The organism is Pseudomonas sp. NBRC 111133, assembly GCF_001320605.1.
Lineage (GTDB): Bacteria > Pseudomonadota > Gammaproteobacteria > Pseudomonadales > Pseudomonadaceae > Aquipseudomonas > Aquipseudomonas monteilii.
On the sequence record NZ_BCBJ01000104.1, the window covers coordinates 1 to 54,860 of the forward strand.

Annotated in this window: 49 protein-coding genes and 6 tRNA genes; 35 read left to right on the top strand and 20 right to left on the bottom strand. The window is 61.7% G+C overall.

Annotated features, from left to right (window positions below; all coding sequences use genetic code 11):
• Nucleotides 1-596 precede the first annotated feature (596 nt).
• Nucleotides 597-2,015 (top strand): amino acid permease, encoded by a 1,419-nt coding sequence (locus tag APH36_RS23755; RefSeq protein ID WP_177337129.1) that lies wholly within the window; start codon nucleotides 597-599, stop codon nucleotides 2,013-2,015.
• A gap of 95 nt (nucleotides 2,016-2,110) precedes the next feature.
• Here APH36_RS23755 and APH36_RS23760 read toward each other — a convergent pair whose 3' ends face one another.
• A complete protein-coding gene (locus APH36_RS23760) occupies nucleotides 2,111-2,995 on the bottom strand; it encodes a LysR substrate-binding domain-containing protein (protein WP_060500670.1) in 885 nt (294 codons plus the stop codon).
• A 152-nt stretch (nucleotides 2,996-3,147) separates the two neighbouring features.
• On the opposite strand from APH36_RS23760, the gene APH36_RS23765 reads away from it, so the two are divergent.
• The gene (locus tag APH36_RS23765) at nucleotides 3,148-6,168 is read left to right on the top strand and encodes an FAD-binding and (Fe-S)-binding domain-containing protein (protein ID WP_060500671.1); all 3,021 of its coding nucleotides are present in this window, start codon (nucleotides 3,148-3,150) and stop codon (nucleotides 6,166-6,168) included.
• Between the two features lie 39 nt (nucleotides 6,169-6,207).
• Here APH36_RS23765 and APH36_RS23770 read toward each other — a convergent pair whose 3' ends face one another.
• The 4 genes from APH36_RS23770 to phhA form a co-directional block, all read right to left on the bottom strand.
• On the bottom strand, nucleotides 6,208-7,395 hold the full coding sequence (locus APH36_RS23770; RefSeq protein ID WP_060500673.1) for an MFS transporter: 1,188 nt from the start codon (nucleotides 7,393-7,395) through the stop codon (nucleotides 6,208-6,210).
• A 91-nt stretch (nucleotides 7,396-7,486) separates the two neighbouring features.
• Nucleotides 7,487-7,615 (bottom strand): hypothetical protein, encoded by a 129-nt coding sequence (locus APH36_RS32805; RefSeq protein ID WP_003254533.1) that lies wholly within the window; start codon nucleotides 7,613-7,615, stop codon nucleotides 7,487-7,489.
• 190 nt (nucleotides 7,616-7,805) lie between these two features.
• Nucleotides 7,806-8,162 carry a 4a-hydroxytetrahydrobiopterin dehydratase gene (locus APH36_RS23775; protein WP_060500675.1) on the bottom strand — a complete coding sequence of 119 codons (357 nt, stop codon included), beginning with the start codon at nucleotides 8,160-8,162 and terminating at the stop codon, nucleotides 7,806-7,808.
• 38 nt (nucleotides 8,163-8,200) lie between these two features.
• Entirely contained in the window at nucleotides 8,201-8,989 is a 789-nt protein-coding gene (phhA, locus tag APH36_RS23780) for a phenylalanine 4-monooxygenase (protein ID WP_025753872.1), read from the bottom strand.
• Nucleotides 8,990-9,244: 255 nt separating this feature from the next.
• On the opposite strand from phhA, the gene APH36_RS23785 reads away from it, so the two are divergent.
• Entirely contained in the window at nucleotides 9,245-10,804 is a 1,560-nt protein-coding gene (locus APH36_RS23785; protein WP_060500677.1) for a sigma-54-dependent transcriptional regulator, read from the top strand.
• Between the two features lie 53 nt (nucleotides 10,805-10,857).
• Here APH36_RS23785 and APH36_RS23790 read toward each other — a convergent pair whose 3' ends face one another.
• Nucleotides 10,858-11,112, bottom strand: coding sequence for a DUF2790 domain-containing protein (locus tag APH36_RS23790; RefSeq protein WP_060500679.1), 255 nt, complete (start codon nucleotides 11,110-11,112; stop codon nucleotides 10,858-10,860).
• Nucleotides 11,113-11,510: 398 nt separating this feature from the next.
• On the opposite strand from APH36_RS23790, the gene acs reads away from it, so the two are divergent.
• The 13 genes from acs to astE all read left to right on the top strand — a co-directional run bounded on the left by acs (nucleotide 11,511) and on the right by astE (nucleotide 26,073).
• On the top strand, nucleotides 11,511-13,472 hold the full coding sequence (acs, locus tag APH36_RS23795) for an acetate--CoA ligase (RefSeq protein WP_060500681.1): 1,962 nt from the start codon (nucleotides 11,511-11,513) through the stop codon (nucleotides 13,470-13,472).
• Between the two features lie 491 nt (nucleotides 13,473-13,963).
• On the top strand, nucleotides 13,964-14,749 hold the full coding sequence (locus APH36_RS23800; protein WP_060500683.1) for an ABC transporter substrate-binding protein: 786 nt from the start codon (nucleotides 13,964-13,966) through the stop codon (nucleotides 14,747-14,749).
• Nucleotides 14,750-14,837: 88 nt separating this feature from the next.
• Nucleotides 14,838-15,527, top strand: a complete 690-nt coding sequence (locus tag APH36_RS23805) for an ABC transporter permease (protein WP_060500685.1) — start codon at nucleotides 14,838-14,840, stop codon at nucleotides 15,525-15,527.
• A complete protein-coding gene (locus APH36_RS23810; protein WP_060500687.1) occupies nucleotides 15,524-16,222 on the top strand; it encodes an ABC transporter permease in 699 nt (232 codons plus the stop codon). The genes APH36_RS23805 and APH36_RS23810 overlap by 4 nt, the downstream gene beginning before the upstream one ends.
• A gap of 22 nt (nucleotides 16,223-16,244) precedes the next feature.
• Entirely contained in the window at nucleotides 16,245-17,009 is a 765-nt protein-coding gene (locus APH36_RS23815; RefSeq protein WP_016711851.1) for an ABC transporter ATP-binding protein, read from the top strand.
• A 98-nt stretch (nucleotides 17,010-17,107) separates the two neighbouring features.
• A complete protein-coding gene (gene argR, locus APH36_RS23820; RefSeq protein ID WP_060500689.1) occupies nucleotides 17,108-18,088 on the top strand; it encodes a transcriptional regulator ArgR in 981 nt (326 codons plus the stop codon).
• Nucleotides 18,089-18,430: 342 nt separating this feature from the next.
• Nucleotides 18,431-19,651, top strand: coding sequence for an aspartate aminotransferase family protein (locus tag APH36_RS23825; protein ID WP_019099128.1), 1,221 nt, complete (start codon nucleotides 18,431-18,433; stop codon nucleotides 19,649-19,651).
• Between the two features lie 135 nt (nucleotides 19,652-19,786).
• Nucleotides 19,787-20,806 (top strand): arginine/ornithine succinyltransferase subunit alpha, encoded by a 1,020-nt coding sequence (aruF, locus tag APH36_RS23830; protein ID WP_060500691.1) that lies wholly within the window; start codon nucleotides 19,787-19,789, stop codon nucleotides 20,804-20,806.
• A 78-nt stretch (nucleotides 20,807-20,884) separates the two neighbouring features.
• Nucleotides 20,885-21,913, top strand: a complete 1,029-nt coding sequence (gene astA / locus APH36_RS23835) for an arginine N-succinyltransferase (RefSeq protein ID WP_060500694.1) — start codon at nucleotides 20,885-20,887, stop codon at nucleotides 21,911-21,913.
• Nucleotides 21,914-23,377 (top strand): succinylglutamate-semialdehyde dehydrogenase, encoded by a 1,464-nt coding sequence (gene astD / locus APH36_RS23840; protein ID WP_060500696.1) that lies wholly within the window; start codon nucleotides 21,914-21,916, stop codon nucleotides 23,375-23,377.
• A 23-nt stretch (nucleotides 23,378-23,400) separates the two neighbouring features.
• Complete coding sequence (gene astB, locus APH36_RS23845; RefSeq protein WP_060500698.1) at nucleotides 23,401-24,750, top strand: N-succinylarginine dihydrolase; 1,350 nt, start codon at nucleotides 23,401-23,403, stop codon at nucleotides 24,748-24,750.
• Nucleotides 24,751-24,764: 14 nt separating this feature from the next.
• Complete coding sequence (locus APH36_RS23850) at nucleotides 24,765-25,055, top strand: topoisomerase II (RefSeq protein ID WP_003256592.1); 291 nt, start codon at nucleotides 24,765-24,767, stop codon at nucleotides 25,053-25,055.
• A 10-nt stretch (nucleotides 25,056-25,065) separates the two neighbouring features.
• Entirely contained in the window at nucleotides 25,066-26,073 is a 1,008-nt protein-coding gene (gene astE / locus APH36_RS23855) for a succinylglutamate desuccinylase (protein WP_060500699.1), read from the top strand.
• A gap of 59 nt (nucleotides 26,074-26,132) precedes the next feature.
• Here astE and APH36_RS23860 read toward each other — a convergent pair whose 3' ends face one another.
• A complete protein-coding gene (locus APH36_RS23860) occupies nucleotides 26,133-27,404 on the bottom strand; it encodes a M91 family zinc metallopeptidase (RefSeq protein WP_177337130.1) in 1,272 nt (423 codons plus the stop codon).
• Between the two features lie 308 nt (nucleotides 27,405-27,712).
• Between APH36_RS23860 and alaS the strand changes: the two genes are divergently transcribed.
• The 9 genes from alaS to mgtE all read left to right on the top strand — a co-directional run bounded on the left by alaS (nucleotide 27,713) and on the right by mgtE (nucleotide 34,647).
• Nucleotides 27,713-30,337, top strand: a complete 2,625-nt coding sequence (gene alaS / locus APH36_RS23865) for an alanine--tRNA ligase (protein WP_060500703.1) — start codon at nucleotides 27,713-27,715, stop codon at nucleotides 30,335-30,337.
• Between the two features lie 84 nt (nucleotides 30,338-30,421).
• Nucleotides 30,422-31,657 (top strand): aspartate kinase, encoded by a 1,236-nt coding sequence (locus tag APH36_RS23870; protein WP_019099135.1) that lies wholly within the window; start codon nucleotides 30,422-30,424, stop codon nucleotides 31,655-31,657.
• A gap of 166 nt (nucleotides 31,658-31,823) precedes the next feature.
• Nucleotides 31,824-32,012, top strand: a complete 189-nt coding sequence (gene csrA, locus APH36_RS23875; RefSeq protein ID WP_003254503.1) for a carbon storage regulator CsrA — start codon at nucleotides 31,824-31,826, stop codon at nucleotides 32,010-32,012.
• A gap of 72 nt (nucleotides 32,013-32,084) precedes the next feature.
• Nucleotides 32,085-32,175, top strand: a tRNA-Ser gene (locus APH36_RS23880).
• A 106-nt stretch (nucleotides 32,176-32,281) separates the two neighbouring features.
• Nucleotides 32,282-32,358, top strand: a tRNA-Arg gene (locus tag APH36_RS23885).
• Nucleotides 32,359-32,429: 71 nt separating this feature from the next.
• Nucleotides 32,430-32,506, top strand: a tRNA-Arg gene (locus APH36_RS23890).
• 74 nt (nucleotides 32,507-32,580) lie between these two features.
• Nucleotides 32,581-32,657: transfer RNA gene (locus APH36_RS23895), tRNA-Arg, on the top strand.
• Nucleotides 32,658-32,729: 72 nt separating this feature from the next.
• Nucleotides 32,730-32,806, top strand: a tRNA-Arg gene (locus APH36_RS23900).
• Between the two features lie 398 nt (nucleotides 32,807-33,204).
• Nucleotides 33,205-34,647 carry a magnesium transporter gene (gene mgtE / locus APH36_RS23905; protein WP_016711838.1) on the top strand — a complete coding sequence of 481 codons (1,443 nt, stop codon included), beginning with the start codon at nucleotides 33,205-33,207 and terminating at the stop codon, nucleotides 34,645-34,647.
• Nucleotides 34,648-34,756: 109 nt separating this feature from the next.
• On the opposite strand, the gene APH36_RS23910 is transcribed toward mgtE, so the two are convergent.
• Nucleotides 34,757-35,083, bottom strand: coding sequence for an Arc family DNA-binding protein (locus APH36_RS23910; RefSeq protein WP_003254499.1), 327 nt, complete (start codon nucleotides 35,081-35,083; stop codon nucleotides 34,757-34,759).
• A gap of 69 nt (nucleotides 35,084-35,152) precedes the next feature.
• Here APH36_RS23910 and APH36_RS31815 point away from each other — a divergent pair, with 69 nt between their 5' ends.
• From APH36_RS31815 to APH36_RS23920, 3 genes are all read left to right on the top strand, one after another.
• Nucleotides 35,153-35,332 (top strand): hypothetical protein, encoded by a 180-nt coding sequence (locus tag APH36_RS31815; protein ID WP_125474426.1) that lies wholly within the window; start codon nucleotides 35,153-35,155, stop codon nucleotides 35,330-35,332.
• A gap of 96 nt (nucleotides 35,333-35,428) precedes the next feature.
• Complete coding sequence (phnN, locus tag APH36_RS23915) at nucleotides 35,429-36,022, top strand: phosphonate metabolism protein/1,5-bisphosphokinase (PRPP-forming) PhnN (RefSeq protein WP_060500705.1); 594 nt, start codon at nucleotides 35,429-35,431, stop codon at nucleotides 36,020-36,022.
• A 111-nt stretch (nucleotides 36,023-36,133) separates the two neighbouring features.
• A tRNA-Arg gene (locus tag APH36_RS23920) sits at nucleotides 36,134-36,210 on the top strand.
• Nucleotides 36,211-36,240: 30 nt separating this feature from the next.
• Here APH36_RS23920 and APH36_RS23925 read toward each other — a convergent pair.
• The 3 genes from APH36_RS23925 to APH36_RS23935 all read right to left on the bottom strand — a co-directional run bounded on the left by APH36_RS23925 (nucleotide 36,241) and on the right by APH36_RS23935 (nucleotide 38,892).
• Nucleotides 36,241-37,629 (bottom strand): amino acid permease, encoded by a 1,389-nt coding sequence (locus tag APH36_RS23925; protein WP_060500707.1) that lies wholly within the window; start codon nucleotides 37,627-37,629, stop codon nucleotides 36,241-36,243.
• 205 nt (nucleotides 37,630-37,834) lie between these two features.
• A complete protein-coding gene (locus tag APH36_RS23930; RefSeq protein ID WP_060500708.1) occupies nucleotides 37,835-38,161 on the bottom strand; it encodes an AzlD domain-containing protein in 327 nt (108 codons plus the stop codon).
• Nucleotides 38,158-38,892: an AzlC family ABC transporter permease gene (locus APH36_RS23935; RefSeq protein WP_060500710.1), complete on the bottom strand. Its 735-nt coding sequence runs from the start codon at nucleotides 38,890-38,892 to the stop codon at nucleotides 38,158-38,160. The genes APH36_RS23930 and APH36_RS23935 overlap by 4 nt, the downstream gene beginning before the upstream one ends.
• 118 nt (nucleotides 38,893-39,010) lie before the next feature.
• Here APH36_RS23935 and APH36_RS23940 point away from each other — a divergent pair, with 118 nt between their 5' ends.
• The gene (locus tag APH36_RS23940; RefSeq protein WP_060500712.1) at nucleotides 39,011-39,889 is read left to right on the top strand and encodes a LysR family transcriptional regulator; all 879 of its coding nucleotides are present in this window, start codon (nucleotides 39,011-39,013) and stop codon (nucleotides 39,887-39,889) included.
• Nucleotides 39,890-39,929: 40 nt separating this feature from the next.
• Here the strand turns inward: APH36_RS23940 and APH36_RS23945 are convergent, their stop codons facing one another.
• Nucleotides 39,930-40,445 (bottom strand): hypothetical protein, encoded by a 516-nt coding sequence (locus APH36_RS23945; RefSeq protein ID WP_060500714.1) that lies wholly within the window; start codon nucleotides 40,443-40,445, stop codon nucleotides 39,930-39,932.
• 215 nt (nucleotides 40,446-40,660) lie between these two features.
• On the opposite strand from APH36_RS23945, the gene APH36_RS23950 reads away from it, so the two are divergent.
• Nucleotides 40,661-41,659, top strand: a complete 999-nt coding sequence (locus APH36_RS23950; protein WP_060500717.1) for a sensor domain-containing diguanylate cyclase — start codon at nucleotides 40,661-40,663, stop codon at nucleotides 41,657-41,659.
• An 81-nt stretch (nucleotides 41,660-41,740) separates the two neighbouring features.
• Here APH36_RS23950 and lpdA read toward each other — a convergent pair whose 3' ends face one another.
• The 4 genes from lpdA to APH36_RS23970 are packed head-to-tail and all read right to left on the bottom strand — an operon-like array spanning nucleotide 41,741 to nucleotide 46,687.
• Entirely contained in the window at nucleotides 41,741-43,120 is a 1,380-nt protein-coding gene (lpdA, locus tag APH36_RS23955; protein WP_060500718.1) for a dihydrolipoyl dehydrogenase, read from the bottom strand.
• A gap of 2 nt (nucleotides 43,121-43,122) precedes the next feature.
• Complete coding sequence (locus APH36_RS23960; protein WP_060500719.1) at nucleotides 43,123-44,394, bottom strand: dihydrolipoamide acetyltransferase family protein; 1,272 nt, start codon at nucleotides 44,392-44,394, stop codon at nucleotides 43,123-43,125.
• Entirely contained in the window at nucleotides 44,395-45,453 is a 1,059-nt protein-coding gene (locus APH36_RS23965; RefSeq protein ID WP_012273542.1) for an alpha-ketoacid dehydrogenase subunit beta, read from the bottom strand. It abuts the gene before it with no gap.
• A gap of 1 nt (nucleotide 45,454) precedes the next feature.
• Nucleotides 45,455-46,687, bottom strand: a complete 1,233-nt coding sequence (locus APH36_RS23970) for a 3-methyl-2-oxobutanoate dehydrogenase (2-methylpropanoyl-transferring) subunit alpha (protein WP_019099583.1) — start codon at nucleotides 46,685-46,687, stop codon at nucleotides 45,455-45,457.
• 198 nt (nucleotides 46,688-46,885) lie between these two features.
• Between APH36_RS23970 and bkdR the strand changes: the two genes are divergently transcribed.
• The 3 genes from bkdR (at nucleotide 46,886) to APH36_RS23985 (ending at nucleotide 50,253) form a co-directional block, all read left to right on the top strand.
• Nucleotides 46,886-47,371: a Bkd operon transcriptional regulator BkdR gene (gene bkdR, locus APH36_RS23975; RefSeq protein WP_012273540.1), complete on the top strand. Its 486-nt coding sequence runs from the start codon at nucleotides 46,886-46,888 to the stop codon at nucleotides 47,369-47,371.
• Nucleotides 47,372-47,542: 171 nt separating this feature from the next.
• Nucleotides 47,543-48,784: a glutamine synthetase family protein gene (locus tag APH36_RS23980; RefSeq protein WP_177337131.1), complete on the top strand. Its 1,242-nt coding sequence runs from the start codon at nucleotides 47,543-47,545 to the stop codon at nucleotides 48,782-48,784.
• A 128-nt stretch (nucleotides 48,785-48,912) separates the two neighbouring features.
• Nucleotides 48,913-50,253 (top strand): MFS transporter, encoded by a 1,341-nt coding sequence (locus APH36_RS23985; RefSeq protein ID WP_060500724.1) that lies wholly within the window; start codon nucleotides 48,913-48,915, stop codon nucleotides 50,251-50,253.
• A 106-nt stretch (nucleotides 50,254-50,359) separates the two neighbouring features.
• Here APH36_RS23985 and APH36_RS23990 read toward each other — a convergent pair whose 3' ends face one another.
• The 4 genes from APH36_RS23990 to flgA all read right to left on the bottom strand — a co-directional run bounded on the left by APH36_RS23990 (nucleotide 50,360) and on the right by flgA (nucleotide 52,931).
• A complete protein-coding gene (locus tag APH36_RS23990; RefSeq protein ID WP_060500726.1) occupies nucleotides 50,360-51,103 on the bottom strand; it encodes a flagellar brake protein in 744 nt (247 codons plus the stop codon).
• A 79-nt stretch (nucleotides 51,104-51,182) separates the two neighbouring features.
• A complete protein-coding gene (locus APH36_RS23995; RefSeq protein WP_060500728.1) occupies nucleotides 51,183-51,650 on the bottom strand; it encodes a flagella synthesis protein FlgN in 468 nt (155 codons plus the stop codon).
• A 49-nt stretch (nucleotides 51,651-51,699) separates the two neighbouring features.
• A complete protein-coding gene (gene flgM, locus APH36_RS24000; RefSeq protein ID WP_012273535.1) occupies nucleotides 51,700-52,014 on the bottom strand; it encodes a flagellar biosynthesis anti-sigma factor FlgM in 315 nt (104 codons plus the stop codon).
• Nucleotides 52,015-52,178: 164 nt separating this feature from the next.
• The gene (gene flgA, locus APH36_RS24005) at nucleotides 52,179-52,931 is read right to left on the bottom strand and encodes a flagellar basal body P-ring formation chaperone FlgA (RefSeq protein WP_016711822.1); all 753 of its coding nucleotides are present in this window, start codon (nucleotides 52,929-52,931) and stop codon (nucleotides 52,179-52,181) included.
• A 77-nt stretch (nucleotides 52,932-53,008) separates the two neighbouring features.
• Here flgA and APH36_RS24010 point away from each other — a divergent pair, with 77 nt between their 5' ends.
• Nucleotides 53,009-53,938, top strand: a complete 930-nt coding sequence (locus tag APH36_RS24010) for a chemotaxis protein CheV (protein ID WP_010955104.1) — start codon at nucleotides 53,009-53,011, stop codon at nucleotides 53,936-53,938.
• Between the two features lie 51 nt (nucleotides 53,939-53,989).
• A complete protein-coding gene (gene cheR / locus APH36_RS24015; RefSeq protein ID WP_060500730.1) occupies nucleotides 53,990-54,817 on the top strand; it encodes a protein-glutamate O-methyltransferase CheR in 828 nt (275 codons plus the stop codon).
• Nucleotides 54,818-54,860: the final 43 nt, after the last annotated feature.

The following is a 54,860-nucleotide window of genomic DNA, read 5'->3' on the forward strand; positions in this document are numbered from 1 at the left end:
CCTGTGAGAAATTGGGGCTGCAAAGCGGCCCCAAGATATTGAACAAAAAGAATTTTTCTGACGACTGGCAAGTTCTTGAACCGGCCTGTAAAGAAAACTGTACAAATATGGCCGGTTTCAGCCCTGATTCCAGATTTAACCCAATCGTGTAAACAAACCTTGCCGTCACCGATGTGCCAAACCCGCCACCTCCACCTTGCCCTCCCTTGCCCAAACCCCCGTCCCCACGGTGTTATAGCCGCCATTGCCGTGTGCAAGAGCCTGTCCACAGAGCCTGGCTGACAAAACAACAAATGGAGGCGCCATGTACGCCGATCACTCCGCCTTTGAAGGCCCATACCACAGGATCGCTGCGTTTTTTCCGGATGGAAGAGCGCAACGCGTTGACGCCTGCGCGCTTGCAGGGGTATACAGTGCGCCGCGTTTTACCTGTGACCCTTTTGCGTACCGCGCACTCTTGATCACGCCGGGTTGACCCGCTTCGGCGGCACCTAATGTCAAGAAACCCAAGGTAACCACCTTGCCCATTCCGCTGCGCCACGAGCGCGGTGGGTCCGATTCCGTCACAGATAAAAACAATGCAGGTGACTTCGTTCATGAGTGGACAAAACATGCATTCAGGCGAGCTCAAGCGGGGCCTGAAGAACCGCCATATCCAGTTGATCGCCCTGGGGGGTGCAATTGGTACCGGCCTGTTCCTTGGCTCGGCAGGCGTGATGAAATCCGCCGGCCCGTCGATGATCCTTGGCTACGCCATCTGCGGCTTCATCGCCTTCATGATCATGCGCCAGCTTGGCGAGATGATTGTCGAAGAGCCGGTGGCCGGCTCGTTCAGCCACTTCGCCCACACCTACTGGGGCGGCTTCGCCGGCTTCCTGTCGGGCTGGAACTGCTGGGTGCTGTACATCCTGGTGGGCATGTCGGAGCTTTCTGCAGTTGGCAAGTATGTCCACTACTGGTGGCCGGAAATCCCGACCTGGGTCACGGCAGCGGCGTTCTTCGTGTTGATCAACGCCATCAACCTGATGAACGTGAAGTTCTTCGGTGAAGCCGAATTCTGGTTTGCCATCATCAAGGTCGTGGCCATCGTCAGCATGATCGGCCTGGGTGCCTACCTGCTCACCAGCGGCAGCGGCGGGCCGGATGCCACCATCGCCAACCTGTGGTCCCATGGCGGCTTCTTCCCGAACGGTGTCAGCGGGCTGGTGATGGCCCTGGCGTTCATCATGTTCTCGTTCGGTGGCCTGGAAATGCTCGGTTTCACTGCTGCCGAAGCCGACAAGCCGAAGACCGTGATCCCTAAGGCGATCAACCAGGTCATCTGGCGTATCCTGATTTTCTACGTAGGCGCCTTGGTGGTATTGCTGTCGTTGACGCCATGGGACAACCTGGTCGCCAGCATCGATGCCTCGGGTGGCAGCTATGGCAGCAGCCCGTTCGTGCAAGTGTTTTCGCTGCTGGGCAGTGACGTTGCTGCCCACTTGCTGAACTTCGTGGTCCTGACAGCCGCACTGTCGGTGTACAACAGCGGCACCTACTGCAACGCGCGCATGCTGCTGGGCATGGCCGAACAGGGCGATGCCCCGGCGTCGCTGGCCAAGGTCGACAAGCGTGGCGTGCCTGTGCGTTCGATCCTGGCGTCGGCTGCCGTTACCTTCGTGGCCGTACTGCTTAACTACCTGATGCCGCAGAATGCCCTGGAGCTGCTGATGTCGCTGGTGGTGGCTACCCTGGTGATCAACTGGGCGATGATCAGCTATTCGCACCTGAAGTTCCGCCAGCACCTGGACCGTACCGGTCAGAAACCGCTGTTCAAGGCGCTGTGGTACCCGTACGGCAACTACATCGTGCTGGCCTTCGTGGTGCTGATCCTCGGTATCATGCTGATGATTCCGGGTATTCAGGTTTCGGTGTACGTCATGCCGGTTTGGCTGTTCGGGATGTTTGTGGTCTACATGGTCAAGCCACGCCGCCGGGTGAATGCCGGTGGGGCTGCGGGTCATGTAGCCAAGTAAGTGACTTAAAGCAGTATGAAGAAACCCGAAGGCAGGTGACTGGCTTCGGGTTTTTTGTTGCCTGTGCCGGCCTCTTCGCGGGCACAGGCAACAATTCAGATCTGCTCCAGCAACCACCCCCTGAATGCCCGCAACGACGGCAAGGCCTCATTCCTGGGCGGGTAGATCAGGTAATAACTACGCTGGCTGGCAAACGCCACCCCCGGGCTGTACAGCTCACCCTTGGCCAGTTCTTCCTCCACCAGTATGCGCGGCACCAGCCCGATACCAATCCCGGCCCGCACCGCCTGGATCAGGTGCGAGGTCAGCTCGAAGCTCGGCCCCAAGCGCATTGCCCGGTGCGGCAGGCCATGGTGCGAGAACCATTCGCCCCAGGCATGCGGGTTGTTGGCTACATTCAACAGCACCTCTTCACTGATGCGTGCGGGGCTCCAGCCCTGGCTGTCGGCCCCGGCCTCCGGTGGCAGGATCACCACCAGTTCCTCGGCATGCAGGCGATGGCAGATCAGCCCCGGCAGGTCGTGGCTTGCCACGCCGATGGCGGCGTCGATTTCGCTGGTGTCGAAGTTGATGGCTTCGATACGTGAATGAATGTGCACCAGCATGCCCGGGTAGGCGCTGTAGAACGCATGCAGCCGTGGCAGCAGCCATTTCGAGCCGAACGTTGGCAGGGTGGCCAGGCGCAAGGTGCCGACCCCCGACTGATACGCCAGCGCCTGCAAGGTGGCACTGCGGATGCGCCCCAGCGCCTCGCTGAGCTCGCGCTGGTACAGGCGACCGACATCCGTCAGCTGTACCTGGCGGCCTTCGCGCCGGAACAAGGTGAGGCCCAGTTGCTGTTCCAGCGCCTGCACCTGGCGGCTGACCGCGCTTTGCGTCAGCGACAGTTCGGCGGCGGCGCGGGTGTAGCTTTCATGCCGGGCGGCGGCCTCGAATGCCAGCAGCAGCGACATGGACGGTGTCAGGTGGCGGTAATTCATTCATAAAAGTCATTGATAGCGGCAGGATTATCCGTTTGCCCCTGAAGCGAAACTACAGGAACATTGGCCTATACGTCATCCCTGCATGCATCAACCCATGCCGGAGCGACAGGAATCCTGTGAATTAGCCAATATCAAGAGGCCATCCTTCGATGATCGCCCAGCTGCCGACCGTTGCACCGAGCGCCAACTACCCCGAATTCCTCGAAGCCCTGCGCAGCAGCGGCTTCCGTGGCCAGATCAGTGCCGACTACGGCACCCGCACGGTGTTGGCCACCGACAACTCGATTTACCAGCGCTTGCCCCAGGCCGCAGTGTTCCCGCTGGACGCCGACGATGTGGCGCGGGTTGCCACCCTGATGGGCGAGGCGCGGTTCCAGGGCGTCAAGCTGACCCCGCGCGGCGGTGGCACCGGCACCAATGGCCAGTCGCTGACCGACGGCATCGTCGTCGACCTGTCGCGCCATATGAACAAGATCCTCGAAATCAACGTCGAGGAACGTTGGGTACGGGTGCAGGCCGGTACGGTCAAGGACCAGCTCAATGCCGCGCTCAAGCCGCACGGGCTGTTCTTCGCCCCTGAGCTGTCCACCTCCAACCGTGCCACTGTCGGCGGCATGATCAACACCGACGCTAGTGGGCAAGGCAGCTGCACCTACGGCAAAACCCGTGACCATGTGCTGGAGCTGCACAGCGTGCTGCTCGGCGGCGAGCGCCTGCACAGCCTGCCAATCGACGACGCCGCGCTGGAACAGGCCTGTGCCGCGCCCGGCCGGGTCGGCGAGGTGTACCGCATGGCCCGGGAGATCCAGGAAACCCAGGCCGAACTGATCGAAACCACCTTCCCCAAGCTGAACCGCTGCCTCACCGGCTATGACCTGGCGCACCTGCGCGACGAGCAGGGCCGCTTCAACCTCAACAGTGTGCTGTGCGGTGCCGAAGGTTCGCTGGGCTATGTGGTGGAGGCCAAGCTCAACGTGCTGCCGATCCCCAAATATGCGGTGCTGGTGAACGTGCGCTACACCAGTTTCATGGATGCCCTGCGTGATGCCAATGCGCTGATGGCGCACAAGCCGCTGTCGATCGAGACCGTCGACTCCAAGGTGCTGATGCTGGCGATGAAGGACATCGTCTGGCACAGTGTTGCCGAATACTTCCCGGCCGACCCCGACCGCTCGACCCTGGGTATCAACCTGGTGGAGTTCTGCGGCGATGAGCCGTCTGAAGTCAACGCCCGGGTGCAAGCCTTCGTCGAGCACTTGCAGGCGGATACCAGTGTCGAGCGCCTGGGGCATACACTGGCTGAAGGCGCCGAGGCGGTGACCCGCGTCTACGTGATGCGCAAGCGTTCGGTGGGCTTGCTGGGTAACGTCGAGGGTGAGGTACGTCCGCAGCCGTTCGTGGAAGACACGGCGGTACCGCCAGAGCAACTGGCCGACTACATCGCCGACTTCCGCGCCCTGCTGGACGGTTACGGCCTGGCCTACGGCATGTTCGGCCACGTCGATGCTGGTGTACTGCACGTGCGCCCGGCCCTGGACATGAAGGACCCGGCCCAGGCCGCGCTGGTGAAGCCGATTTCCGACGCCGTGGCCGCGCTGACCAAAAGCTATGGCGGCCTGCTGTGGGGCGAGCACGGCAAAGGCCTGCGTTCGGAATACGTGCCGGAGTACTTCGGTGCGCTGTACCCGGCGCTGCAGCGCCTGAAAGGTGCCTTCGACCCACACAACCAGCTCAACCCCGGCAAGATCTGCACACCGCTGGGCAGTGCCGAGGGCCTGACCCCGGTCGATGGCGTAACCCTGCGCGGCGACCTTGACCGCACCATCGATGAGCGTGTGTGGCAGGACTTCCCCAGTGCCGTGCATTGCAACGGCAACGGCGCCTGCTACAACTACGACCCCAACGACGCCATGTGCCCGTCGTGGAAGGCCACCCGTGAACGCCAGCATTCGCCCAAGGGTCGCGCCTCGCTGATGCGCGAGTGGCTGCGCCTGCAGGGCGAAGCGAACATCGACGTGTTGGCCGCAGCCCGCAACCAGGTGTCGTGGCTCAAGGGCCTGCCGGCACGCCTGCGCAACAACCGCGCGCGCAGCCAGGGGCAGGAAGACTTCTCCCACGAAGTATACGACGCCATGGCCGGCTGCCTGGCGTGCAAGTCGTGCGCCGGGCAGTGCCCGATCAAGGTCAACGTGCCGGACTTCCGTTCGCGCTTCCTTGAGCTGTACCACGGCCGCTATCAGCGCCCGCTGCGTGACTACCTGATCGGCTCGCTGGAGTTCACCATCCCGTACCTGGCCCATGCGCCGGGCCTGTACAACGCGGTCATGGGCTCGAAGTGGGTCAGCAAGCTGCTGTCCGACAACATTGGCATGGTCGACAGCCCGTTGATCAGCCGCTTCAACTTCCAGGCCACGCTGACCCGTTGCCGTGTCGGCGTGGCCAGCGTGCCGGCCCTGCGTGAACTGACCCCGGCCCAGCGCGAGCGCAGCATCGTGTTGGTGCAGGATGCGTTCACCCGTTACTTCGAGACCCCGCTGCTCTCAGCCTTCATCGACCTGGCTCACCGCCTGGGCCACCGGGTATTCCTGGCGCCTTACAGTGCCAACGGCAAGCCTTTGCATGTACAGGGCTTCCTGGGGGCGTTCGCCAAGGCGGCGATCCGTAACGCTACCCAGCTCAAGGCCCTGGCTGACTGTGGCGTGCCTCTGGTGGGGCTGGACCCGGCGATGACCCTGGTGTACCGCCAGGAGTACCAGAAAGTGCCGGGGCTGGACGGTTGCCCGAAGGTGCTGTTGCCGCAGGAATGGTTGATGGACGTGCTGCCTGAGCAGGCACCGACCGCACCGGGCAACTTCCGCCTGATGGCGCACTGCACCGAGAAGACCAACGTGCCGGCCAGTACCAAGCAGTGGGAGCAGGTGTTTGCCCGCCTGGGCCTGAAGCTGGTGACCGAGGCGACGGGTTGCTGCGGTATGTCGGGGACCTACGGCCACGAGGCGCGTAACCAAGCGACTTCGCGGACCATCTTCGAGCAAAGCTGGGCAACCAAGCTGGACAAGGAAGGAGAGCCGCTGGCGACCGGTTACTCGTGCCGCAGCCAGGTCAAGCGCATGACCGAGCGCAAGATGCGCCACCCGCTGGAAGTGGTGTTGCAGTACGCCCAGCGCTAACGTTCAGGGCTTCGGGGGCTGCCAGGCAGCCCCCAGCCTTCAATGATCTCGATGCCGCCGCACCTGCCTGTACAGATACAGGCTCAACACCAGCCCACAACCCGCCGCACCCGCCGCAAACAGAAACATCGAAGCAAACCCGAACCCCGCCGCCACCGCGCCCACCAGTGGCCCGGTCACCCCCAGTGACAAATCAATGAACAGCGAATACGCCCCCACCGCCGCGCCGCGGTTGGCCGCCGACACCTGATTCACCGCCTCCACACCCAGCGCCGGGAACACCAGCGAGAAGCCAAACCCGCTAAGCGCTGCCCCTGCCAAGGCCAGCTCGGCGCTGGGCGCCAGCCACAGCATCAACAACCCCAGTGTTTCCACCGACAGGCAGGCAATTGCCACCCGGAACCCGCCAATGCGGTTGATCAGGTTGCCAAACAGCAGCCGCGCACTGATGAAGCTGGCGCCGAACAGGGTCAAGGTCAGCGCGGCATTGGTCCAGCCACGGCTGGCGTAGTACAAGGTGATGAACGTGGCGATGGTGCCAAAGCCGATCGAGCCCAAGGCCAGCCCCGAACCATGCGGGAACACCTTGCCCAGCACGCGCAGGAACGGCAGGCGTACGCCACTGACGATAGGGGCGGCCTGTTTCGGCCAGGCCAGCAGCAGGCCGAGGATGCACAGCAGGATAATGCTGACGCCCATGCTCCACAGCCCCAGGCTCTTGACCATCAGCACGCCCAGCGGTGCACCGACGGCCAGTGCGCCATAGCTGGCGATGCCGTTCCAGGAGATGACCTTGGCGGTGTTTTCAGCGCCCACCCGGCCGATGCCCCAGCCAATCGCGCCCGCACCTACCAGGCTTTCGGCGCTGCCCAGTGCTAGCCGGCCGACCAGCAGGCAAGTCAGGCTCAGCCAGGGCAGATGGGTGAGGAAGGCGCAGGCGAGCATGAACACCCCGCTAAGCCCGCAGCCTACAAGGCCATACATGACCGCCTTCTTGCTGCCGTGGTTGTCGATGATGCGGCTGGCAGTAGGGCGGCTGAGCAGCGTAGCGAGGTACTGCACGCTGATCACAAGGCCCGCGACCACGGCGCTGAAGCCGAGGTCGTTGTGCACATAGCCGGGCAACACGGCCAGCGGGATGCCGATGTTGAGGTAGCCGATGAAGGTGAAGAGGACGATAGAGACGACTTGCAGGGTGACCGCAAGGGGGCGCGGTGAGTCGGGCATGGGGCCTACACAGGTTCTGGACAGTGTGAAAACGTGATGACGGGGGTAGCCCGCAGGTCAGCCGTTTTCACACTGTTGGAGGTTGCGCGATTTATTCCTGGTCAGCGCTGGATTGATCGTCACCATCCTGCTCGGCGGCAGCTGCCGGTTCGGCGTGAACGGTCACGGATGGCTCTTCTGGGTTCAGGCTTGGGAAGGGAAGATTCGGGATTTCGTGCATCTCGTCGTTCCTCGCAAGTGTGAGTGAAAAGTCTGCGCCAGGCGCGGTTGAAGCTTCGCAAAGCTGGGGCAGGATACACAAGTCTGGATGACAGTTTGGTTTTTTTACCGTTCGTTTGTCGGTTTCGCGGGCGAACAGCGCACAGGCTTCATAAAAAAACGGGGCCGATTGCGGCCCCGTTTTTCAGCGATTACTTACGGCCTTCGGCCGTTTCCGCCACTTTGTCAGTCCGTGCGCACATGATGAAGTCATTGCGGTGCAGGCCTTTGATCGAGTGGCTCCACCAGGTCACGGTAACCTTGCCCCACTCGGTCAGCAGCCCGGGGTGGTGGCCTTCGGTCTCGGCGATTTCGCCTACGGCGTTGGTGAACGCCAGGGCGTGCTTGAAGTTCTTGAACAGGAACACGCGTTCCAGCTCCATATGGCCGTCACGTACTTCGATGTTCCAGTCCGGGATTTCGCGAATCAGCTCCGCCAGCTCTTCGTCGGTGACTTTTGGCGCGTCGGCGCGGCAGGCTTCGCAATGGGCTTGGTTCAAGGCATTCATGGGTGTTTTCCAGTTCGAGTTGTTATCGGCAAGGTCGCTCAGGCAGCGACCTTGGGTGGAAACTTCGGTGCGTGCAGGCCCAGCTGCATGGCCTTGTGGACCATGCCCATGATGTCTTCGTGGGCCAGGTCGAACAGGCACTTCATGTTCGGCAGCACGAAATACAGCGGCTGCAGGATGTCGATACGGTACGGGGTACGCATGGCTTCGATCGGGTCGAAGGCCTGGTGTTCAGGCTCGCCAGACAAACTGTAGACGGTCTCTTTCGGTGACGAGAGGATGCCGCCGCCATAGATCTTGCGGCCTTGGGCGGTTTCCATCAGGCCAAACTCGATGGTCATCCAGTACAGGCGTGCCAGGTACACGCGTTGTTCCTTGGTTGCCGCCAGGCCGAGCTTGCCGTAGGTGTGGGTGAATTCGGCGAACCATGGGTTGGTCAGCAGCGGGCAGTGCCCGAAGATCTCGTGGAAGATGTCGGGCTCTTGCAGGTAGTCCAGCTCTTCCGGGGTGCGGATGAACGTGGCGACCGGGAAGCGTTTGCTGGCCAGCAATTCGAAGAAGGTCTGGAAGGGAATCAGCGCCGGAACCCGGGCAACCTGCCAGCCGGTGGTGGCACCCAGCACCTTGTTGATCTCGCCCAGTTGCGGGATACGGTCATGGGGCAGCTTGAGCTGGTCGATGCCGTCCAGGTATTCCTGGCACGCGCGGCCTTCGATCACTTTCAGCTGACGGGTGATCAGGGTGTTCCATACCGCATGCTCTTGCTGCGGGTAATCGATAAAACCATGCGCATCGGGCTCGCGTGCCACGTAGTGCGTCTGTTTCATGAGGCTCTCCTGGTGAGGGCTTTTCTTGTTATGTGCAGGACATGCCTAAGGAATATCCCTTCACTGCCCGTTTTGCACGGGTGCAAGCCGCTGCCGCGCCAGCGGGTGAGGTGGATTTCGTAACGATAATTTTACAAAAGAGCCTGGGTGTCGGAAAATTCGGGGCATACGGCTGATGGTTTCACTGTTTTTGTCAGCTTATCTTTACGACTTTTCCGCGCGATGTTGAAAAACATTGGCGCTTCGAGAGCCCTCATGCGTATCAAAGTGCACTGCCAGAACCGCATTGGCATCCTGCGCGACATCCTCAACCTGCTGGTGGAGTACGGCATCAACGTGCTGCGGGGCGAGGTGGGCGGTGACCATGGCAATGCCATCTACCTGCACTGCCCGAACCTGATCAACCTGCAGTTCCAGGCCTTGCGGCCGAAGTTCGAGGCGATTGCCGGGGTATTTGGCGTCAAGCGCGTGGGCCTGATGCCCAGCGAACGCCGGCACATGGAGCTGAACGCCTTGCTCGGGGCGCTGGACTTCCCGGTGCTGTCGATCGACATGGGCGGCAGCATCGTCGCCGCCAACCGCACGGCAGCGCAGTTGCTGGGGGTGCGCGTGGATGAGGTGCCGGGCATGCCGCTGGCGCGCTATGTGGAAGACTTCGATCTGCCGGAGTTGGTGCGGGCCAACAAGTCGCGCATCAATGGCCTGCGTATCAAGGTCAAAGGTGATGTGTTCCTGGCGGATATCGCACCGCTGCAGTCCGAGCACGATGACAGCGAGGCGTTGGCTGGCGCCGTGCTCACCCTGCACCGTGCCGACCGCATTGGCGAACGCATCTACAACGTGCGCAAGCAGGAACTGCGAGGCTTCGATAGCATCTTCCAAAGCTCGCGGGTGATGGCCGCCGTGGTGCGCGAGGCCCGCCGCATGGCGCCGCTGGATGCGCCGCTGCTGATCGAGGGTGAGACCGGCACCGGCAAGGAGCTGCTGGCACGCGCCTGCCACCTGGCCAGCCCCCGTGGGCAGTCGCCGCTGATGGCGCTCAATTGCGCCGGCTTGCCCGAGTCGATGGCCGAAACCGAGCTGTTCGGTTACGGCCCCGGGGCATTCGAAGGGGCGCGGGCAGAGGGTAAGCTGGGGCTACTTGAACTGACCGCAGGCGGCACGCTGTTCCTTGACGGGGTAGGGGAGATGAGCCCGCGCCTGCAAGTGAAGTTGCTGCGCTTTTTGCAGGACGGTTGCTTTCGCCGGGTGGGCAGCGATGAAGAGGTGTACCTGGATGTGCGGGTGATCTGCGCGACCCAGGTGGATTTGTCCGAGTTGTGCGCGCGCGGCGAGTTTCGTCAGGACCTTTATCACCGCCTGAACGTGTTGTCGCTGCACATTCCGCCTTTGCGCGAATGCATGGATGGGCTGGAAGGGCTGGTGCAACACTTTCTCGACCAGGCCAGCCGACAAATCGGCTGTGCCATGCCGCGGCTTGCGCCGGCGGCGATGGACAAACTTGGGCAATACCATTGGCCGGGCAATGTAAGGCAGTTGGAAAACGTATTGTTCCAGGCGGTTTCTTTATGTGAAGGCGGCGTGGTTAAAAGCGAGCATATACGTTTGCCGGATTATGGCGCGCGGCAACCGCTGGGTGAGTTTTCGCTGGAGGGTGATCTTTCGCAGATTGTCGGGCGCTTTGAAAAAGCGGTGCTGGAAAGTTTGATGGGGGAGTTTTCGAGTAGCCGGGCTTTAGGGAAAAGGCTGGGCGTTTCGCATACAACAATCGCCAACAAGTTAAGGGACTATTCGCTTGGCAAGTCTGCCGATTAGTTGGGCTTTGCAAAAGGTGAAAGGGGCCCGCAGGGCCCCTGATTCAGAAGGTATCAGCCGTTAGAGCAGCCGTTCCCCATCACGCGATATTCGAGAATGTGCTTCTGGCCCTTGGAGTCCTCGTAGGTCATGCGGGCTGGCACGACTTCGCATACGTTGGGCACTTCGCTCATGGAGATGACGCGGGCAATGTCCAGGTGCTGCGAGTAACTGTACTGTTCAACCGGAATCTGCTCGGCATCTTTGGCTTCGCCGGCCATTGCCGCGCCGCTAAGACTGCCAAGTACCAATACCAGTAAAGCTTTCATTTTCTATTTACCTGTCTAAGGTCGTGAGGGGGCACGCGGCGCTTATGGCGCCGCGAGTATTGCTAGTTTTAACTATCGGGATTAGAGGGAGATTAACGTTTGCCTTCGTGGGGGCTGTTACCAGTTGTTAATCGCCTTGCCGTTGCTGGCGAGGTGAATTTTAGGGTTGTGGCCAAGGCCGAAACAGTGGGTCTTTTGATAAAGTGTTTTGACAGAATCTGTAATAATCCTCTGGTAAAGCCCCCCGTTTTTTCGTGGTCAGGGCTGTAATCCGCGTGCCAGAGCACGTTGGCGGAACGGTCGTACCAAATTACTACCAACGTCGAATGGCTTTTGTCGCTCTGGTACAGTTACAAACGGTTCCATACAAAAACAACTATTACACCGAGGTAACACAGATGAGTGCGGCTCCACTGTATCCCGTTCGTCCCGAGGTTGCGGCCACTACCCTGACCGACGAGGCCACCTACAAGGCCATGTACCAGCAATCGGTGATCAACCCGGACGGCTTCTGGCGCGAGCAGGCCCAGCGAATCGACTGGATCAAGCCGTTCACCAAGGTCAAGCAGACCTCCTTCGACGACCATCACGTCGATATCAAATGGTTCGCCGACGGCACTCTGAACGTTTCCTCCAACTGCCTGGATCGCCACCTTGAAGAGCGCGGCGACCAGCTGGCCATCATCTGGGAAGGCGACGACCCTTCCGAACACCGCAACATCACCTACCGCGAGCTGCACGAGCAGGTGTGCAAGTTCGCCAACGCCCTGCGTGGCCAGGACGTGCACCGGGGTGATGTGGTCACCATCTATATGCCGATGATCCCCGAAGCCGTGGTCGCCATGCTGGCCTGCGCCCGCATCGGTGCGATCCACTCGGTGGTGTTCGGTGGTTTCTCGCCCGAGGCGCTGGCTGGCCGTATCATCGACTGCAAGTCCAAGGTGGTGATCACTGCCGACGAGGGCCTGCGTGGCGGCCGCCGCACCCCGCTCAAGGCCAACGTCGACCTGGCGCTGACCAACCCTGAAACCAACAGCGTGCAGAAGATCATCGTGTGCAAGCGTACCGGTGGCGACATTGCCTGGCACCAGCACCGCGACATCTGGTACGAAGACCTGATGAAAGTGGCCTCCAGCCACTGCGCGCCGAAAGAAATGGGGGCCGAGGAAGCGCTGTTCATCCTCTACACCTCCGGCTCAACCGGCAAGCCGAAAGGTGTGCTGCACACCACCGGCGGTTACCTGGTGTATGCCGCACTGACCCATGAGCGGGTATTCGACTACCGCCCAGGTGAAGTGTACTGGTGCACTGCCGACGTGGGCTGGGTCACCGGCCACAGCTACATCGTGTATGGCCCGCTGGCCAATGGCGCCACTACCCTGCTGTTCGAGGGTGTGCCGAACTATCCTGACATCACCCGCGTGTCGAAGATCGTCGACAAACACAAGGTCAATATCCTCTATACCGCGCCCACTGCCATCCGCGCGATGATGGCCGAAGGGCAGGCGGCTGTTGAAGGTGCCGACGGCTCCAGCCTGCGCCTGCTCGGCTCGGTGGGCGAGCCGATCAACCCCGAAGCCTGGAACTGGTACTACAAGACCGTGGGCAAGGAGCGTTGCCCGATCGTCGATACCTGGTGGCAGACCGAGACCGGTGGCATCCTGATCAGCCCGCTGCCGGGCGCTACCGGCCTGAAGCCGGGTTCGGCTACCCGTCCGTTCTTCGGGGTGGTGCCAGCGCTGGTGGACAACCTGGGCAACCTGATCGACGGTGCTGCCGAGGGCAACCTGGTGATCCTCGACTCATGGCCGGGCCAGTCGCGTTCGCTGTTCGGCGACCACGATCGCTTCGTCGACACCTACTTCAAAACCTTCCGTGGCATGTACTTCACCGGTGACGGTGCGCGCCGTGACGAGGATGGCTATTACTGGATCACGGGCCGTGTGGATGACGTGCTCAACGTATCCGGGCACCGCATGGGTACCGCCGAGATCGAAAGTGCCATGGTGGCCCACGCGAAGGTGGCCGAGGCTGCAGTGGTTGGCGTGCCGCACGACATCAAAGGGCAGGGCATCTATGTGTATGTCACCCTCAATGCCGGTATCGAGGCCAGCGAGCAACTGCGCCTGGAGCTGAAGAACTGGGTGCGCAAGGAAATCGGCCCGATCGCCTCGCCGGATGTGATCCAGTGGGCACCGGGGCTGCCGAAAACCCGTTCGGGCAAGATCATGCGCCGTATCCTGCGCAAGATTGCCACCGGTGAGTACGATGCGTTGGGCGATATCTCGACCCTGGCCGACCCGGGCGTGGTGCAACACCTGATCGATACCCACAAGGCAATGAGCCTCGCTTCGGCCTGACAGTGAAGCAGGGCTGTGTGAACAGAAAACCCCGCCCGGGCAACCGGGCGGGGTTTTTGCTTGACTGTTACCCGACATTCATCGGTAACTGTTCTGTCACCGGCCTTGCACATGTTCGGGGCGCGAGGAAACAACGCGGACCTGTTTCGGTGCGTTCACGCAGCCATTTTCTTCAACGCGGCACGCTCCACTTGCCGTAATACAAGGCTTTGCCAATAATAGGCCCAGGAATTGCTAGGTCTATTGGTTCTATTTCTTGTGCCTTCGCATATTTTGCGCTGGTCGTCAATATCGCCCGCAGCGGTTTCAGGCGCTTCTGTAAGTAGTTGTCGCTTTGAAGAAATATCGACTACCGGGCTGTCGCTAAAATGCCACTCACTCGCTCGTGGTCTGCGACCTTGGTCGAACCCTGCGCGGCTCGCGTTGTACCCATTCGCATATCGGGCAGCCGTTACCTGCCTTGTATTGCCCCGTACCGATGGAGTTACCTGATGAAGAAGCTCGCACTGCTTGGCGCCCTGGCGCTATCCGTATTTTCCCTGGTGTCGCAGGCCGATGAAAAACCGCTGAAAATCGGCATTGAAGCCGCCTACCCACCCTTCGCCTTCAAGCAGCCCGATGGCAGCATCGCCGGTTTCGACTACGACATCGGCAACGCCCTGTGCGAAGAGATGAAAGCCAAGTGCACTTGGGTCGAGCAGGAGTTCGACGGCCTGATCCCGGCGCTGAAAGTGCGCAAGATCGACGCCATCCTGTCGTCCATGTCGATCACCGAGGACCGCAAGAAGTCGGTCGACTTCACCAAGCGTTACTACCTCACGCCGGCGCGCCTGGTGATGAAGGAAGGCACCACGGTCAGCGAAAGCCTGGATGAGCTGAAAGGCAAGAAGATCGGCGTGCAGCGTGGCTCGATCCATGACCGCTTCGCCAAGGAAGTACTGGGCGCCAAAGGTGCCACCGTGGTGCCTTACGGCACCCAGAACGAAATCTACCTGGATGTAGCCGCTGGCCGCCTGGACGGCACCGTGGCCGACGCCACCCTGCTGGAAGACGGCTTCCTCAAGACCGACGCGGGTAAAGGCTTCGCCTTCGTAGGCCCGTCCTTTACCGATGCCAAGTACTTCGGTGACGGTATCGGTATTGCTGTGCGCAAAGGTGACAAGGCCAACGTCGACCGCATCAACGCGGCCATCGACGCCATCCGTGCCAACGGCAAGTACAAAGAAATCGAGAAGAAGTACTTCAACTTCGACATCTACGGTCCAGACTCGAACTAAGACGTCGGGTTTCACCTGTGCAATGGTGCAAACAGCAGAGGCTCTGAGGTTTGCACCATTTTTCATTCTTTAGGTCGAGGACCTCATCATGTTGAAAGGCTACGGGGCAGTCATCCTCGACGGGGCGTGGCTGACGCTTCAGCTCGCCCTGTCGTCGATGGCCCTGGCCATCGTGCTCGGCCTGATCGGAGTGGCGCTGCGCTTGTCGCCGGTGCGCTGGCTGGCCTGGCTGGGCGACCTGTATTCCACGGTGATCCGTGGTATTCCGGACCTGGTCCTGATCCTGCTGATCTTCTACGGCGGGCAAGACATCATCAACCGGGTGGCACCGCTGTTCGGCTACGAAGACTACATCGACCTGAATCCGTTGGTTGCCGGTATCGGCACGCTGGGCTTCATTTTTGGCGCCTACCTCTCGGAAACCTTCCGCGGTGCTTTCCTGGGCATTCCCAAGGGTCAGGCCGAGGCCGGCGTGGCGTATGGCATGAGCCCGCGCCAGGTGTTCTTCCGCATCCAGGTGCCGCAAATGATTCGCCTGGCGATCCCGGGCTTCACCAACAACTGGCTGGTACTCACCAAGGCCACCGCGCTGATCTCGGTCGTCGGCCTGCAGGACATGATGTTCAAGGCCAAGCAGGCGGCCGATGCCACCCGCGAGCCTTTCACCTTCTTCCTGGCGGTGGCGGCACTGTACCTGGTGCTGACCAGCGTCTCGCTGCTGGCCCTGAAGTATCTGGAGCGCCGCTACTCGGTGGGCGTCAAGGTGGCTGAACTATGATCTTCGACTACAACGTCGTCTGGGATGCTTTGCCGATGTACTTCGGCGGCCTGCTGACCACCCTCAAGCTGTTGGCGATTTCGCTGTTCTTCGGGCTGCTGGCGGCCATTCCGCTGGGCCTGATGCGCGTGTCGAAACAGCCGGCGATCAACCTGACTGCGTGGCTGTACACCTACGTGATCCGCGGCACACCCATGCTGGTGCAGCTGTTCCTGATCTACTACGGCCTGGCGCAGTTCGAAGCGGTGCGCGAAAGCTTCCTCTGGCCGCTGCTGTCCAGCGCCACCTTCTGCGCGTGCCTGGCGTTCGGCATCAACACCAGCGCCTACACCGCCGAAATCATTGCCGGCAGCCTCAAGGCCACGCCCCATGGCGAGATCGAGGCGGCCAAGGCCATGGGCATGTCGCGCATGAAAATGTACCGGCGCATCCTGCTGCCCTCGGCCTTGCGCCGGGCGCTGCCGCAGTACAGCAACGAAGTGATCATGATGCTGCAAACCACCAGCCTGGCGTCGATCGTCACCCTGATCGACATCACCGGTGCCGCACGCACGGTCAACGCCCAGTACTACCTGCCTTTCGAGGCCTACATCACGGCGGGCGTGTTCTATCTGTGCCTGACCTTCATCCTGGTGCGCCTGTTCAAGATGGCCGAACGCCGCTGGCTCGGCTACCTGGCGCCGCGCAAGCACTGACCGCTCTGTGAGAATCGACAGCATGTACAAACTCGAAGTCCAAGACCTGCACAAGCGTTACGGCAGCCACGAAGTGCTCAAGGGCGTATCGCTGGCGGCCAAGGCCGGCGACGTCATTAGCATCATCGGCTCCAGTGGTTCGGGCAAGTCGACCTTCCTGCGCTGCATCAACCTGCTGGAGCAGCCGCACGCGGGCAAGATCCTGCTCAACAACGAAGAGCTCAAGCTGGTGGCCGGCAAGGACGGCGCGCTGAAGGCTGCCGACCCGCGTCAGTTGCAGCGCATGCGCTCGCGCCTGTCGATGGTGTTCCAGCACTTCAACCTGTGGTCGCACATGACCGCACTGGAAAACATCATCGAAGCGCCGGTGCATGTGTTGGGTGTGAACAAGAAGGAAGCGCTGGAAAAGGCCGAGCATTACCTGGCCAAGGTGGGTGTTGCCCACCGCAAGGACGCCTTCCCCGGGCATATGTCGGGGGGCGAGCAACAACGTGTGGCAATTGCCCGCGCACTGGCCATGGAGCCGGAGGTTATGCTGTTCGACGAACCGACCTCGGCACTGGACCCTGAGCTGGTGGGCGATGTCCTCAAGGTGATGCAGGCGCTGGCCCAGGAAGGCCGCACCATGGTGGTGGTGACCCACGAAATGGGCTTTGCCCGTGAGGTGTCCAACCAGTTGGTGTTCCTGCACAAAGGCTTGGTGGAAGAAACCGGCTGCCCGCGTGAAGTGCTGGCCAACCCGCAGTCGGAGCGCCTGAAGCAGTTCCTCTCCGGCAGCCTGAAGTAAAAGCTGCATTTTTGCACCAGAATAGGGCATGCTGCGCGGCGAGCGCAGCCTGACCCGGCGCACAGACTCGAACGACCTCAGGTTTCGGACCGCACCCTATGACCACCCAGCGAATCGGTTTTCTCATTTGGCCCAGCACCAGGCCCTTGACCCTGGCGCTGGCCGAGGAAGTGTTGCTGGTGGCGCAGCGGGTGCACCCGGATGTGGTCTACGAAATGGCCTTCCTGCAGGCGGAGCCGGCGCAAGAGGGTGGCTGGCGCCTGCCGGGCGAGCCGTGGACTGGCCGCCTGGAGGGGTGCCACAAGCTGTTTCTGGTTGCTGACGAGCCGCCTGCGGGAGTAGGGGCAGCCTTGTCGGCTGCTCTCAAGCAGCAGGCGCGCAGCGGTTGCATGATCGGTGGCCTGTCTGCCGGGGTTTATCCTCTGGCGATGCTCGGCTTGCTCGACGGTTATCGTGCTGCCGTGCACTGGCGCTGGCAGGATGATTTTGCCGAGCGCTTTCCTAAGGTCATCGCCACCAGTCACCTGTTCGACTGGGACCGCGATCGGCTGACGGCCTGTGGAGGCATGGCCGTAACCGACCTGCTGCTGGCCGTGCTGGCCCGCGATCATGGGGCGGAGCTGGCGGGGGCTGTTTCGGAAGAGTTGGTGGTAGAGCGCATCCGGGAGGGTGGTGAGCGCCAGCGCATTCCGCTGCAGAACCGCCTGGGCTCCAGCCACCCCAAGCTGACCCAGGCGGTGCTGTTGATGGAAGCCAACATCGAAGAGCCGCTGACCACCGACGAAATTGCCCAGCATGTGTGCGTGTCGCGCCGGCAGCTGGAGCGCATCTTCAAGCAGTACCTGAACCGCGTGCCGAGCCAATATTATCTAGAGCTGCGGCTGAACAAGGCGCGGCAGATGCTCATGCAGACCAGCAAGTCGATCATCCAGATCGGGTTGTCTTGTGGCTTTTCGTCGGGGCCGCATTTTTCCAGTGCCTATCGCAACTTCTTTGGTGCGACGCCACGGGAAGACCGTAATCAACGGCGTAGCAGCAGCCCGTTCGAACTCAGCTCGGCACCGGCTGAAAAAGGCTGATATTTTCTTCCGCTGTGCCGGCCTCTTCGCGGGTGAATCCGCTTCCACAGGATTAACGCAGCAGCTGGATTTTGCGGAGTCCCTGTGGGAGCGGGTTCACCCGCGAAGAGGTCGGCACAAGCAGCATCCATTCTTCAGGTGAACACCCGTTCACCCAGCCCCCTCTCTCCCGTACACTGCGCGATTGCGACAGTGTTTGTCGCATTGCCGAAAACCTTGCCAAAACTGGGTTTTGCGCTGTAACAAGTTGTCGCTTGGCCGCAAGGACAGGCGCGGATCAGTCCTTACAATCCCCCCATCGCTCGCCACTTCCAGGCCAGCGTTCCTCTTCAGGAGACTCAGATGTCCGTTGAGCAAGCCCCGGTGCAACGTGCCGATTTCGACCAGGTCATGGTCCCCAACTATTCTCCGGCGGCCTTCATTCCTGTGCGAGGCGAGGGTTCCCGCGTTTGGGATCAGTCGGGTCGCGAGCTGATCGACTTTGCCGGTGGCATCGCGGTAAACGCCCTGGGTCACTGTCACCCGGCACTGGTCAAGGCCCTGACCGAGCAGGCCAACACCCTCTGGCACGTATCCAACGTGTTCACCAACGAGCCGGCCCTGCGCCTGGCCCACAAACTGGTGGATGCCACCTTTGCCGACCGGGCGTTCTTCTGCAACTCTGGCGCCGAATCCAACGAGGCCGCTTTCAAGCTGGCCCGTCGCGTTGCGCATGACCGCTTCGGCCCGGAAAAGCACGAAATCATCGCCACCGTGAACAGCTTCCACGGTCGTACCCTGTTTACCGTCAGCGTTGGTGGCCAGCCGAAGTACTCCGATGGCTTCGGCCCCAAGATCACCGGCATCAGCCACGTGCCCTACAACGACCTGGAAGCGCTGAAGGCACAGATTTCCGACAAGACCTGCGCCGTGGTGATCGAGCCGATCCAGGGCGAGAGCGGCGTGGTGCCGGCCGACAAGGCCTACCTGGAAGGCGCGCGCAAGCTGTGCGACGAGCACAACGCCCTGCTGATCTTCGACGAAGTGCAGACCGGCGTGGGCCGTACCGGTTCGCTGTATGCCTACCAGCACTACGGCGTGACGCCAGACATCCTGACCAGCGCCAAGAGCCTGGGCGGCGGCTTCCCGATCGGCGCCATGCTGACCACCACCGAGCTGGCCAAACACCTGGCCGTCGGCACCCACGGCACCACCTATGGTGGCAACCCGCTGGGCTGCGCTGTTGCCTGTGCCGTGCTGGATGTGGTCAACACCCCGGAAACCCTGGCCGGCATCAAGGCCAAGCATGAGCGCTTCAAGACCCGTCTGGAGCAGATTGGCCAGAAGTACAACCTGTTCAGCCAGGTACGGGGCGTTGGCCTGCTGCTGGGCTGCGTGCTGACCGAAGCCTGGCAAGGCAAGGCCAAGGACGTACTCAACGCTGCCGAGAAAGAAGGCGTGATGGTGCTGCAGGCCGGCCCGGACGTGGTCCGCTTCGCGCCAAGCCTGGTGGTTGAAGACGCCGACATCGATGAAGGCCTGGATCGCTTCGAGCGCGCCGTGGCCACCCTGACCAAAGGCTGATCCGCCTGCGGCCACTTCGCCGGCCCCAGCCATGGCTGAGCCGGGCCGGCGATACCCGATTCCAGTGCAGGGGCCCGTGCGCCTGCCGTTTTTCCGTGCCGCCGTAAGTGGCCCGTATTCCAAAGGAGTGACACCATGCTGGTGATGCGCCCCGCGCAAATGGCTGATCTGAACGAAGTGCAGCGCATGGCTGCAGACAGCCCCATTGGTGTCACCTCGCTGCCGGACGACGCTGCTCGCCTGGGCGACAAGATCGCCGCTTCCGAGACTTCCTTCGCCGCCGAGGTCATCTTCAACGGTGAAGAAAGCTACTTCTTCGTGCTCGAAGACAGCGAAACCGGCAAGCTGGCCGGCTGCTCGGCCATTGTGGCGTCAGCGGGCTACTCCGAGCCGTTCTACAGCTTCCGTAACGAAACGTTCGTGCATGCCTCGCGCGAGCTGAAGATTCACAACAAGATTCACGTGCTGTCGCTGTGTCATGATCTGACCGGCAACAGCCTGCTGACCAGCTTCTATGTATTGCCAGAGCTGGTGAACAGTGGCTGGGCCGAGCTTAATTCGCGCGGTCGCCTGCTGTTCATGGCCGCGCATCCGGAGCGTTTCGCCGACTCGGTCGTGACCGAAATCGTCGGTTTCAGCGACGAGCAGGGCGAATCGCCGTTCTGGGATGCCATCGGCCGCAATTTCTTCGACCTCAACTATGCCGACGCCGAGCGCCTGTGTGGCCTTAAAAGCCGCACCTTCCTCGCCGAACTGATGCCGCACTACCCCATCTATGTGCCGCTGCTGCCTGATGAAGCGCAGGAAGCCATGGGCCAGGTGCACCCGCGCGCGCAGATCACCTTCGACATCCTCATGCGCGAAGGCTTCGAGACCGAGCACTACATCGACATCTTCGACGGCGGCCCGACCTTGCATGCGCGTACCTCGGGCATTCGCTCGATCGCTCAGAGCCGGGTAGTGCCGGTGAAAATCGAAGAAGCGCCAGCCAACGGCGGGCGCCCGTACCTGGTCTGCAACGGCCAGCTCCAGGACTACCGCGCGGTGCTGCTGGACCTCGACTGGGTACCCGGCAAACCGGTAAGCCTGAGCGTGGCGGCAGCCGATGCACTGGGTGTGGGCGAGGGCGCCAGCGTGCGCCTGGTGGCGGTCTGAGGTCTGGCGACAGACGTTTCGGGATTGATGCGTTAGCAGAGTTTCGCGCCGGCCGATGCCGTCGCACAAGGAGATAGCATGATCGTTCGTCCTGTACGCAGCAGCGATTTGCCTGCGTTGATCGAATTGGCACGCAGCACCGGTACCACCGGGCTGACCACGCTGCCGGCCAACGAAGAGCGCCTGGGGCATCGCGTTGGCTGGGCGGAAAAAAGCTTCCGTGGCGAGGCCGAGCGTGGCGACACTGACTACCTGTTCGTGCTGGAAAACGACGAAGGCCTGGTGGTGGGCATCAGTGCCATTGCCGGTGCTGTCGGCCTGCGCGAGCCCTGGTACAACTACCGGGTCGGCCTGACCGTCAGTGCCTCGCAGGAGCTGAAGATCTACCGCGAAATCCCCACGCTGTTCCTGGCCAACGACCTGACCGGCAACTCCGAGCTGTGCTCGTTGTTCCTGCGCAGCGACTACCGCTCCGGTCTGAATGGCCGCCTGCTGTCACGCGCGCGCATGCTGTTCATTGCCGAGTTCCCCGAGCTGTTCGGCAAGAAGATCATTGCCGAAATGCGCGGCATGTCGGACGAGCAGGGGCGTTCGCCGTTCTGGGAAAGCCTGGGCCGGCACTTTTTCAAGATGGAGTTCAGCCAGGCGGACTACCTCACTGGTGTGGGCAACAAGTCGTTCATCGCCGAGCTGATGCCCAAGTTCCCGCTGTACACCTGCTTCCTGTCCGAAGCGGCGCGCAATGTGATCGGCCGTGTGCACAAGGACACCGAGCCGGCGCTGGCCATGCTCAAGCAGGAAGGCTTCAACTACCAGGGCTACGTCGACATCTTCGATGCTGGCCCGGCCATCGAATGCGACACCGCCAGGATCCGCGCCGTGCGCGAGAGCCAGACCCTGGTGCTGGCGGTCGGTACGCCGGGCGATGACGCCACCCCTTACATCATCCACAACCGCAAGCGCGACGACTGCCGTATCACGGCTGCACCTGCGCGGTTGGCCGCCGGAACCCTGGTGGTCGACCCGCTGACCGCCAAGCGCCTGCGCATGGGGGCTGGCGACAATGTGCGTGCGGTGCCGCTGTCGGCTAGCCGGGAGGCCCAGTAAATGACCACGCATTTAATCGCAGGCAATTGGCAGGCCGGCCAGGGCGAAGCCCTGCAGTCGCTGAACCCGGTGACCCAGGCCGTGATCTGGCAAGGGCAGGGCGCCGACGCCAGCCAGGTGGAGGCCGCCGTGCAGGCCGCGCGCCAGGCGTTCCCGGCCTGGGCGCAATTGAGCCTGGAAGCGCGCATCGATGTGCTGGAGAAGTTCGCGGCGCAGTTGAAAGCGCACGCTGAAGCCATGGCCCAGTGCATCGGCGAGGAAACCGGCAAGCCGCTGTGGGAATCGGCGACCGAAGTCACCAGCATGATCAACAAGGTGGCGATTTCGGTGCAAAGCTACCGCGAGCGCACCGGCGAAAAGAGTGGCCCGCTGGCCGATGCCACGGCGGTGTTGCGGCACAAGCCCCACGGCGTGGTGGCCGTCTTCGGCCCTTACAACTTCCCCGGCCACTTGCCTAACGGCCACATTGTGCCGGCGTTGTTGGCAGGCAATTGCGTGGTGTTCAAGCCCAGTGAGCTGACCCCCAAAGTGGCCGAGCTGACCGTCAATTGCTGGATCGCCGCTGGCTTGCCGGCGGGTGTGCTGAACCTGGTGCAGGGCGCACGCGAAACCGGTGTAGCGCTGGCTGCCAACCCAGGCATCGATGGCCTGTTCTTCACCGGCTCCAGCCGCACCGGCAACCTGCTGCACCAGCAGTTCGCCGGCCGCCCGGACAAGATCCTGGCCCTGGAAATGGGGGGCAACAACCCGCTGGTGGTGGACGAGGTCAAGGACATCGACGCGGCGGTGTACACCATTATCCAGTCGGCGTTCATTTCTGCCGGCCAGCGCTGCACCTGTGCCCGGCGCCTGCTGGTGCCGCAAGGTGCCTGGGGTGATGCGCTGATCGCGCGCCTGGTCGAAGTGTGCAAAACCATCACGGTAGGTGCGTTCGATGAGCAACCGGCGCCGTTCATGGGCTCGGTGATCTCGCTGCACGCGGCGCAGGCGCTGATGGCGGCGCAGGCCGAGCTGGTTGCCAACGGTGGCGTGAAGCTGCTGGAAATGACCCAGCCGCAGGCCGATGCCGCGCTGCTGACCCCGGGCATCGTCGATGTCACTGGCGTGGCCGGGCGACCGGACGAAGAGTTCTTCGGCCCACTGCTGCAAGTCATCCGTTATGCCGACTTCGATGCGGCCATCGATGAAGCCAACAACACCCAGTACGGCCTGGCCGCCGGGTTGTTGTCCGACTCCCGCGCCCGCTACCAGTACTTCTGGCTGCGCAGCCGTGCCGGCATCGTCAACTGGAACAAGCAACTGACCGGTGCCGCCAGCAGCGCGCCGTTCGGCGGTGTGGGCGCCAGTGGCAACCACCGCGCCAGCGCCTATTACGCGGCTGACTATTGCGCTTACCCCGTGGCTTCGCTGGAGACCGCCAGCCTTGCCTTGCCGGCGACGTTGACGCCGGGCGTCACCCTATAACAACAGGTCACGGAGCCTAGCCGATGAAATCCTATGAAGTGAATTTTGATGGCCTGGTGGGGCCTACCCACAACTATGGCGGCCTGTCCTACGGCAACGTGGCTTCGCAAAGCAACAGCCAGCAGGGTTCCAACCCGCGTGAAGCCGCGCGCCAGGGCCTGGCGAAAATGAAGGCGCTGGCTGACCTGGGCTTCAAGCAAGGCGTGCTGGCGCCGCAGGAACGCCCGGATGTGGCCGCCCTGCGCCGCCTGGGCTTCAGCGGCAGCGATGCGGAAGTGATCCAGCGTGCGGCTAAAGAAGCGATGCCGCTGCTGGTGGCCAGCTGCTCGGCATCGAGCATGTGGGTGGCCAACGCGGCCACGGTCAGCCCCAGTGCCGACACCGCGGATGGCCGCGTGCATTTCACCGCTGCCAACCTGAACTGCAAGTACCACCGCAGCATCGAGCACCCGACCACCAGCCGTGTGCTGGGCGCCATGTTCAACAACGAGAACCACTTTGCCCACCACGCCGCATTGCCTGCCGTGGCACAGTTCGGTGACGAGGGCGCGGCCAACCACACGCGCTTCTGCCGTGCCTATGGCGAGCCGGGCGTTGAGTTCTTCGTTTACGGCCGCAGTGCCTTCGACAGCCGCTACCCGGCCCCGCAGAAGTACCCGGCCCGGCAAACCCTGGAGGCCTCGCAGGCCGTGGCCCGGCTGCATGGGCTGAGTGATGGCGGTGTGGTCTACGCTCAACAGAACCCGTCGGTGATCGACCAGGGCGTGTTCCACAACGATGTGATTTCGGTGGGTAACGGCGAGGTGCTGTTCTACCACGAGGACGCCTTCCTGGAGACCGACACGGTGCTTGGCCAGCTGCGAGCTAAACTGGCCAGCAAGGGTGGCAACTTCCAGTCTATCTGTGTGCCACGGGCGGCGGTGACGGTTGAGGATGCGGTGCGTTCCTACCTGTTCAACAGCCAGCTGCTCAGCCGCGACGACGGTTCCATGCTGCTGGTGGTGCCGGAAGAGTGCCGCAACAATGAGCGGGTTTGGGCCTACCTGGGCCAGCTGACCAGCCAGGGTGGCGCGGTGAAGGAGGTCAAGGTGTTCGACCTCAAGCAGAGCATGCAAAACGGCGGTGGCCCGGCTTGCCTGCGTTTGCGCGTGGCGTTGAAAGAAACGGAACTGGCAGCGGTCAACCAAGGCGTTATCATGACCGCCCCGCTGTACGACACCTTGCTGCAGTGGGTCGACAAGCACTACCGCGACCGCCTGGGCGAAGCGGACTTGGCCGACCCGCAACTGCTGGTGGAGTGCCGTACAGCACTGGATGAATTGACCCAGATCCTGAAGTTGGGCTCGGTATACCCGTTCCAACGCCAACCTTGAAGAGAGACTTTGCAATGACCGACGCCCTGCGCCTGATCCTCGAAGATGAAGACGGCACCCAGCTGGAAACCTCCTGCACCCGTTTTGCCGTGGTCTGGCAAGGCAAGGAAGTGTGGATTCAGCAGGACGGCCGTGGCCAGCTGCTGATCGGTGTGGATGTCGAAGAAGACGACACCGAGTATGCCAACCTGCTGCTGCGCCCGATGGCCACCAATCTGGTCAGCCTGCAGCTGGAAATGGAGCCGGCCGAGGTTGGCGAAGACGACGATCACGTCCATGGCCCTGACTGCGGACACCACCACTAAGGAAGCCCTTATGCTCGCCCTTGGCAAATTGCTTGAGCTGACCCTCACCGATCACGAACCGGCCGAGAAGACCCAAGTGACACCCAAGGGCGCGCGTTTGCGCTGGTTGGGGGAGGGCGCGCTGGAAGTACGCCCGCCCGAAAACGAAGATTGCGGGCTGGACTTGCTGTTGTCTGCCGGTATTCATGGCAACGAAACGGCGCCGATCGAATTGCTCGAGCGGCTGCTGCACGGCGTGGCCAATGGCAAGATCAAGCCTAAGGCTCGGTTGCTGTTCCTGTTCGGCAACCCAGCGGCCATCCGCAAGGGTGAGCGCTTTATCGAGCAGGACATCAACCGGCTGTTCAACGGCCGCCATGAGCTTTCCAGTGGTTTCGAGGCTTTGCGTGCCGCGGAGCTTGAGCAGTTCGCCCGGGTGTTCTTTAGCAAGCCGGGGCGCAGCCGCCTGCATTACGACCTGCATACCGCCATTCGCGGTTCGAAGATCGAGCAATTCGCCTTGTACCCTTATAAAGAGGGGCGCAAGCATTCTCGTCGTGAGTTGGCGCGCCTGGCGGCAGCGGGCATGGAGGCGGTGCTGCTGCAGAGCAAATCCTCCATCACTTTCAGTGCCTTCACCTATGAACAGCTGGATGCTGAAGCCTTCACCCTGGAGCTTGGCAAGGCTCGCCCGTTCGGCCAGAACGAGCAAGTCAACCTCGACAAGCTGGAAGAGCGGCTGATCCGCATCATCGAGGCTACCGAGCCAGAGGGCGAGGGTTCGCTGGATGGCCTGCAACTGTTCAGCGTGTCTCGCGAAATCATCAAGCACAGCGACAGCTTCCACCTGCACCTGCCGGCGGACATCGAGAACTTCTCCGAACTGAGCAAGGGGTATCTGTTGGCCGAGGATCTGGCTGAGATGCGCTGGGTGGTCGAAGAGGAGGGGGCACGCATCATTTTCCCCAACCCCAGGGTCAAGAACGGTTTGCGGGCAGGTATTCTGATCGTGCCGGATTCTGGGCAGCGCCTGGGATGAATGGCCGCCCGGGCTGGGGCGCATGGCAGTGCATCACCACCATGCGTATCAGCCTGGTACTAGTAATAGAGGCGTGGTGGCAGGCCTAGCTCGAGCCGTAGGGCGTTCTCGGTGAACGGCGAGGGGTTGGTGTCGGTCGGCGGTGTTGCCGGGTCGTTGTCGAAATCATAGAAAACGCCAGTCTCCAGGCCTATCGCTTGCAGTTGCGCCGCGTTTACCTGAACTTCCCTGTAATCGAAGGTCTCGATCGTCTGGCTACCCGGTACGGTAGTGCCTTTAAAAGCATTGTAGGCTTCACACAAGCAGCGGTAGAAGTCCAGCAGTGGCAGGTTTTCGCTGTCCGAGCGCGCAAGGTTAAGCGCCAGGTCGCCGCCCTCGGCGGGCCAGCCGGATACCCACTGCATCCTTTCGTTTTGCTGCAGGTAATGGTCATTCTCGGTGGGGTCTGAAACGTGTACCTCAAAGCGGGTGGCCGTTCGGGTTTCGCTGATCCGTATCCACGAGCGCCTGGCCAGTTGGGTCAGTAATCGCTGGCCACAAGCGGTATGGCGCAGGAAGGTGAGATGATTGTTGACTGCCTGGGTGAAGCTGATGCTGCCTTTTATCTCGAAGGTGGCACTGGCCAGGCTGTCCAAGGGCGCTGCAAGGGGGGCTTGGAAACGTTCGTCGCCGGGTTTTCCTCGCGCATAGAGGCCCGATCCGTGAGGGTTGCCGATCAGAACATGGCCGGTGAGGATGAGGTCGGCCGAGGCACTGTTGATGAATGTCAGTCCTGTGCCCACGGTAATGTCGATAGTGTTTGATTCCGTGAACACTTCCGTGACGCCACCGCCTGTCTTGATGGTGTTCCTGCCAGCTCCAGCCAGGATGATCAGGGGGATTTGCACATCATCGGCAACGCTGATTTTGGTGCCGCCGTCTTTCGTCTTGAGGATGAGTGTTTGGTGGGGCGTTGGCGCGAGGATGAAGCGCTTGCCGTTGACCACGGCGCGCAGGTGGCAATCGTAGGTCGAGATCTCGATGTTCGCACCGGCGGTACGGCTCTCGATCACCATATGGTGTCGGGCCGGGATCCGGTTTCCGTCGAGCAAGACCTGTTCGAGATAGATTTCCTGCTGGTCGTCGCTGTACTCGATAAGGTGATGCAGGGTCTTGTCGGGCGTGGCCGTGTCCTTGCGCTGGGTGTAACCACTGGTTCTTCCGGAAATGAAATAGGTCGGTTTGGGATTCATATTGTTACCTCGAATGCACTGGGCTGCCTGTGATGAAGGTGGCACGGCAGGCAAGGTAAGCGTGGTGACGCGAAGCATCGCGGTAATTATCTGGCGCATGCAGCTGGCATCTTCATGCGCCTGTGAGGTCGAGTTTTGGATCCTGTCTCGGATGAAAACCTTTTAATTCACCGCCTGTTCCATTTTCCCTTCCCGTGGGCGGTAATTGGCTTGCCAGTGGCGAAAGGCTGCATTTAGCATCCGGTCATGTCAGTTTCGTTTGCAAGGGCGCCAAAAGCCGTCCGATCGACGCTTTCTTTTGCATAAACACACTGCACCGAGCTTGCAGGACCGATATAATGCGGCCCTTTGCCGTCGTTTCGTCGACGTGTTTGCCCACCAGGGCCGCCGTTTCCGTGGAAGAACCTATGAAAAGCGCAGAAATCCGTGAAGCCTTCCTTCGCTTCTTCGAAGAGCAGGGCCATACCCGAGTCGCCTCCAGTTCGCTGATCCCGAACAACGACCCGACCTTGCTGTTCACCAATGCCGGCATGAACCAGTTCAAGGACTGCTTCCTCGGCGCGGAGAAGCGTGCCTACACCCGTGCCGTCAGCAGCCAGAAGTGCGTGCGCGCCGGTGGCAAGCACAACGACCTGGAAAACGTCGGTTACACCGCGCGTCACCATACGTTCTTCGAAATGCTGGGCAACTTCAGCTTCGGCGACTACTTCAAGCGCGATGCGATCACCTTCGCCTGGACCTTCCTGACCTCGGAGCAATGGCTGAACCTGCCCAAGGAAAAGCTCTGGGTCACCGTCTACGCCACTGACGACGAAGCCTACGACATCTGGACGAAGGAAGTCGGCGTGCCGGAAGAGCGCATGGTGCGCATCGGCGACAACAAAGGCGCCCCGTACGCCTCCGACAACTTCTGGACCATGGGCGACACCGGCCCGTGCGGCCCATGCACCGAGATTTTCTACGACCACGGCCCGGACATCTGGGGCGGCCCACCCGGCTCGCCAGAAGAAGACGGCGACCGTTACATCGAGATCTGGAACAACGTTTTCATGCAGTTCAACCGCACCGCCGACGGCGTGCTGCACCCGCTGCCAGCGCCGTCGGTAGACACCGGCATGGGCCTGGAGCGTGTCAGCGCCGTGCTGCAGCACGTGCACTCGAACTACGAGATCGACCTGTTCCAGAACCTGCTGGCGGCGGCTGCCAAGGCCATCGGTTGCAGCAACGACGGCCAGGCCTCGCTGAAAGTGGTGGCCGATCATATCCGTTCGTGCGGTTTCCTGATCGCCGACGGCGTGCTGCCTTCCAACGAAGGCCGTGGCTATGTGCTGCGCCGCATCATCCGCCGCGCCTGCCGTCACGGTAACAAGCTGGGTGCCAAGGGCAGCTTCTTCTACCAGATCGTCGCCGCACTGGCCGCCGAAATGGGCGAGGCCTTCCCAGAGCTGAAGAGCCAGCAAGCGCACATCGAGCGCGTGCTCAAGGCCGAGGAAGAGCAGTTTGCCAAGACCCTGGAGCAGGGCCTGCGTATTCTTGAGCAAGACCTGGCTCAGCTTAGAGGCGACGTGGTACCGGGCGACGTGGTGTTCAAGCTGTACGACACCTACGGCTTCCCGATGGACCTGACCGCCGACATTGCCCGTGAGCGTGAGCTGACCATCGACGAAGCCGGTTTCGAGCGCGAAATGGACGCCCAGCGTGAGCGTGCCCGCTCCGCCAGTGCCTTCGGCATGGACTACAACAGCCTGGTCAAGGTCGACACCGCCACCGAGTTTCTCGGCTACGACGTCACCGAAGGCCAGGGCAAGATCATCGCCCTGTACAAGGACGGCCAGTCCGTTGACCAGCTGGGTGAAGGCGAGCAGGGCGTGGTCGTGCTCGACCGTACGCCGTTCTATGCCGAATCCGGTGGCCAGGTGGGTGACACCGGCTTCCTGCAGGCTGGCGCTGCGCGCTTCGACGTGCGCGACACCACCAAGACCGGTGGTGCCTTCCTGCACCACGGCGTGGTCGCCAGCGGTGCGCTGGTCATCGGCTCGCCGGTCGAGGCCAAGGTCGATGCCGACGTGCAGCACGCCACCTCGCTGAACCACTCCGCCACCCACCTGCTGCACGAAGCGCTGCGCCAGGTACTGGGCGAGCACGTACAGCAGAAGGGCTCGCTGGTCGACAGCCAACGCCTGCGTTTCGACTTCAGCCACTTCGAGGCGGTGAAACCGGAGCAGATCAAGGCCCTGGAAGACATCGTCAACCGCGAAGTGCGCAAGAACACCCCGGTGGAAACCGAACTGACCGACATCGAAACCGCCAAGGCCAAAGGCGCCATGGCGCTGTTCGGCGAGAAGTACGGCGACACCGTGCGTGTACTGAGCATGGGCGGAGATTTCTCGGTTGAGCTGTGCGGCGGTATCCACGCCAAGCGCACCGGTGACATCAGCCTGTTCAAGATCATCAGCGAAGGCGGCGTGGCCTCTGGCGTACGCCGTATCGAAGCCGTTACCGGCGCAGCAGCGCTGGCCTACCTGAACGCTGCCGAAGAGCAGGTCAAGGAAGCCGCGCAACTGGTGAAAGGTAATCGCGACAACCTGATCGACAAGCTGTCGGCTGTGCTTGAGCGCAACCGCCAGCTGGAGAAGCAGCTGGAACAGCTGCAGGCCAAGGCCGCCAGCGCCGCCGGAGACGATCTCTCCAATGCGGCCGTTGAGGTCAAGGGCGCCAAGGTGCTTGCTGCCCGCCTGGATGGGCAGGACGGCAAGGCTTTGCTGGCCCTGGTCGATCAACTGAAGAACAAGCTCGGCCACGCAGTGATCCTGCTGGGCAGCGAGCATGAGGGCAAGGTTGTGCTGGTGGCCGGCGTAACCAAGGACCTCTCCAGCCAACTCAAGGCTGGCGATCTGATGAAACAAGCCGCTGCGGCGGTGGGTGGCAAGGGCGGTGGCCGTCCGGACATGGCCCAGGGTGGTGGCGTCGACGTCGCTGCACTGGACCAGGCCTTGGCGCTGGCCGTGCCATTTGCAGAGCAGGGACTTTGAGATGAAGGGGCGGGTGGTCTAGTCACTTGCCCCTTCATGTTGGATTGTTTTTTGGGGCCCTGTATGGGCTGAGGCACCATTGAAATGGCGTTGATCGTACAGAAATTTGGCGGCACCTCTGTCGGTTCCATCGAGCGGATCGAGCAGGTAGCCGAAAAGGTCAAGAAACACCGTGAAGCGGGCGACGACCTGGTGGTTGTATTGTCGGCCATGAGCGGTGAAACCAATCGCCTGATCGACCTGGCCAAGCAGATCACCGATCAGCCGGTTCCGCGTGAACTGGACGTGATCGTGTCGACCGGTGAGCAGGTCACCATCGCCCTGCTGACCATGGCCTTGATCAAGCGCGGTGTGCCAGCGGTGTCGTACACCGGCAACCAGGTGCGCATCCTTACCGACAGCGCGCACAACAAGGCGCGCATCCTGCAGATCGACGACCAGAAGATTCGCGCCGACCTCAAGGAAGGCCGCGTGGTCGTGGTGGCGGGCTTCCAGGGTGTCGACGAGCACGGCAGCATCACCACCCTGGGCCGTGGCGGCTCCGACACCACCGGCGTGGCCCTGGCGGCAGCGCTGAAGGCGGACGAGTGCCAGATCTACACCGACGTCGATGGCGTCTACACCACCGACCCGCGCGTCGTGCCGCAGGCTCAGCGCCTGGAGAAGATCACCTTCGAAGAGATGCTGGAAATGGCCAGCCTCGGTTCCAAGGTGCTGCAGATCCGTTCGGTGGAGTTCGCCGGCAAGTACAACGTCCCGCTGCGCGTGCTGCACAGCTTCAAGGAGGGTCCGGGTACCCTCATTACCATTGATGAAGAGGAATCCATGGAACAGCCGATCATTTCCGGTATCGCCTTCAACCGTGATGAAGCCAAGCTGACCATTCGCGGCGTGCCGGACACCCCGGGCGTGGCCTTCAAGATCCTCGGCCCGATCAGCGCTTCGAACATCGAAGTGGACATGATCGTGCAGAACGTTGCCCACGATAACACCACCGACTTCACCTTCACCGTACACCGCAACGAGTACGAGAAGGCGCAAAGCGTGCTGGAAAACACCGCCCGCGAAATCGGTGCCCGTGAAGTGATTGGCGACACCAAGATCGCCAAGGTCTCGATCGTTGGCGTCGGCATGCGTTCGCACGCCGGTGTGGCCAGCCGCATGTTCGAAGCCCTGGCCAAGGAGAGCATCAACATCCAGATGATCTCCACCTCCGAGATCAAGGTCTCGGTCGTGATCGAAGAGAAGTACCTGGAGCTGGCCGTACGCGCGCTGCACACCGCGTTTGAGCTCGACGCTCCTGCCCGACAGGGCGAGTAAGGCGCTGCCTGGAAGGGCGCGGCTGGTGCCGCGCCCTTCGCGTTTCTGCTCGCCACGCAGGCCCTGTCCTGCCCTGTGTGGCGCGTAACCGGGTCCCGTCGTCGTCCACGACTGGCCCTGATACCCAAGACTGTTACCCCTGAATGTTTTGCGTAAGGAGAAAGCTATGTTGATTCTGACTCGTCGGTGCGCCGAGAGCCTGATCATTGGAGACGGCGAGATCACCGTGACGGTGCTTGGCGTCAAAGGCAACCAGGTGCGTATTGGCGTCAGCGCCCCGAAAGAAGTGGCTGTTCACCGCGAGGAAATCTACCTGCGGATCAAGAAGGAGAAGGATGAAGAGCCAAGCCTTTAATTTTTTTGAAGTTTTTTTCAAAAAAAGGGTTGCAAAGGTGAAAGAGGTTCTTTAATATTCGCCTCGTGTTGCGGTGAGGTGGCCGAGTGGCCGAAGGCGCTCCCCTGCTAAGGGAGTATACCTCATAAGGGTATCGGGGGTTCGAATCCCCCCTTCACCGCCATTATTTGCGTAGGGCGCTGTAAACGGTAAGAATACTAAGTCGTTGATTTTAAACGAAAACATTCTTGCAAAAATGTTTCAGCGACCTATAATGCGCGGCAAGACACGGACTCATAGCTCAGCTGGATAGAGTACTCGGCTACGAACCGAGCGGTCGCAGGTTCGAATCCTGCTGAGTCCGCCACTTTTGAAGTGGCTTTGTTTGCAAGGCTGCTTCAATCAACCAGCGGTATCTGGTCTAAAACTGCCAATCGCGGACTCATAGCTCAGCTGGATAGAGTACTCGGCTACGAACCGAGCGGTCGCAGGTTCGAATCCTGCTGAGTCCGCCACTTTCTTGAAGTGGCTCTGCTTGCAAAGCTGCTTCAGTCAACCAGCGGTAATCTGGTCTAAAACTGCCAATCGCGGACTCATAGCTCAGCTGGATAGAGTACTCGGCTACGAACCGAGCGGTCGCAGGTTCGAATCCTGCTGAGTCCGCCACTTTTTGAAGTGGCTCTGCTTGCAAAGCTGTTTCAGTCAACCAGTGGTAACCTGGTCTAAAATTACCACCACGGACTCATAGCTCAGCTGGATAGAGTACTCGGCTACGAACCGAGCGGTCGCAGGTTCGAATCCTGCTGAGTCCGCCATACCCCATCAAGAAGCCCGCTCATTTTGAGCGGGCTTTTTGTTTTTCTGCGCCAATGAATTGTTGGTGATGTCGATCTACGCTCTTCTGTAATGATTGTGGTGTAGCTTGGCGCCGCCGTGCGGCAACCCAGACAAATGTGCTTTCCCATCCACAACAACCGTCGCACTGATAGCTTCGAGCGTTGTCCTAGCTTTATCACGCAAACGATTGTTCTGGCCAAAAATTTAAGCGATCTGACAGCTTTAGCAGTGTATGATTGCGCCCGTCAGCCCCGCCGGGGCTTGTGGAAAACCACCATGGACTTACCCAGTAGTTACTCGCTAACACGATTCATACAGAAAGATCTGACCGATTGATTCTCCCGGCGTGCTCCGCTGCTGGGAGTGGAGTTCGCCTATGACGGAAGTAGAAGTAAAAAAAGCGCAAGAGAGCCTGCAGGATCGCCTGGCCCAGGTGGTCGAATTGCTGCAGCGCCAGCGTGTGGTCGAAGACCTGACTCACCGCCAGGAAGGCGCGCACAACGACCTGGTGGAAAACCTCGTCCACCGCCAGAACCTCGTCGAGCTGCAGCGTAAGCTTGATGACCTGCACCCCGCCGACATCGCCTATATCCTCGAAGCCTTGCCTCTGGAAGACCGCCTGACGGTCTGGCAACTGGTGCGCTCGGATCGCGATGGCGACATCCTGCTGGAAGTATCCGACTCGGTTCGTCAATCGCTGATCGCTGACATGGACGATCACGAGCTGTTGGCCGCCGCCAAGGAAATGGACGCCGACGAGCTGGCCGACCTGGCCCCAGAGCTGCCGCGCGACGTTATCCATGAGCTGATGGAAACCCTCGATGCCCAGCAACGCGAACGTGTGCGTTCGGCGCTGAGCTACGACGAGGAGCAGGTCGGTGCGCTGATGGACTTCGAGATGGTCACCATCCGCGAAGACGTCAGCCTGGAAGTGGTGCTGCGCTACCTGCGCCGCCTGAAAGAGCTGCCCAACCACACCGACAAACTGTTCGTGGTCGATTACGACGGCATCCTCAAGGGTGTGTTGCCCATCAAGCGCCTGCTGGTCAACGACCCGGAGAAGAAGGTGGCGGAGGTCATGGCGACCGACCCGGTGTCCTTCCAGCCCGAGGAAGATGCCTATGATGCGGCGCAGGCTTTCGAGCGTTACGACCTGGTATCGGCACCTGTCGTAGACAAGGGCGAGCGCCTGATCGGCCGTTTGACCATTGACGAGATGGTCGACCTGATCCGTGAGGAGAGCGAGAGCGAAGTCCTCAACATGGCGGGTCTGCGTGAAGAGGAAGATATCTTTGCTTCGGTCTGGCGCTCGTTCCGCAACCGCTGGGCGTGGCTGGCGATCAATCTGATTACCGCGTTCCTCGCTTCGCGAGTGATCGGGGTGTTCGAGGGGTCGATCGAAAAGCTGGTGGCGTTGGCTGCGTTGATGCCGATCGTTGCGGGTATTGGTGGCAACTCGGGTAACCAGACCATCACCATGATTGTCCGCGCCATGGCGCTGGACCAGGTATCGCCGGGCAATACCAGCCGCCTGATGCGCAAGGAACTGGCGGTGTCGCTGATCAACGGCCTGGTGTGGGGCGGAGTGATTGGTGCCGTGGCTTTCTGGTTGTACGGCAGCTGGTCGCTGGGCGTGGTGATGACCGCCGCGATGACCTTGAACCTGTTGCTGGCGGCGCTGATGGGTGTGCTCATCCCGATGACATTGGCCCGCTTGGGGCGCGACCCGGCGATGGGGGCGAGTGTGATGATCACTGCCGTGACCGACAGTGGTGGCTTCTTCATCTTCCTCGGTCTGGCCACGCTGTTCCTGCTGTAATCCTGCCTTTGTGACTTACACGGTCCTACGAATGCTCGCGTCTCTTGCAGAACCAGCCACCCACAAAAAAGCCAGCTTACGCTGGCTTTTTTGTGCTCGCTTGCAGGCCTCAGGAGGCGTCGGCGGCCATTTCCACATCGTGAGCGATGAGGGCGACCAAGGCATTCTGCTGGCGGTGAGACAGTTGGCGGAAGCGCTGCAGCAACTCGCGCTCATGCAGGGACAGCTCAGGGCTGTCCAGGCGCATGCTCAGCTCGTCACCCAACGCACCTTCCTGGATAAGGCTCTGCTCCAGGCGCGCGATGATTTCGGAGTTCATGCTGCGGTGATGGTTGCGCGCTACCTCGGCAATGCGCTCACGCATCCCGTCTGGCAGGCGGACGACGAACTTGTCAGCGGTGCGGCTCGAATAAATAGCCTGTTTCATTGGGCGCATATAAATTGACCGGAGTTTGGTTCAGGGGAAGCGGTTCTCAAATTGGCCGCACGGGGTGGAAGTACGACCGTGGCGACGACAAAATGTTCAACCGTCAGTGAAAAATGGATGCTCATCTTGCCTCATGGTCGCCGTTTCCTTGGCGTCAATTCTGTGACAAATAGTGAGCCGGATAAAGGCTTTATGCCAGTACCAATTATCAGAAATGAGCACTGGTTTGAAAAGTTTTACATGATCCGGCTTGCCTGACCGTCAGTCTTTTGCCGTCAAAAACTGGTAAAACACAGCAAAAGGACAGGAAAACCCCTAGAATGCGCCGGTTTCCCTCCATAGAGCATAGTGGCTATGCAACATGACGCAAGCGACCGCCGATCAGGGGCAGGCCGGCTGATATTTCTGGTAGGACCGTCAGGTTCGGGAAAAGATTCCCTGATCGATGCTTCGCGTGAGCGGCTGGCAGCCGCCGGGGTGGAGGTTGCCCGTCGGGTCATTACCCGCTCCGCCGAAGCCAAGGGCGAAGCTGCCCAAGGGGTCACGGCGGAACAGTTTGAAACCCTGTGCGCGCAGGGCGCATTTGCCATGTGCTGGCGGGCCAATGGCCTGGGCTATGGCATTCCCCGCCAGGTGGATGAGTGGTTGGCGGCGGGCAAGGCGGTGCTGGTGAATGGCTCGCGGGCTTACCTGCCCGAAGCGCGTCAGCGTTATCCGGGCATGCTGGCAGTGCTGGTTGAGGTCAGGCCGGATGTGCTGCGCCAGCGCTTGCTGGCCCGGGGCCGCGAAAGCGTCGAAGAGGTTGAGCAGCGGTTGGCGCGCAGTGCTCGTTTGCAGGTGTTGTCCGATCCTTCGGTGCATGTGCTGGACAACTCGACAAGCCTGGAGGCAGCGGTCGCGGCCCTGTTCGGGCTGCTTCGCGATGAAGGGGTGCTGCCGCCGGTGTAGCAGTGCCAGAAAAGGATTACGCGAAAAAGCCAGGTAGAGGCATGACAAACGCCAGCATGCTGGTTAACATGCTGGCCGTCCCGCTGTGCAGCGCTCGCTGCCGGCGCTTGCGTCTCAGTAGCTCAATTGGATAGAGCATCCCCCTCCTAAGGGGAAGGTTGCAGGTTCAATTCCTGCCTGGGACGCCATTTCCTGTTTCCCCACATGCCCGCCCTCCATCATTGCAACGCGCGATGGTGTTGTTCGTCTGCCTTGCGACCGGCCAGGCGCTGACGCATCACGAAGTACCCCGCCACCACCAGTACCACTGTGAGCACTGTGAACCAGAACTGGAAGCGTGACGCCGGTTCGAATGCCTGGGTGCCGATCACCGCCAGCAAGGCGAACAACGCGACGATGTTGGCATACGGGAACAGCCAGGCCCGGAAGGCTGTCGGGTCGATCGCTTCGTGGCGGGTTTTCCAGCGCATGGCCACGTGGGCGATGATGATGAAGATCCATACGACCATCACCAGGCTGCCGGTGCTCTTGGCCAAGGTCATGAACAGGTCGCCGCCGCTGATGAAGTGCACGGTCAGGATCATCGTGCAGATCGACAGGCTAAGCAGCAATGCATTGATCGGCACACCTTTGGCGCTCGTGCGCGAGAACAGCTTGGGTGCGTGCCCGCGCTGGCTGAGGGAGAACAGCATGCGCGAGTTGGAGAACATGAACGAATTCATCACCGACATGAACGAGACGAACAGCACGAGTTTCATGGCCACCGCAGCACCACCGAACCCGGCCAGGCTGAACAGCGAAACGTAGGGTGAAGCCAGGTTGGCCTTGTCGGTCCACGGCAGGCAAAGGATCAGGATCGACACCGAGCCTACATAGAACAGCATCACCCGCAGGATCACGCTCTTGATTGCGCGAATCACGTTCTGTCGCGGGTTTTCCGACTCACCTGCAGCCACGGCGGCAATTTCGCTGCCGCCCAGCGAGAAGATCACCACGATCACGCCGGCCATCACCGGTGACAGGCCGTTGGGCATGAAGCCGTCATGGGCGGTGAGGTTGACCAGCCCGGGGGAGGGAATGTTGCTATGCAGGCCAAGCAGGATCGAAATGCCCAGCAGCATGAAGATGACAATGGTGGCGACCTTCATCGCGGCCAGCCAGTATTCCACTTCGGCAAAGGAACGTACCGAGTAGGCGTTGCTGGCCATCAGCGTTACCAGCATCAGGAAAGCGCCTGCCCAGATCGGCAACCAAGGTAGAAAGTCATGCAGGATCGCGCCCAACAGCACGGCTTCGAGGGTGATGGTCATCATCGACTTGAACCAGTACAGCCAGCCGACAGCAAACCCGGCCCAGTCACCGAGGTAGGTGTTGGCGTAGGTCGAGAACGAACCGGCATCCGGGTTGCGGCAGGCCATTTCGCCGAGCATGAACATGACCAGGGTGACCACCAACCCCCCGATAAAGTACGACAGGATGGCCGCAGGGCCCGCGGAGGCGATTAACGCGCCAGACCCCATGAACAGCCCGGCACCGATTACCCCGCCCAGGGCAATCATGGTGATGTGCCGCTGCTTCAGGCTTTGTTTCAAACTGTTGGATTGCATTTCCTTGTCCTCTCTTATTATTGGGGGCCGACAACGTCCCCCTACGCAGGCACTGTCATGCGCCTGCGTCCACGCGTGGCAAATAGCTACCAGGCTGCCACCATGGACAGTAAGGCCAAGGACCTCAAACGAATTCTGTGCACAACATCCTGCGGATTTTTCCTAAGGGCTGTTGCGCTTCATGCCGCGTGGCTGACACTTTCCCCTAAAGCCCCCAGTGCTTCAGCGCCCACAACACTCCCATGCCCACAACCAGCGTCAGCATCGTGCTGCGTGTGCGCCAGGCTACCAGCGCCGCCAGTATTGCCGCGGGTAGCTGCGGGTTCGTCCAGTCGAACCCGGCATGTCGGTCAGGGAAGACCACGGCCGGCAACACCAGCGCAGCCAGTACACTGGCCGGCACATAGGCCAGTGCGCGGCGAAACAGCGGCGGGATGCGCAACACCGTGTGCAGTTCGATAAACGACAGCCGGATGGCGAAGGTGCCCAGGCCAATCAGCACGAAGGTTATCCACTGGGTCGTTTCGCTCATGATGCATTCTGCTCTGTATGGGCTTCAGGTACGGCGTGCTGTTTTTGCCGGCTCTCGATGGCCAGCCCCGCAATGATCCCGCCCACGGCGCCGGTCAGCAGGCCAAGGTTGTAGGGCAGGTCAACGGCCAGCACCGCAAGCACGCCACCGGTCAGCGCGGCGCCGAGCATGGCGGTATTGCGAATGCCGGGTATCAGCAAGGCCAGGAACGACAACGGTATGGCAAAACCCAATGACCAGTCTTCCGGAATGCCTGCGCCCAGGTACATGCCCGCCAGCACCGAGAGGTTCCAGCCGAACCACATGGTGATCGCCGTGCCGGCGTAATAGGGGTAGGCCTGCTGGCCTAGCCCGCCTGCGCCCATTTTCAGCGTGCACAGGGCAAAGGACTGGTCCGAGAGCATGAACGCCATTGGCCACTTGTGGCGGCGCGGGAGGTGGCCCAGGTGTGGGGCCAGGCTGGCGCTGTACATCAGAAAGCGCAGGTTGATCACCAGTGCGGTAACCACCATCGTCACTGGCAGGGCGGCGTTTTGCATCAACTGCATCACCACCATTTGTGCAGAGCCGGAGTAGAACAGCAAGGTCATGCCAATGGCGTCGGCCGGTGACAGGCCCATGCCGATTGCCGTAACCCCGGTGATCAGGCCAAAAGGCACAATCCCGGAGGTCAACGGCAGAACGCTTTGTGCGCCCTGCTTGAATGCTTGGGTCGCGCTTGGGTACTGCATGGGAGTTCCTTGGATATGTTCGGAAGGCGCATGGACACCCTCACGTTAATGCGCCTGACAGTTGGCCACAACGTCAGATTTCTGGAATAGTAGGCCTAAAAAATATAGGCCTTCTACCGTGTATCTCGACAGCCCCACCCGGCACTCGCTCCAGCTCAATGCCTTGCGCGCCTTCGAGGCGTCTGCGCGCCTGGGTGGTTTCGCACGTGCCGCACTCGAACTCAAGGTCACCCCAGGGGCCATCGCAGCTTTGGTCAAGACGCTGGAAAACGAATACGGCGCTGCGTTGTTCGAGCGCCATGCCAAGGGCGTGCGCCTCACGCCCTTGGGTGAAAGCGTGAAAAGCCAGTTCACCGAGGCGTTCGATGCAGTGGAAGCTGCCGCGCGCACGTTACGGCGGCTGGCTGCGCCGCAGCGGGTGCACATTGTGACGTCGCCGGCCCTGGCGCAGTTGTGGATAGGGCCACGCCTGCCGGAACTGACCCGCTTGTTGGCGCCCATCGAGATCTCGGTTACGGCGGTGGATGAGCCGCCCAACCTCAAACGCAGCCCATTCGACCTGTGCCTGTTCTACACCGAAAAAACCGAGCGCTGGCAGCGCAGGATCGCCACGGAAGAAGTGCTGCCCGTATGCGTACCGGCCCTGGCAGAGAGCATCATCACCCCTGCGGACCTTGCCAATGCCCGTTGCATTGCTGACGTAGGCTGGAATGACTGGGCGGTGTGGACCGGCGTAGCTATGCCCGGGCACAAGTTCGTGGCTCGCGGTCCGGGTTTTTCCCTGTACTCGATTGCATTGCAGCAGGCCTTGCTCGCTGCGGGTGTACTGATGGGGCGCAGAAGCCTGGTGCAACGCTACCTGGACAGCGGCGAACTGGTGGCGCCAATCGACTGCGCGGTGCCCTTGGGCATGACCATTGCCGCGTGGCGGCTGCCGGGTGCCAAGGGCAACCAGGTGGTGGCTGCGGTGGAGGAGGCGCTGTTGCAGTTGGCTTGAGCCTTACTTCTTGAGCAAGCAGCTCAGTGCCTGCAATGGTTTACACCTGGCTTGTCGTCAGTGCTTCCTCCTCGTTGCCGGTGGCCAAGGCGTCGACCTTCGCCAGGGTCTTGGCCTCGACATCGTCCTTCATGCGCTGGGCGATCTGTTGGTCGACCAGCTCCTTCTTCTCAGGTGGCAAGGCGTTGTAGTCGTCCTCGGTCAGGCCCAGTTCACGCAGCAGCTTTTCCTTGATCATCTCAGCGGGCGACTTGGACATGAAGTCGTGAAACGCCTGCCTGGCACTGCTGGTTACTTCCGTGCTTGCGTCAGCGGACGGGCCGATGCTGGTGCCAGGGTTCTGCAATTGCAGCTTGAGCTTGGCAAACGCTTCTTCGCGGGCGTCTTCGGCGTCCTGCTGCGAGGTATTCTCACTACCCTGTTGCGCCGTGGCGTTTCTGGCCACTACCGGTAGGTGGAACTGCAGCATATCGCCTGCCGCCGGGTCGACGCCGCTGGTGCGTTGTTGCTGGTGGACTGCGGCCTGCCAGCCGAGGCCGTTGAGGGCGATCGTCATGAAATCCTCCTTGGAAATGTGAGTGGCAGGCGAGGAGGGGCAAATGCCATGCCAGCCGGGGTGGCGCGTAAATAGAGCGCTGGGGCTATTCCGGTCGTGACACGGCGGGCATATGCTTGCCCGTCAGAGGCATGACCTTGCCGCCTGCGGCAAATTACACATTGTCGGCAGCCCCTTGACCGGAGCGCAGTTGCTGGGCATCAGGGAGAGCGTCCATGAATCAGGAAACCAGGCCGGCCCCCGCCGGCTTCAGTGAACAGCAGTTGCACACATTGTTCGAGTTGATCAGCGATGGCATCTGGGACTGGAATGCCAACACCGGCTACGTCTACCGCAACCCGGGCTGGTACGCGATGCTCGGTTACGCCAGCCACTCCATGGCCAACTCGGTACTCTCCTGGGAAAGCGTGATTCACCCGGAGGACTACCCACGGGTAATGGCGCATTTCGAGGCGTACATCAGCCAGCGCAACGAGCGCTACCTCATCGAATACCGCTGCCGTTGCCACGACGGCAGCTACCTGTGGATCGAGGACAGCGGCTACATCATCGACCGTAACGAAGACGGTTCGGTGGCGCGCATGCTCGGTGCGCACCGCAACATCGACGCCGGCAAACGCCTGGTAGCGCAGCTGGAGCAGAAGAACCAGTCGCTGGAAGGGCAAGTGGCCGAGCGCACCCGTGAGTTGTCCTGGGTGAACCAGCAGTTGCAGCGGCAACTGGACGAGAACCGTGAGTTGGCCGAGCGCGATGCGTTAACCCGTATTGCCAACCGCTATCGGTTGGAAAAAGCCCTGCAGCAGGAGTGTGAGCGGGCGCAGCGTTTCCGCCAGCCGTTGTCGCTGATCGCCATGGACCTGGATGATTTCAAACCGATCAACGACCGCTACGGGCATGCCCGGGGCGATGCAGCGCTGGTGCGGGTGGTCGACAGCCTGCGGACCTGCCTGCGCGAACTGGACCTGTTGGCGCGCTGGGGCGGGGATGAGTTCGTTATCGTACTGCCGCAGACCACGTTGGGGGAGTCGCTTGAAATGGCTGCGCGCTTGCGTCAGGTGATGGCGCAACGGGAACCGGTGGGCGATTGCCGGCTGACCATGAGTTATGGCGTGGTGCAGTGGCAGGAAGGGGAAGACCAGCATGCACTGCTGGCACGGGCTGACAAGGCGCTGTACCGGGCCAAGGGGGCTGGCAAGAACGCCATTGCCGAGTAACCGGTGCTGGCCGCATGAATGAAAAAAGACCCGCAGCGCCTCTCGGCGCGGCGGGCCAAATCGGCCTCGGCCGCTTCAGTGTCAGATATGCAGGGCGTGGCCCAGGGCGCGCAGTGCCGCTTCCTGTACCGCTTCACCCAGGGTCGGGTGGGCATGGATAGTGCCGGCCACATCCTCCAGGCAGGCACCCATCTCCAGCGACTGGGCAAACGCCGTGGACAGTTCGGAAACCGCCACGCCAACCGCTTGCCAACCCAGGATCAGGTGGTTGTCACGCCGCGCGACCACGCGCACGAAACCGCTTTTCGACTCCAGGCTCATGGCGCGGCCGTTGGCGGCGAACGGCAACTGCGCGACGATGCAGTCCAGGCCTTGCTGGCTGGCCTGTTCCGGCGTCTTGCCGACCACGACCACTTCCGGGTCGGTGAAGCACACGGCGGCTATCGCGGCGGGCTCGAAGCGGCGTGCCTTGCCGGCGATGATCTCGGCCACCATCTCGCCCTGGGCCATGGCCCGGTGCGCCAGCATCGGTTCGCCGGCCACGTCGCCGATGGCCCAGACGTTGTGCATGCTGGTCTGGCAGCGCTCGTCGATGGCAATGGCGGCGCCATTCATCTTCAGGTCCAGGCATTCCAGGTTGAAGCCCTTGGTGCGTGGGCGGCGGCCCACGGCCACCAGCACCTGGTCGGCCTCCAGGCGCAGTTGTCCGCCCTTGCCATCGTTGGCCAGCAGGCAGCCATTTTCGTAACCTTCGACGCTGTGGCCAAGGTGCAGGGCGATACCCAGCTTTTTCAGCGACTCGGCCACCGGGGCGGTCAGTTCGCTGTCGTAAGTCGGCAGGATGCGCTCGCGTGCTTCCACCACGCTGACCTCGGCGCCGAGCTTGCGGTAGGCGATGCCCAGCTCCAGGCCGATATAGCCACCGCCCACCACCACCAGGTGTTGCGGCAGGGTTTTCGGTGCCAGGGCCTCGGTCGATGAAATCACCGGCCCACCCAGCGGCAGCATCGGCAGTTCGACACTGCTGGAGCCCGTGGCCAGCAACAGGTGCTCGCACTGGATGCGCTGGCCATCCACCTCGACCTGCTTGCCATCAAGCACCTTGGCCCAGCCGTGCACCACCTTCACCCCATGCTTTTTCAGCAGGGCGGCGACACCGGTGGTCAGGCGGTCGACGATGCCGTCTTTCCAGGCCACGCTCTGGCCGATGTCCAGGCGCGGCGAAGCCACGCTGATGCCCAGCGGCGAGGCTTCGGTAAAGCGCGAGGCCTGGTGGAACTGCTCGGCCACATGGATCAGCGCCTTGGATGGAATGCAACCGATGTTCAGGCAGGTACCGCCCAGCGCCTGGCCTTCCACCAGCACCGTAGGGATGCCCAGTTGCCCGGCGCGGATGGCAGCCACATAGCCGCCAGGGCCGCCGCCGATGATCAACAGGGTTGTCTGGATAGTCTGTTGCATGCTCACTCCACGAACAGGCAGGCGGGTTGTTCGAGCAGGCCACGCACGGCCTGGATGAACAGGGCGGCGTCCATGCCATCGACCACGCGGTGGTCGAACGAGCTGGACAGGTTCATCATCTTGCGTACGACGATCTGGCCGTCGATCACCACAGGCCGCTCAACCATGCGGTTGACACCGACGATTGCCACTTCCGGGGTGTTGACCACCGGCGTGCTGACGATGCCACCCAGGGCGCCGAGGCTGGTCAGGGTGATGGTCGAGCCGGACAGCTCTTCGCGGCTGGCCTTGTTGTTGCGCGCAGCGTTGGCCAGGCGTGAAATCTCACTGGCATTGGTCCACAGGCTGCCCGCTTCGGCGTGGCGCAGCACGGGTACCATCAGGCCGTTGTCACCCTGGGTGGCGATGCCCACATGCACCGCGCCATGGCGGGTGATGATCTGCGCTTCGTCATCGTAGGTGGCGTTGATCTGCGGGAAGTCACGCAGCGCCACGACCAGGGCGCGCACCAGAAACGGCAGCAGTGTCAGCTTGCCGCGGCTGTCGCCGTGCTTGCTGTTGAGCTGCTGGCGCAGGGCTTCCAGGGCGGTGACGTCGATTTCTTCCACATAGCTGAAGTGCGCGACCCGGCGCTTGGCGTCCTGCATGCGCTGGGCGATCTTGCGGCGCAGGCCGATCACCGGCACCTGCTCACTGTCGGTGCGCCTGGCATAGCCATTGAGGGTTTGCCCGGCAGCGCTTTGCGGTTTGCTCATGAACGCGTCGAGGTCTTCGTGCAGGATGCGCCCGGCCGGGCCGCTGCCATGCACATAACGCAGTTCGATACCGGCATCCAGCGCACGTTTGCGCACTGCCGGCGAGGCCAGTGGCTTGTCGCCCGGCTGGCGCGGCACGATAGGCGCTGCCTCGTGGCTGGCAGGCGCCTGGTACGCCGCCGGTTTAACGTCTTTCTGTGGTTCAGGTTTAGCGGCTATCGGGGCCGCAAGCGCTTCGGCCGGCTTGGCTTGCGGCACATCCACATGGTTGCCGCTGCCTTCCACTTCGATGCGGATCAGCTCACTGCCGACCGCCATCACTTCACCCGGCTGGCCACCCAGGGCCAGTACCTTGCCGCTGACCGGCGACGGGATTTCCACGGTGGCCTTGTCGGTCATGACATCGGCTACCACCTGGTCCTCGGCGATGATGTCGCCGACCTTGACGAACCATTCCACCAACTCGACCTGCGCGATGCCTTCGCCAATGTCCGGCATCTTGATGACGTGCGTGCCCATTCAGACCTCCATGACCTTTTTCAATGCCGCACCTACCCGCGAGGGCCCTGGGAAGTAAGCCCATTCCTGCGCGTGGGGGTAGGGGGTGTCCCAGCCGGTGACGCGCTCGATCGGCGCCTCCAGGTGGTGGAAGCAGTGCTCCTGCACCAGCGACACCAGTTCTGCGCCAAAGCCACAGGTACGGGTGGCCTCGTGTACCACCACGCAACGGCCGGTCTTTTTCACCGACTCGACGATGGTGTCCAGGTCTAGCGGCCACAGGCTGCGCAGGTCGATCACTTCGGCGTCCACGCCACTTTCTTCGGCGGCCACCTGGGCCACGTACACGGTGGTGCCATAGGTGAGCACGGTCACGTCATTGCCGGGTCGGGTGATGGCGGCCTTGTCCAGTGGCACGGTGTAGTAGCCATCGGGCACGGCGCTGTGCGGGTGTTTCGACCACGGCGTAACCGGGCGGTCGTGGTGGCCGTCGAACGGGCCGTTGTACAGGCGCTTGGGCTCCAGGAAGATTACCGGGTCGTCGCATTCGATCGAGGCAATCAGCAGGCCTTTGGCGTCGTACGGGTTGGATGGCATCACGGTGCGCAGGCCGCACACCTGAGTGAACATCGCTTCCGGGCTCTGGCTGTGGGTCTGGCCGCCATAGATGCCGCCGCCGCAAGGCATGCGCAGGGTCAGCGGGGCGATGAACTCGCCGGCCGAACGGTAGCGCAGGCGGGCCATTTCAGAAACGATCTGATCGGAGGCCGGGTAGAAGTAGTCAGCGAACTGGATTTCCACCACCGGGCGCAGGCCGTAGGCACCCATGCCCACGGCGGTGCCGACGATGCCGCTTTCCGAGATGGGCGCGTCGAACACGCGGGACTTGCCGTACTTGGTCTGCAGGCCTTCGGTGCAGCGGAACACGCCGCCGAAGTAGCCGACGTCCTGGCCGTACACCACCACATTGTCGTCGCGCTCAAGCATGACATCCATGGCCGAGCGCAGGGCCTGGATCATGGTCATGGTAGTGGTGGCCATGGCGGTTTCCGGGTTGATGCTGTTGTTGTGGTCGTTCATCTCAAACCCCCAGTTCCTGGCGTTGGCGGCGCAGGTGGTCGGGCATCTCCTTGTACACGTCCTCGAACATCGAGGCGGCGCTCGGGATGTGACCGTTGGCCAGGGTGCCGTACTGCTCGGCTTCTTTTTGCGCAGCAATCACGGCCGCTTCGAACTCGGCCGTGGTGGCCTGGTGTTCTTCTTCGGACCAGTGGCCGATCTTGATTAGGTGCTGCTTCAGGCGGGCGATCGGGTCACCCAGCGGGAAGTGGCTCCAGTCATCGGCAGGGCGGTACTTGGACGGGTCGTCCGAGGTCGAGTGCGGGCCGGCACGGTAGGTGACCCACTCGATCAGGCTCGGGCCCAAACCACGGCGGGCACGCTCGGCAGCCCAGCGCGAAGCGGCGTAAACGGCGACGAAGTCGTTGCCGTCCACCCGCAGCGAAGCGATGCCGCAGCCCACGCCACGGCCGGCGAAGGTGGTCGACTCGCCACCGGCAATGGCCTGGAAGGTAGAGATGGCCCACTGGTTGTTGACCACGTTGAGGATCACCGGGGCGCGGTAAACGTGGGCAAAGGTGAGGGCGGTGTGGAAGTCCGACTCGGCGGTGGCGCCGTCACCGATCCAGGCCGAGGCAATCTTGGTATCGCCCTTGATGGCCGAGGCCATTGCCCAGCCGACCGCCTGTACGAACTGGGTCGCCAGGTTGCCGCTGATGGTGAAGAAACCGGCTTCGCGCACCGAGTACATGATCGGCAGCTGGCGGCCCTTGAGGGGGTCGCGTTCGTTGGACAGCAACTGGCAGATCATCTCCACCAGCGACACATCGCGGGCCATCAGGATGCTTTGCTGACGGTAGGTGGGGAAGCACATGTCGGTGCGGTTAAGCGCCAGCGCCTGGCCACTGCCGATGGCTTCTTCGCCCAGGCTCTGCATGTAGAAGGACATCTTCTTCTGGCGCTGGGCAACCACCATGCGGCTGTCGAAGATCCGCGTCTTGAGCATGGCGCGCATGCCTTGGCGCAGGATCTGCGGGTCGATGTCTTCGGCCCACGGGCCTTGGGCGTCGCCTTGCTCGTCGAGCACGCGGACCAGGCTGTAGGACAGGTCGGCGGTGTCGGCAGCATCGACATCGACAGGGGGTTTACGGGCTTGACCTGCATCGTTCAGGCGCAGGTAGGAAAAATCGGTCTGGCAGCCTGGCCGGCCGGTGGGCTCGGGCACATGCAAACGCAGGGGGGCGTACTCGTTCATGCTTTTTACGCTCGCTCGGGTATTTGTTTTTGTGAGCTCTGAAGCGGCCGCCGCTGAGTACCGGCTTGTGACTGGTAAGTCAGCGTCCCCTACATCTTAGTGGCCCGGCAGGAGAATTTTTCTCTCAAGTTGATTGCCTTTGCCGAGCGGGGCAGATAAACATTCCGCATAAACACAAAAAACCGGTGATTTTGTCTCATGCGCAAACTCGATCGTACCGATATCGGCATTCTCAACAGCCTGCAGGAAAACGCCCGCATCACCAATGCCGAGCTGGCACGCTCGGTCAACCTGTCGCCTACGCCCTGTTTCAACCGGGTGCGGGCCATGGAAGAGCTGGGGGTGATCCGCCAGCAGGTGACCTTGTTGTCGCCCGAAGCGTTGGGGCTGGATGTGAATGTGTTCATCCATGTCAGCCTGGAAAAACAGGTAGAGCAGTCGTTGCACCGCTTCGAGGAAGAAATTGCCGAACGGCCCGAGGTGATGGAGTGCTACCTGATGACGGGCGACCCGGACTACCTGTTGCGGGTGCTGCTGCCGAGCATCCAGGCGCTGGAGCGGTTTCTCGATTACCTCACGCGGTTGCCGGGGGTGGCGAATATACGGTCGAGTTTTGCCTTGAAGCAGGTGCGGTACAAGACTGCTTTGCCCTTGCCGGCCAATGGCATGACCTTGCGGGAGTAGCGGGCAGCACAGGTGCTAAAGAGGGTGCTTGATATTTTAAACACCCCCAGCCTATGTTGTTGTCAGCGCACAACAACAAGGACAAGCGTCATGAGCACCGCTCAGCTTCAGGGCATCGATGAAATCGAATGCGTCACCCCCGACCTCAACGGCGTGCCGCGCGGCAAGGTAATGACCGCCGAGGGCTTCCTCGAAGGCCGCCGCCTGCAGATGGCACGCGGGGTGCTGCTGCAATGCATCATGGGCGGTTACCCGCCGGCGAAGTTCTACGGCAGTGACGACGGCGACCTGGCACTGGTCGCCGAACCCAGCCAGGTCCATCGCCTGCCCTGGAGCAACGACGGCCGCGCCCTGGCCATTTGCGACGCCAATGAACTGGATGGTCGCTCCTCGGCGCTGTCCACCCGTGGCCAGCTCAAGGCCGTGATCGCCCGCTATGCGGCGCTGGGCCTGGCGCCAGTGGTGGCGACCGAGCTCGAATTTTTCGTCTTTGCCCCCAACAGCGACCCCCAGCAACCGTTCCAGCCACCCGTAGGCATCGATGGCCGCTGTGAGCTTGGCCACTCGGCATTCAGTGTCAGTTCCAACAACGGCCTGCGCCCGTTCTTCAAGGAGGTGTACCAGTGCATGGCCGCGCTCGGCCTGCCGCGCGACACCTTCATGCATGAAATGGGTGTCAGCCAGTTCGAAATCAACCTGTTGCACGGCGACCCGCTGCTGCTGGCCGACCATACCTTCCTGTTCAAACACCTGCTCAAGGAGGTGGCACTCAAGCACGGGCTGACCGTGGTGTGCATGGCCAAACCGCTGGCGCGTACGCCTGGCAGTTCCATGCATATTCACCAGAGCCTGGTCGATACCCGCAGCGGGCGTAACGTGTTTAGCGATGAGCAAGGGCAGCCAACGGATACCTTCCACCATTTCATCGGCGGCCTGCAGGCATGCATGGCCGACTTCACTGCGCTCTTTGCGCCCAACGTCAACTCGTACCAGCGGCTGTGCCACCCCTATGCTTCGCCGAACAACGCCTGCTGGTCCGAGGATAACCGCGCTGCGGGCCTGCGCATCCCGGCCAGTGCGCCGGTCGCGCGGCGGGTGGAAAACCGCTTGCCCGGCGCCGACGCCAACCCCTACCTGGCCATCGCCGCCAGCCTGGCCGCGGGGTTGCATGGCATCGAGCAGCGCCTGCAACCTTCGCCGGCCATCCAGGGCGAGTTCGAGGTGCCGGAGCACTTGAGCTTGCCATGCACCCTCCATGCGGCGCTGGAGCGGCTCAAGCGCAGCGCGCTGGCGCGGGAACTGTTCGGCAGTGAGTTCATCGAAGGCTACATCGCCAGCAAGACCCTGGAGCTGACCGACTTCTTCGACGAAATCACCCCGTGGGAGCGCCGGGTCCTGGCGGCACAGGCCTGATCGCGACAGGACCTGCACCGGACACGCCCCGGTTGCACCATTTTGCAGTCGGGGGCCTGCACGGATCGTCGTTTGCCCTTATGCTGCTAGCACCTACCGCCACCTGACCAGGGAGCATTGCGGGACGTATGCGAAATGTATGGAAGCCGTTTCAGTCGTTGTATTTCGCCGCGCTGATGATGTTGATCGGTTCGGGCCTGCTCAGTACCTACCTGGCCTTGCGCCTGGCGGCCGATCACGTCGACAGCCTGTGGGTGGGGGCGTTGATGGCGGCCAACTATTTTGGCCTGGCGGTGGGCGGCAAGGTCGGCCACCGGCTGATCGGCCGGGTAGGGCACATACGCGCCTATGCCACCTGCGCCGGCATCGTCGGTGCGGCAGTGCTAGGCCATGGCCTGACCAGCTGGCTGCCGGCCTGGGTCGGGCTGCGCATGATCGTGGGCCTGGGCATGATGTGCCAATACATGGTCATCGAGAGCTGGCTCAACGAGCAGGCTGACGTGAAGCACCGTGGTGCGGTGTTCAGCGGCTACATGATTGCCTCGTACCTGGGGCTGGTGCTTGGCCAGCTGATCCTGGTGGTGCACCCCGCGCTTGGCCCGGAGCTGCTGATGCTGGTGGCCATGTGCTTTGCCCTGTGCCTGGTGCCGGTGGCGATGACCCGGCGCATTCACCCGGCGCCCTTGCGCCCGGCGCCGATGGAGCCGAAGTTTTTCATCAAGCGTGTGCCGCAATCGCTCAGTACGGTGTTGGGTTCGGGATTGATCGTCGGCTCGTTCTACGGCCTGGCGCCCTTGTATGCCTCCAGCCAGGGGATGACGACCGAGCAGATCGGTCTGTTCATGGGTAGCTGTATTTTTGCTGGCCTGCTGGTGCAGTGGCCACTGGGCTGGTTGTCTGACCGTTACGACCGGGCGGTGCTGATCCGGAGCGTGGCAATTGGCCTGGCGTTGGCCGCTGCGCCCTTGGCAATACTGCCCAGTGTGCCGCTTGAGTTGCTGTTCGGTATCGGCTTTTTGATTTCGTTGCTGCAGTTCTGTCTGTACCCGCTGGCGGTGGCGTTTTCCAACGACCATGTGGAAAGCGAGCGGCGGGTGTCGCTGACCGCCATGCTGCTGGTGACCTACGGTGTGGGTGCGTGCATCGGGCCACTGGCGGCGGGCGTGCTGATGAAAGTGCTTGGTGCGCAGATGCTGTATGCGTTTTTTGTGTTCTTCGCCTTGGTGCTGGTGTGGCGCATTCGGCCGAAAGCGGTTACCGGGCTGCATCAGGTGCAGGATGCGCCGCTGGGCCACGTGGCGATGCCGGCGGCGGGTTCGCCATTGTCGGCGGCGCTGGACCCACGGGTGGATGAGCAGACCGTGCAGGAGGTGATGCAGGCACCGGTGGCGGCTGAGGATACCGAGGATGAAGGGAAGGGGGCTGAGCCACAGCCCGCTGAGCCGGAAGAAGTCAGCAAGTCGGTGTAAGCCTGTACCGGCCTCTTCGCGGGTTTACCCGCGAAGAGGCCGGCACAGGAAGAACACAAATGAAAACGCCACCTCAATAGGTGGCGTTTTTTCATTCAGCCGACGATCAATAGTCGTCTTTGTCGAACCGCCGCGCCTCACGCTGCAGCTGGTACACAAAACTCTCGATCTTGCGCTGTGCCTGCCCGCTCAGGTTATGGAAGCGTACGCCGGCAAAGGTGGTGTTGATGCGCTCTTCATAGTGCAGGTGGCGCAGTTCGACCATGGTGTCCACCAGGCCCAGCGGGTTACCCGCCTTGAAACGCTCGTACACCTGGCCCAGTTGCAGGCGGTCTTCGACATTGCCGTCGAAGCGCAGTTTGCAGCCGGTAGCCGAGATATCCAGCAGTTTGCCGCGCAGGGCGCCGTTGCCCTTCAGGTGGGCACCGTCGAGGATGATATCGACCAGCTGCGACAACTTCAGCGCGGCGCGGAAGGCATTGCGGCGCTGGTGGTAGGTCATCTCTTCTGGCAGGGGGCCGCTGTAGCAGCGGTGGCCGTCGACTTCGGTAATCTTCAGCGCGTGGTTGCATTCCCAGGCGATGCGCACGCCATCGTGGAAACCTTCGATGCGGAAGTGCTCGCCGTTCTCGATGAACTTCTCGCCGTCGCGGGGGATCATTTCGTCCAGGGCCAGGGTGTTGCTTTCACGGTCCACGTGCACCACATAGCTCTGGAAGCGCTGGCTACGGTCGTGGAAGGTGATGATGAGGGGGTCGTGGCTTTCCTGCAGCTGCCGCAAGTTGGCCGCAATCTCCAAGGGGGTGCTCAGCACCTTTGGCGGTTGCGGGGCATCGGATTCATTGAACACGGCTTATCGTTCTCCAGGCAAAAGCGACACACGCAAGTAACGGCATTTTGCCAGTATGTTCTGTGCCTTGATAGAAAAATCACACTTGGCTGAGGGCCCGTGGCTTGGCCAGCGGCGAGGTGCTGCCGCGGCTGTCGTACAGCGACGGCGAATCGCCGCCCATGAGGATGCGGATCTGGTTGCTGGTGACGTGTTGCTGCACCTGGATGATCCGGCCATTGGTCTCGTTAAGCTGTTGGCAGGCTTGCATCAACTGGCTGATCACGTCGAGTTGTTGCAGGATCAATTCACCGTTGGGCGATTGTGCCGCCACAGCCTCCACACCGGCGCGATCTGCGCTCAGGCCAAGGCTGGTAAGCAGGTTGTTGCGTCGCAGGCCTTGCTGCTCGAGTAACACGATCAATGACTGCTTGCGGGCCAGGATACTTTCCAGCGGGGCCATATCGCGGCCATGCAGGGCTACAGACTCCTTTTGCAGGAGGTCGAGCAGTTCCTGCATCGGGGCAATGTCGTCTTCGATCAGTTGCAGCAAGGTGGTGTCGTGCATGGCTAACTCTTGGCTTTTCTAGCGTCCGTGAAGTCAGCGCGCCGTACGGTCAGCGCTGGGCTTCGAAATCGAGCAGTTTGCTGGCGACCCGGCCGGCATCGACCTGGTAGCTGCCGTCGGCGATCGCCTGTTTCAACTGGGCCACGCGGGCACTGTTGACCACCGGCTCGTCGCGCAGCTTGTCGCTGATCTTCTGCAACTGCTGTGCCTCTTGGCTGAGGTGTACCGCTTCTCCGCTGGTGCTGGTGGCGCTGGCTGCTTCCTGGCTGGCTGCCGGCTTTTCGGCGCTGCCGGACGCGGTGTTGCCGCGCACGCCGCCCGTGACGGACGGAGAGTTATTCAAACGACTGAAGTCGATGACCATGATCAGAAACCTCTGGGTATTTGGACGCTTGCCTTGTTTTCGGCCAACCCGATAGAAACTTTAGGCACAAATGCATCGCCGCCTGTCAGCAAGCTCGCGAACCCGTGTTCTGACACAGTTTAGGAAAAGCGGTTCCTCACTGCCAGCCTAATCTGGTGGCCGGCCTACATACTGACCTCGACTTGGCCGGGGCCGGTCACCCTGGCCTTGACCACCCGTTTGGAATTGAGGTTGCGTACCCGGATCTGCTCGCTCAGCCCGCCCTTGCTCAGGGCCTCGCCCGGCATGCGCACGCTCAGGCTGCCGCTGCGGGCAATGATCACCACCTGGTCACCCTTGCGGACCACCTCGGCCTGTTCCAGGTGTTGCGGGGTGAGCACCTGGTCGATCACCGTGGGGCGCAGCATCTTCATGCCGACTGCCTGGTCCAGCTCGGTCAGAAAGCCCTGGCCAAGGGTGCCGACATCGCGCTCGCGCAGGGCCACGTCGCCCTCGCCAACCGTGTTGTCACGCTTGAGCGGGCGGGTTACCACAACCACGTCGCGGAACAGCCGCACGGTGGCCGGCACAAACACGGTCCACGGGGCTGCGCTGTCGCAGCGAACCCGCACCGTCACCCGTCCCAGTGGCTGCGCGGGGCTTTCCAGCGAGGCGTCCAGTGGCTGGCTGCACAGCGGCATGCGCAGGCGCGGGTCCAGCGGGTTGACCTGGATTTCGTAACGGCCTGCGGTCTGGGTGGTGGCCAGGTAATCTTCTACGGTGAATTCAAGAAACCCTTGGGTGACACCGATAAGTTGTTCAGGCAAGGTGAACGCGTCCGCTAACGTACGAACGCCGGGCGCCAGCAGGCACAGCGTGGCCAGCAAGCCGGTCAGCAGGCGCGTCAATCGTCGGAAAAATGTCGTTTTCGTGTGCATGACGCTCAAAAAAGCAAAGCCCGTGCCGACTCGCTACCTGAGTTGCAACGAAAGGCTGAAAGATTAAGGAGTCTGGCATGGCGGGTGTTATGGATTCGGTCAACCAGCGCACGCAGCTGGTGGGGCAGAATCGCCTGGAATTGCTGCTGTTTCGCCTCAATGGCGAGCAGCTTTACGGCATCAACGTGTTCAAGGTCAGGGAAGTGCTGCAGTGCCCTGCGCTGACCCTGCTGCCCAAGGCGCACCCGGTGGTGCGTGGCGTTGCCAACATTCGCGGGGCGACCATCCCGATTCTCGACCTGTCGATGGCCACCGGGTTGCGGCCGCTGCAGGAAGACACGCGCAACAGCTTCGTGATCATCACCGAGTACAACACCAAGACCCAGGGCTTCCTGGTGCACTCGGTGGAGCGCATCGTCAACATGAACTGGGAAGAGATCCATCCGCCACCCAAGGGTACTGGCCGTGACCACTACCTGACGGCGGTTACCCGGGTGGACAACCGGATGGTCGAGATCATCGATGTGGAGAAGGTGCTGGCCGAAGTGTCGCCATCGTCGGAATCGGTATCGGCCGGGGTGATCGACGCCGAAGTGCAGGACAAGGCCGTGCTGATGCGGGTGCTGACCGTCGACGATTCGTCGGTGGCGCGCAAGCAGGTCAGCCGCTGCCTGCAGACCGTAGGGGTCGAGGTGGTTGCGCTCAACGATGGCCGTCAGGCTCTGAACTACCTGCGTCAGTTGGTGGATGAGGGCAAAAAGCCTGAAGAAGAGTTCCTGATGATGATCTCCGACATTGAAATGCCGGAAATGGACGGCTATACGCTAACGGCGGAGATCCGCAGCGACCCGCGCATGCAAAAATTGCACATCTGCCTGCATACTTCGCTCTCCGGGGTGTTCAACCAGGCAATGGTCAAGAAGGTCGGCGCCGATGACTTCCTGGCCAAGTTCAAGCCGGACGACCTGGCCCAGCGGGTGGTCGACCGGATCAAGGCAGCGCATTGAAGCAGCCGGGGGCAGGCCCCCGGCACCAGTGATTGAAAAGAGGCGGCAGTAGTGTCTACGGGTAATTTGGATTTCGAACAGTTCCGGGTATTCCTGGAGAAAGCCTGTGGCATCCTGCTGGGCGAGAATAAGCAGTACCTGGTTTCCAGCCGTCTCAACAAGCTGATGGAACAACAGGGCATCAAGAGCCTGGGCGAGCTGGTACAGCGTATCCAGGCCCAGCCGCGCGGCGGTTTGCGCGAGCAGGTGGTGGATGCCATGACCACCAACGAGACCCTGTGGTTTCGCGATACCTACCCGTTCGAAGTGCTGAAGAACAAGGTGATTCCCGAGTTCATCCGCAACAACCCAGGCCAGCGCCTGCGCATGTGGTCGGCGGCCTGTTCGTCGGGGCAGGAGCCATATTCCATCTCGATGGCCATCGACGAGTTCGAGCGCAGCAACCTGGGCCAGCTGAAGATGGGGGTGCAGATTGTGGCCACCGACCTGTCAGGCACCATGCTCACCAACTGCAAGACCGGTGAGTACGACAGCCTGGCCATTGCCCGCGGCCTGTCGCAGGAGCGCCTGCAGCGCTACTTCGACCCCAAGGGGCCAGGACGCTGGGCGGTGAAACCGGCCATTCGCAGTCGCGTCGAGTTCCGCTCGTTCAACCTGCTCGACAGCTATGCCAGCCTGGGCAAGTTCGACATCGTGTTCTGTCGTAACGTGCTGATCTACTTCTCGGCCCAGGTGAAGAAGGACATCCTGCTGCGCATTCACAGCACCCTGAAACCGGGTGGCTACCTGTTCCTCGGCGCCTCGGAAGCCCTGAACGGGTTGCCGGACCATTACCAGATGGTGCAGTGCAGTCCGGGGATCATTTACCAGGCCAAGTAGGGTTTGCCTTAAGGGTTGTGGTGGCAGTGAAATCGAGCGCCGC

What these genes read in the sequence shown, in the direction of transcription:
- APH36_RS23755 (WP_177337129.1), top strand. Translation starts at nt 597, where the DNA reads ATGAGTGGACAAAACATGCATTCAGGCGAGCTCAAGCGGGGCCTGAAG.
- APH36_RS23760 (WP_060500670.1), bottom strand. Translation starts at nt 2,995, where the DNA reads ATGAATTACCGCCACCTGACACCGTCCATGTCGCTGCTGCTGGCATTC.
- APH36_RS23765 (WP_060500671.1), top strand. Translation starts at nt 3,148, where the DNA reads ATGATCGCCCAGCTGCCGACCGTTGCACCGAGCGCCAACTACCCCGAA.
- APH36_RS23770 (WP_060500673.1), bottom strand. Translation starts at nt 7,395, where the DNA reads ATGCCCGACTCACCGCGCCCCCTTGCGGTCACCCTGCAAGTCGTCTCT.
- APH36_RS32805 (WP_003254533.1), bottom strand. Translation starts at nt 7,615, where the DNA reads ATGCACGAAATCCCGAATCTTCCCTTCCCAAGCCTGAACCCAGAAGAG.
- APH36_RS23775 (WP_060500675.1), bottom strand. Translation starts at nt 8,162, where the DNA reads ATGAATGCCTTGAACCAAGCCCATTGCGAAGCCTGCCGCGCCGACGCG.
- phhA (WP_025753872.1), bottom strand. Translation starts at nt 8,989, where the DNA reads ATGAAACAGACGCACTACGTGGCACGCGAGCCCGATGCGCATGGTTTT.
- APH36_RS23785 (WP_060500677.1), top strand. Translation starts at nt 9,245, where the DNA reads ATGCGTATCAAAGTGCACTGCCAGAACCGCATTGGCATCCTGCGCGAC.
- APH36_RS23790 (WP_060500679.1), bottom strand. Translation starts at nt 11,112, where the DNA reads ATGAAAGCTTTACTGGTATTGGTACTTGGCAGTCTTAGCGGCGCGGCA.
- acs (WP_060500681.1), top strand. Translation starts at nt 11,511, where the DNA reads ATGAGTGCGGCTCCACTGTATCCCGTTCGTCCCGAGGTTGCGGCCACT.
- APH36_RS23800 (WP_060500683.1), top strand. Translation starts at nt 13,964, where the DNA reads ATGAAGAAGCTCGCACTGCTTGGCGCCCTGGCGCTATCCGTATTTTCC.
- APH36_RS23805 (WP_060500685.1), top strand. Translation starts at nt 14,838, where the DNA reads ATGTTGAAAGGCTACGGGGCAGTCATCCTCGACGGGGCGTGGCTGACG.
- APH36_RS23810 (WP_060500687.1), top strand. Translation starts at nt 15,524, where the DNA reads ATGATCTTCGACTACAACGTCGTCTGGGATGCTTTGCCGATGTACTTC.
- APH36_RS23815 (WP_016711851.1), top strand. Translation starts at nt 16,245, where the DNA reads ATGTACAAACTCGAAGTCCAAGACCTGCACAAGCGTTACGGCAGCCAC.
- argR (WP_060500689.1), top strand. Translation starts at nt 17,108, where the DNA reads ATGACCACCCAGCGAATCGGTTTTCTCATTTGGCCCAGCACCAGGCCC.
- APH36_RS23825 (WP_019099128.1), top strand. Translation starts at nt 18,431, where the DNA reads ATGTCCGTTGAGCAAGCCCCGGTGCAACGTGCCGATTTCGACCAGGTC.
- aruF (WP_060500691.1), top strand. Translation starts at nt 19,787, where the DNA reads ATGCTGGTGATGCGCCCCGCGCAAATGGCTGATCTGAACGAAGTGCAG.
- astA (WP_060500694.1), top strand. Translation starts at nt 20,885, where the DNA reads ATGATCGTTCGTCCTGTACGCAGCAGCGATTTGCCTGCGTTGATCGAA.
- astD (WP_060500696.1), top strand. Translation starts at nt 21,914, where the DNA reads ATGACCACGCATTTAATCGCAGGCAATTGGCAGGCCGGCCAGGGCGAA.
- astB (WP_060500698.1), top strand. Translation starts at nt 23,401, where the DNA reads ATGAAATCCTATGAAGTGAATTTTGATGGCCTGGTGGGGCCTACCCAC.
- APH36_RS23850 (WP_003256592.1), top strand. Translation starts at nt 24,765, where the DNA reads ATGACCGACGCCCTGCGCCTGATCCTCGAAGATGAAGACGGCACCCAG.
- astE (WP_060500699.1), top strand. Translation starts at nt 25,066, where the DNA reads ATGCTCGCCCTTGGCAAATTGCTTGAGCTGACCCTCACCGATCACGAA.
- APH36_RS23860 (WP_177337130.1), bottom strand. Translation starts at nt 27,404, where the DNA reads ATGCGCCAGATAATTACCGCGATGCTTCGCGTCACCACGCTTACCTTG.
- alaS (WP_060500703.1), top strand. Translation starts at nt 27,713, where the DNA reads ATGAAAAGCGCAGAAATCCGTGAAGCCTTCCTTCGCTTCTTCGAAGAG.
- APH36_RS23870 (WP_019099135.1), top strand. Translation starts at nt 30,422, where the DNA reads ATGGCGTTGATCGTACAGAAATTTGGCGGCACCTCTGTCGGTTCCATC.
- csrA (WP_003254503.1), top strand. Translation starts at nt 31,824, where the DNA reads ATGTTGATTCTGACTCGTCGGTGCGCCGAGAGCCTGATCATTGGAGAC.
- mgtE (WP_016711838.1), top strand. Translation starts at nt 33,205, where the DNA reads ATGACGGAAGTAGAAGTAAAAAAAGCGCAAGAGAGCCTGCAGGATCGC.
- APH36_RS23910 (WP_003254499.1), bottom strand. Translation starts at nt 35,083, where the DNA reads ATGCGCCCAATGAAACAGGCTATTTATTCGAGCCGCACCGCTGACAAG.
- phnN (WP_060500705.1), top strand. Translation starts at nt 35,429, where the DNA reads ATGCAACATGACGCAAGCGACCGCCGATCAGGGGCAGGCCGGCTGATA.
- APH36_RS23925 (WP_060500707.1), bottom strand. Translation starts at nt 37,629, where the DNA reads ATGCAATCCAACAGTTTGAAACAAAGCCTGAAGCAGCGGCACATCACC.
- APH36_RS23930 (WP_060500708.1), bottom strand. Translation starts at nt 38,161, where the DNA reads ATGAGCGAAACGACCCAGTGGATAACCTTCGTGCTGATTGGCCTGGGC.
- APH36_RS23935 (WP_060500710.1), bottom strand. Translation starts at nt 38,892, where the DNA reads ATGCAGTACCCAAGCGCGACCCAAGCATTCAAGCAGGGCGCACAAAGC.
- APH36_RS23945 (WP_060500714.1), bottom strand. Translation starts at nt 40,445, where the DNA reads ATGACGATCGCCCTCAACGGCCTCGGCTGGCAGGCCGCAGTCCACCAG.
- APH36_RS23950 (WP_060500717.1), top strand. Translation starts at nt 40,661, where the DNA reads ATGAATCAGGAAACCAGGCCGGCCCCCGCCGGCTTCAGTGAACAGCAG.
- lpdA (WP_060500718.1), bottom strand. Translation starts at nt 43,120, where the DNA reads ATGCAACAGACTATCCAGACAACCCTGTTGATCATCGGCGGCGGCCCT.
- APH36_RS23960 (WP_060500719.1), bottom strand. Translation starts at nt 44,394, where the DNA reads ATGGGCACGCACGTCATCAAGATGCCGGACATTGGCGAAGGCATCGCG.
- APH36_RS23965 (WP_012273542.1), bottom strand. Translation starts at nt 45,453, where the DNA reads ATGAACGACCACAACAACAGCATCAACCCGGAAACCGCCATGGCCACC.
- APH36_RS23970 (WP_019099583.1), bottom strand. Translation starts at nt 46,687, where the DNA reads ATGAACGAGTACGCCCCCCTGCGTTTGCATGTGCCCGAGCCCACCGGC.
- bkdR (WP_012273540.1), top strand. Translation starts at nt 46,886, where the DNA reads ATGCGCAAACTCGATCGTACCGATATCGGCATTCTCAACAGCCTGCAG.
- APH36_RS23980 (WP_177337131.1), top strand. Translation starts at nt 47,543, where the DNA reads ATGACCGCCGAGGGCTTCCTCGAAGGCCGCCGCCTGCAGATGGCACGC.
- APH36_RS23985 (WP_060500724.1), top strand. Translation starts at nt 48,913, where the DNA reads ATGCGAAATGTATGGAAGCCGTTTCAGTCGTTGTATTTCGCCGCGCTG.
- APH36_RS23995 (WP_060500728.1), bottom strand. Translation starts at nt 51,650, where the DNA reads ATGCACGACACCACCTTGCTGCAACTGATCGAAGACGACATTGCCCCG.
- flgM (WP_012273535.1), bottom strand. Translation starts at nt 52,014, where the DNA reads ATGGTCATCGACTTCAGTCGTTTGAATAACTCTCCGTCCGTCACGGGC.
- flgA (WP_016711822.1), bottom strand. Translation starts at nt 52,931, where the DNA reads ATGCACACGAAAACGACATTTTTCCGACGATTGACGCGCCTGCTGACC.
- APH36_RS24010 (WP_010955104.1), top strand. Translation starts at nt 53,009, where the DNA reads ATGGCGGGTGTTATGGATTCGGTCAACCAGCGCACGCAGCTGGTGGGG.